Genomic DNA, 55,292 nt, shown 5'->3' on the forward strand with positions numbered 1-55,292 from the left:
CGAAAACCCCTATCACCCAGGCCAAAAAGGCCGCTGCCAAGAAGGCTGACTGAACATGGCTGAGGTTCTGAACTTCGAGCACAACGGCATTACCGTCAATGCCACCGAATCCCCCGAGGCCATGGGTGGCCTGGGTGACAACGTCATCGGTCTGGTCGGCACTGCGCCGAAAGCCGATCCGCTGATTCCGCGTAACGCGCCGTTCCGCATCAACAGCTTCACCACCCACGCGTTGCTCGATCCGACCGGTTCGGAAGAGGGCACGCTGTATCACGCGGTCTACCAGATCCTCAAAGTGGTCAAGGTGCCGGTGTACGTAGTCATCGTCGAAGCAGGCGCGACGCCGGCCGACACGGTCAACAATGTGATCGGCGGTGTCGAGCCGGCCACTGGCCGCAAGCTCGGTCTGGCGGCGCTGGGCAGTGTCCCGGAAGACCTGACCATCATCGGCGCGCCGGGCTTCACCGGCACTAAAGCGGTGGCCGGCGAGTTCGCCGCGTTCGGCAAGCGCATCAAGGCCCGTGTAGTGCTGGACGGCAAGGATGTCTCGGTGGCCGATCAGGTCCTGTACAGCCAGGAACTCGGCGGGGCCGAACTCGGTTTCGACCGTTGCCTGGTGGTGCACAACATGCCCGCCGTGTATTCGAAAGCGGCGAAGAAAAACGTCTTCCTGTCGCCCTCCAGTCTGGCGATTGCCGCGCTGGCCAAGGTCAAGCAATGGGAGAGCCCGGGCAACCAGGTGACTTTCGCCGAAGACGTTTCGCGGGTCGTCGAGTACAACATCCTCGATACGTCCACCGAAGGCGATCTGCTCAACCGTTACGGCGTCAGCTACTACGCCCGCACCGTTCTTGGCGGCTTCTCGCTGCTGGGTAACCGCTCGATCACCGGCAAGTTCATCAGCTACGTCGGCCTCGAAGATGCGATCAGCCGCAAGCTGGTCAAGGCCGGCCAGAAAGCCATGGCCAAGAACCTCACCAAATCCTTCATGGATCAGGAGGTCAAGCGCATCAACGACTGGCTGCAGACCCTGGTTGCCGATGAAACCATTCCCGGCGGCAGCGTGTATCTGCACCCGGAACTCAACAGCGTCGAGAAGTACAAGAACGGCACCTGGTACGTGGTCATCGACTACGGCCGCTACGCGCCGAACGAACACATGGTTTATCAACTCAACGCCCGCGATGAAATCATCGAGCAGTTCCTGGAGGACGTTCTCTAATGTTTACCAACCGCGTAAGACAGGCCATCGCGGCCACCCTGCAAGGCCTGCCGTTGTCGGCGACCGTTGAGGAATTCACCCCGCCGAAAATCGAATTCGACATGGAAGAGATGCGCGGCGGGCGCTTTATGGTCGAAGAAATGGCCAAGGGCGGCAAAGCGCTCGGCGCCAAGCTGACCCTGCAAGGCCTCGGCGCCGAGGTGCTGCTGGCGCTGGGCGTGAAGCTGGGCGACGACATCCTGCTCAACGTGCGTGAAGCCGGTCAGGATCAGGACGGCAATACCTGGTTCACCTACCACACCGTCGGCGGCCAGCTGAAGTCCCTTGAGGAAACCGCGGTGAAAATGGGCGAGAAACCCAAGACCAACCTGGAACTGTCCTGCCGCACCTACAACCGCCTTGAAAACGGCGTGCCGGTGATCGACATCGACGTGCGCACGCAGAAGTTCGTGCTCAACGGCGTCGACATCCTCGGTGATGCACGGCGTGCGGTGTTGATGCCGTAAACCCCGGTTTACCGGCAAATCACAAAACCCTGTGGGAGCGAGCCTGCTCGCGAAAGCGGTCGTTCAGTTACATCAATTTCGAATGTGCCAAAGCCTTCGCGAGCAGGCTCGCTCCCACAGTGGATCTAAACGAATCACCAAGGAATTCATACATGCCGTGGATGCCCCCCCAACACGAACTGCTGTCGCCGATCACCGGCGACGATGGCTCGCAGATCGAATCGATCCAGCTCAAACCGCTGTTCTACGCCGCACAGAAAGAAGCGCTGGAACGCGCCGGCGATGACGAAGACGATCAGTTCTTCGAGCTGGCGCTGCTCGCCACCGGCCTGTCGGTGAAAGAGCTCGATCAACTCAAACGTCCGGACTACGTGAGCATCGCTCAGTACGTCCATGAGATGTCGACCCGGCCGAGTGCGTACTTTCTCGACCAGGTCGAGGACGCGGAGAAATCCGACGATCCCGATCAGGTGCAATTGCTGCAAACGCTCGCCGTGACCGGTCGCACCGTGACTTCGCTGAGCCTGGAAATGCCCGTGCTGCGCGCCACCAAAGTGATGAAGAAACTGAAGACGGCCAAGGAACGCGCCGAATTCATCACCGCCCACTGCACCGGCCTGATGATCCCCGATCTGGCCCACCTGACCGTCCCCGACTGGACGCAATTGCAGGTGCGCATCGACGATTTTTTAAACCAGCCGGCGGCCTACTTTCGGAACGCGACATCGAAGTAATCCTCGATATCGTCCCGCTCATTTACCCGGTAAGTGAAGCGGAGATTCTGGAATGGGACGCCGAAAAGGCGTTGCGCCGCTACGACATAGCGATCACTCGCCTTGGCGTGAAACAGGAGTAGAGCGGCATGGCAGAAAGCAAATTTGCGCCAATGAATGCCGATGAGCGGGGGGGCGCAGCAACCGGTGATATCCGCTTGAACATGGCTGCGGCAAACCCCGGCCCCGGACCGATCATCGGCGATCAATATCCCCAGCTGAGTCAGGCGCTCGTCACCGCAAGTATCAGGATCGATGCGTTGACGACAGCGATCGATTCATTGCGATTGGCATTGTCCAACTTGCGGATGCTCTCGTTGAGTTCCACCGCGAACGGTGAAGCCACCAGCGCGTCGGCAGCGCCGGATGAGGCCGCCGAGCGGACCAAGGCACCAGAAAGTGTGAGGCCGGCGATTGACTTTTATTCGGCGGCGGCCGATCTGGGTAGCGCGGCACAATTGACGCCAGTGCAGGCCAACGAAATCGCACTGTCGAGCTTGATCATGGCCAGTAAGCCGATGGTGGCGGCGGGAGGCACCAGCGGTATCGAACTGATCAAGGTTGCAACGCTGGCCGCCGACTCAGGAATTGGCAATGAGCTGACCAACGCGTCGGACAAGTCTTTTGAGCTGCTCAACTTCGCCAGCGACGCTGCGGTCGTAGCGTCGGCACTCAAAATCCCAGCGATGGAAGTCGCCGAGATGATGACGGTGTGGCGCACCTCGATGAAGCTCACTCGCGATCAGGCGTTTGACCTCGCGGATGCGACACACCTGCTCGGCAAAATGCCGGGTGGCGTCAAGTCCGCCGACATCGGCGCCGTACTCAAGCAATCAGGCGAGGCGGCGCTCACTGCAGGCTTGCAGCCCGAGCAGGCCGCAGCGCTGTCGGCAGCCTTGCTCCGCAGCGGAACGGGCAAAGACGATGCCGGGCAGGCGTTGAAGAGCCTTTCAGCTGCCCTGGGCAAAGGTGACAGCGTCTCCGCCGCCGAGCGTGGCGCCTGGAAGCAGTTGGGACTTGATCCTGCTGCCGTGACCGCTGCAATGCATGACCCTGACAAGCAGAATGCCCAGGGTGCGCTGCTCTCGGTGCTTGCCGCGCTGCACGCAAAACCTGTCGAACAACGCGCCACGCTGGCGCGAAGCCTGTTTGCTGACAGCGCCAATGCGGTGCAGTTGTTGGCGCAGAATCCGGGCGATGTCAACGAGGCCTTTTCGCAAGTAAAGGACAAAAGTCAGTACGCGACTTCGGTGATCGGTGAGCGGAGTTCGGTGCGCCAGTCTGCACTGGCACGCTCCAATTCCCCGCAAGGACAGTGGAATGCTCAGACTGCTCGAAACGAGCGCTTGGCTATCGCCAGCGCCCAGGCGGTGGCGCCCTCTCCTGAAGTGCTGAGCGTTGCCGGTGCCGGCATCGACAGGATGAGTGAATTCGCTGAGGACCATCCGACGATCACGGCGGGGGTCATTGTTTTGGGTTCAGCCCTGAAAAAGCTATTCGATCTTGTGTTGGACGCCGGTGTCGATGAGGCGAAAGACCGGTTGCGCAAACGGATACCTGGTAGCGCCCTGGCGAATCCCCCCGATCTTTCGTCAACAGCAGATTCTGCATCGAGGCTCGCAGCGGACAAGCCGGTGACAGGGATTGCCAGTCTGGCTCCTGCGGCCGGTGCGGAAATGGCAATTGGCGAACGAGCATCATTGGTCGATACGCCGCACCTCGGGCCATCGACGGTTTCTCTGGAGGCTATTTCGCAGGCGATTCCGGCATCGAGCAGAAACGCGCAAACTGCTTTGAGTGAAAGACTTGCTATCACCGCGCCTGACACGCTTTCTGCGCCCGCCCAAGTGAGCAAGGATCTGGCGAGCGCCCATGCGTCTGACCAGCACGTGACCTACGCACCTTCGGTCCAGGTCTACTGCAGCGACCCCGGCAGCTCGGACAAGATCGGTATGTTGGTCGCGCAGCATCTGCAAAACCAGTTCATGCAAATGACCCCGCTGCTCACCAACAACCCCCTTGCCACCCGCCGCGACGCGGCCCTGACCGATGGAGTCGCCTGATGAAACAGCAAATGGCATTGGGCAGTTTCATCTTCGGCCTGTCGCGCAACTTTGCGTACCACCAGTTGCTGCGCAAGTCTGACGGCGGCTGGACCGAGATACAGATCCTCACCAGCAAACCCAAGTCCAGCCAGACCGGACAGAAACCGGAAACCCTGACCATTACCGGCAAGTCGATGTACGCCGTAGCCATGGATCGGCTCGATGAATTGCGAGCTTTGCAGGCGCTGCGTATCCCGCTGCCGTTGATCGACGGGATTGGTCGAAACTGGGGCCTGTGGCGGATCAGCAGCGTTCAGGAAACCCAGACCCAGATCATCGATGACGGTACGGCGATGGTAGTCGATTGGGTCATCGAACTAGCGGAGTTCAACAATGCGTAAAGCACGAAGCGTGGCCGGTGATTCGGTGAATCTGCTGCTCTACCGCGAAACCGGGCGCAGTGATGACGCTGCCGAAGAAGCGCTGTGGAAGCTCAACCCGACCCTGGCCGAACACGGGCCGATTCTGCCCGCCGGCGTCTGGATCGTGCTACCGGAACTGGATGTGAAACCCGCCGTGGTCAAAGCAGCGACGGCGTGGGATTAAGGAGGTTGAATGGCACTGGGATTTACGCCGGCAGTGAATATCTACGGGGCCAACGCGGCCTTGCTCAATCAACGCCTGATCAGTTGGGAGCACATCGATGCCGCCGGTTTCGAGTCCGATCAGCTGACGTTGACTATCGATCTGGAGGGGCTTGAGGGGTTGCCGAATCTGGGCGGCAAGATTGGCATGCAAGTCGGCTATCGAGAAACCGCGATGGTCGATAAAGGCCTGTTCAAAGTGACGCGTCTGACGCCAACACTGTTTCCGTTTCGCCTCACCCTGGTGGCCACTGCGGCGCCATTCAGCAAGGATGATGAAACCGGCTTCAAGCAGCGCCGCACCGCCAGTCATGGGCCAACGACGCTGGGTGGATTATTTCGCAAGCTGGTGGAGCTGCACGGCTTTTCGCCACGGGTCGCGCCGGAGATTTCGTTGATCCGCATCGAGCACATCGACCAGTCCAACGAGACCGACATGGGGTTTGTCACGCGTCTGGCGAAAAAATACAACGTCGTCGCCAAGCCTTACGGCGATGTTTATGTGCTGGCGCGGCCCGGGCAGACCAAGTCGTTGTCGGGGCAGATTCTGCCGGACGTGACGCTGTCGGTTACCCACAACAATCGCCCCGGCGATCACGCCTTCATCAGCGCCACGCTGGAAGAATCTGCCCGCGAGCAGGCCAAGGGCTGCAAGACCTGTTTCTGGGATGCGGCGGCCGGGGTGCTGCGCTGGGTTGAAACCGGTGTTGCGCCGTTCAAGACGCTGCGCCAGAAGCAGCCCAGCGAAGCTGATGCCATCGCAGTAGGCGAGGGCGAAGTGCGCAAGATGCTGCGGCAGAAGTACAAGGTGCAAATCACCTGCCCGGGGGATCCACGGCTCGCGGCCGAAGGGCTGGTATTGCTCGATGAGAGCTGGCCGGACTTCATGCGCGGACGCTGGTCGATCGACAAGGTCACCGCCAGCGGCAGTCGCGAGAACAGCTATCGCTGCCTGATTGATGCGTCGTGCCTGGACCCGAAGGCGGAACAGTAATCCTGAACCGAGTGCTTATTCCTGTGGGAGCGAGCCTGCTCGCGAAAGGGACGTCAGCTTCAGCATCGATGTGACTGATCGACCGCTTTCGCGAGCAGGCTCGCTCCCACAGGGACTGCGGCGTTCACTGTAATTTCTCTTACTTCGGAACACCCCCATGAAGATCACCCCGATCCTCACGCAACTGCGTGGGCAATGCCCTGGGCTTGCCAATCATATTTCGGTGGGTGTCGATCTGGCGTTGCTGCAAGGCAACCCCGATCTACCGACACCCTCGGCGCACGTTCTGCTGCTGGCCGATCTGGCCAGTCCTGGCACCACCCAAAACCTCACCACCCAATCGATCCGCGACCGCTTCGAAATCGTTCTGGTGCTTGATGCTACCGACGCGACAAAAGCGCTGGATGGGTTGCACGACCTGCGCGCCGAACTGTGGCGCGCGCTGGTGGGATTCAAGCCCGATGCCGACTACAGCGCCATCGTCTACGACGGCGGCGAGCTGGTCTCGATCAACAGCAGCCGCCTGTTCTATCGGCTGCGTTTTTATGCCGAGTTCCAGCTCGGCCGCAATCTGCCAAGTCAGCCTGCGGAGAGTTGGCACGAGCGCGAACTGGACGCTTTGTCGTCCTTTACCGGGATGACGGTGCGGGTCGATGCGATCGATCCGGCCGACCCCAACCTGCAACGCCCGGGTCCGGATGGCCGGGTGGAAATGACTTTCTCTGGAGACGTAACCCCATGAGCAACCGCATCACCGTAGTGCCGGCCGCTGGCCGTGTCGTACCTGACCCGGAGGCGGGCGACCTGTTGCCGGCTGCAGGCCGTGACGTGCTGGACAGCGCCTGGTGGCGCCGGCGTCTGGCCGACGGCGATATCACACTCAAAACCGCAAAAGCGGCTAAACCACAGGGAGCCAAATAATGGCGATCGGATTCAGTAACATCCCGGCGGACATTCGTGTGCCGCTGTTCTATGCCGAAATGGACAACTCGGCCGCCAACAGCGCGACTTCGGCCATGCGCCGTTTGATCGTCGCGCAGGTCAACGACAATATTACCCCGACTGAAGTCGGCAAACTGGTGCTGGTTTCCAGCGTGGCGCTGGCAAAAAGCATCGGCGGCCAGGGCTCGATGCTCGCTTCGATGTACGAGACTTTCCGCAAGGCCGACCCGATCGGCGAGATCTGGTGCCTGCCGCTGCACAACACTGAAGGCGCTATCGCCAAAGGTGTGTTGACCCTGACCGGCACCGCAACTCAGGCGGGCATGCTCAACCTGTATGTCGGCGGCGTGCGTGTGCAAGCCACCGTGGTCAACGGCGCCACCGCCGCTCAAGCGGCAACCGCACTGGCGCAGAAAATCAACGCCACTGCCGACCTGCCAGTCAGCGCAGCCACTGCCGAAGGCGTGGTCACCCTGACCGCCAAATGGACCGGCGACAGCGGCAACGACATCAGTCTGCAATTCAATCGCCTGGGCAAGAGCAACGGCGAAGAAACTCCGGCCGGCCTGACCAGCGCAATTACCGCCATGACCGGCGGCGCCGGTGTACCGGATCAGATCGCTGCCGTCGCAGCATTGGGCGATGAGCCTTTCGAATTCATCGCCTTGCCGTGGTCCGATCTGGCCACTCTCAACACCTGGCAAGCGGTCATGGACGACAGCACCGGGCGCTGGTCGTGGGCCAAGCAATTGTTTGGTCACGTCTACAGCGCCAAGCGCGGCACCGTCGGTACGCTGGTTGCCGCAGGCCAGGCGCGCAACGATCAGCACATGACCATCCAGGCGCTGGAACCGGGCGTACCGCAACCGTTTTGGGTACAGGCCGCCGCGCTGGCTGCACGCACGGCGGTGTTCATCTCCGCCGATGCCAGCCGTCCGACCCAAAGCGGCAGCCTGCCGGGCGTCGACCCGGCGCCGGCGAGCGAGCGTTTCACCCTGACCGAGCGTCAGTCGCTGCTCAACTACGGCATCGCCACCGCGTACTACGAAGGCGGTTACGTGCGCATCCAGCGCTCGATCACCACCTACCAGAAGAACGCCTACGGCCAGGCCGACAACTCCTATCTGGACAGCGAAACCATGCACCAGTCGGCGTTCATCGTGCGTCGTCTGCAAAGCGTGATCACCAGCAAATACGGCCGCCACAAACTGGCCTCCGACGGCACCCGTTTCGGTGCCGGCCAGCCGATCGTCACCCCGGCGACCATTCGCGGCGAGCTGATCGCGCAGTACGCCAAACTCGAACTCGAAGGCCACGTGGAGAACGCCGAGCTGTTCGCCGAGCACCTGATTGTCGAGCGCGACGTGCAGGACCCGAGCCGCGTGAACGTGCTGTTCCCGCCGGATTACATCAACGGCCTGCGCGTGTTCGCACTGCTCAACCAGTTCCGTCTGCAGTACGACGACGCGGCCTGATCCGCGCAGTCGGCGCTAAGCATTCAGCCCACCTCGCGTGGGCTTTTTATTTGAAGGGAGAAACACCATGGGTCAACTGATTGCAGGCACCTGCTACGTCAAGGTCGACGGCGCACAACTGACCATCAATGGCGGCTGCGAAGCCCCGCTGATGGCCGTCAAACGTGAAACCGTCGTGCCCGGTTTCTACAAGGAAACCGACATCGCGCCGTCGTTCAAAGTGACCGCGCTGCACACCGCCGACTTCCCGCTGAAGAAGCTGATCGAAGGCACCGATATCACCGTCACCTGCGAATTCAGCAACGGCAAAGTCTACGTGCTGGCCGGCGCCTATCTGGTCGAGGAGCCAGTTTCCAAGGGCGACGACGCCACCATCGAACTGAAATTCGAAGGCATCAAGGGGACCTGGCAATGAGCGCCGCCGTGAAGCTTCAAGTAGCAATCGAAGCCCACGGCGAGCCACTGACCGAACTCGTTCTGCGTCGTCCGACGGTGCAGGAAGTGCGAGCGATCAAGGCGCTGCCGTACAAGATCGACAAGAGCGAAGAAGTCAGCCTCGACATGGACGTGGCGGCCAAATACATCGCCGTGTGCGCCGGCATTCCGCCGTCGTCGGTCAACCAGTTGGATCTGGCTGACCTCAATGCGCTGAGCTGGGCCGTCGCGAGTTTTTTCATGAGTGCGGCGTCGGCGCCATCACCGACCTGATCGCGGTCGCCTATGACCTGGCCTGGTTCTGGAAGGTTGACCCCGAACAGATGATGGCCAGGCCACTGGATGTGCTCCGCGAATCGCTGGAGCACGCGCAACGGATCAATGCGATGCAGCAGGTGCAGTGATGGCAGACGAAGAGAAGAAAACCCCGAAACCGGTGCTGATCACCGGCATCGATGAACTCTCGCCCAAACTGGGCGCCCTGCGCATGAAGGTTGAGAGTTTTAAAAATAATCTCGAGCAGACCGGCCTCGGCAAACTGGACATCAGTGGTCTGTTCAACGGCGGCAGCGTGATCACGCCGTTTGTAGACGGCATCAAATCGGCCGCAGCGTTCCAGGGCAAATTGAGCGAAGTCAGCGACACGGCGAAAACCGTCGATCTGCCCGCCGCGCCGACAGCAGCGACGCAGAACATGAACGTGTTCAGTGCGTCGATGCAGAAGGTTTCGGCGGCGGTGGACGCCGCGCTGGTGCCGGCGGTGGGGGCCTTGGTGGTCGGGCTGGAACCGATGCTGACGCAGGTCGGCAGTCTGCTCGCCGACAATCCGAAACTGGTTGAAGGCCTGGCGGCGGGGGCAATTGCCTTCTCCGCTATGCAAACCGCGGTCACCGGTATGACGCAGGTGATGGACGTCATGAGCATGGTGCTCAAGACCAACCCGATCATGCTGATCGCCATGGGCATTGCCGTGGCGGCCGGTTTGATCGTGGCCAACTGGACGCCGATCAGCGCGTTCTTCACAGGGATGTGGGAGGGCGTGAAAAACATCGGGGCGAGTGCGATGGCGACGTTGCGCTCGGTACTCGACTGGCGACCTTTGGCGGCACTGGCTGCGCTGTGGGAACCGGTCACGGGATTTTTCTCCGGAGTCTGGGACAAGGTGATGGCCGTGACGGCGCCAGTGATCGACTTCTTCAAGTCGGTTTTCTCGTGGTCGCCTGCGGGGATGATCATTGAAAACTGGGGGCCGCTGACCGGCCTGTTCTCGGCGATCTGGGAATTGCTCAAGGCCTTGAGTGTGCCGGTGATGGCATTTCTTAGAAATCTGTTCGATTTCTCGCCGATGCAGATGCTTACCGATGCATGGGGTGGTGTTGTCGCGTTCTTCGAACCGATGTTCAGCGGCCTGCGAGAAGTCGCGCTACCGGCTAAAGAATTCCTCGTGTCGCTGTTCGACTTCTCGCCAATGCAGATGATCACCAGCGCCTGGGGAGGCATTGTTGCGTATTTCCAGCCGATATTGACGACGCTGCAATCGGCTGTGCAAAGCACCCGGGATACTTTGCGGGCACTGTTCGATTTTTTCCCGATGCAAATGCTCACCAGCGCCTGGGGTGGGATTGTCGGGTTCTTCGAACCGATCTGGATGGCGCTGCAAACGTCTGTGCAGCGGGTCAGAGGCTTTTTCACCAGCCTGTTCGAGTGGTCGCCGCTGGAGCAGATTGCCCAATATTGGCAGCCGATCGGTGAAGTCTTTTCGGCGATCTGGGGCGTTGTGTTGGCGCTGTCCGCGCCGGTCGCGGACTTTCTGCACAGCCTGTTCGAATGGAAGCCTCTGGATCAGATCATCGAGAGTTGGGGGCCGATCACCGAGTGGTTCGGCGAGTTGTGGCAAAAGCTGCAAACCGTCATTGCGCCGATCAAGGAGTTGTTCGACGGTGGCTTCGCCGGACTGATCGCCAAGGTCACCGGCAAGGTTGAAACTCTCACTGAAGCACAACGCGAGACCAATGCCGAAGGCAAGGGTGAGCTGGCACCGGCGTTCTTCGGCGCGAGCGCAGCGACTGCCGGCAACGGCACGCTGCAAAGCGGCTCGTTGCCACAAACCTCCAGCGCGCTGATCCAGCAAAGTGCCGCCAACAACCGTACGCAACTCGAAGGCGGTCTGACCGTGCGCTTCGAAAATGCGCCGGCCGGCCTGCGCACCGAACAACCGCAAACCAATCAACCGGGCCTGGCCGTGTCTTCACGCATCGGCTATCGCTCGCTGTCGATGGGAGGTTCCCAATGAACTGGCGTGACCGTTTATTGCCGGCATCCTTTCGCGGTGTCGGTTTCTGGATCGACCAGGCGAAAACCCCGGTCGGTCGCAAAGGGCAGTTGCATGAATACCCGCAACGCGACCTGCCGTTTTTCGAGGACCTCGGCCAGCAGGCCAAGACTCACGATCTGACCGCGTTCATCATCGGCCCCGATTGCCTTGAGCAGCGCGACAAGCTGCTCAAGGCGCTGGAGCAGGGCCGTGGCGAACTGGTGCATCCGTGGCTTGGACGCCTGCAGGTCAAGGTCGGCGAATGCGACATGACTCACACCCGCCAGGACGGTGGGCTGGTGACGTTCGCCTTGAAGTTCTATCCCGACCAACCCCTGCCGTTTCCGACCGCCACGGTCAGCACGCAGAAAGTGCTGCTGGCCAAGGCCGACGGGCTGCTGGGTTCGGCGGTGGCGCGTTTCGAACAGGCGATGACTTTGATCAAGGCTGCGCGGATCGGCATCACCAACCTGCGCAACAGCCTTACCGGCGTCTATGACGTGATCAAGGAGCAATTGAAACCTTTGATCGAGCAGTACCGCCAGATCACTGAACTGGTCAAAGCCGTGAAAGAGCTGCCCAAGGAAGTGGCGGCGGAATTCAACGGTTTGCTCGGCGATATCCAGGAACTGAAAGCGTTCGCCAAGGAAGGCTACCGTGGCGTGATCGCCGACGTGTCGCAGCAACTCGAAGCGATTCGCAAGGCTGATGCGCCGAAGATCACCACCGGCAAGGACACCAATGCCGCAGCGCAGGCGATGGCCGATCTGGTGCAAGACACGATGCTGGTCAAAGTCGCGCAGTGGGTCGCGTCGATGCCAGTGGCGACCACGCCGGTGAAACTGGCGTCGACACCGTCGCTGGCTCAACAGTCGACGTCGCCGGTGAGTCGTCAGGAAGTCCCCGTCAGCGATGACATGCAAGCGCTGCGCACGGCGGTGACTGCAGCCATCGACCCGATGCTGGCGAAAGCCGGACCTGCGCACTTCCAGGCCATCAACGATGTAAAGGAAGCGCTGGTGGCTCATCTCAAAGCGGTGGCGTCTTCTGGCGTGCGGCAAGTCAGCAAATCGTTTCAGGAAAGCTTTCCGGCAGTGGTCGTGGCCTACAAGCAGTTCGGCGACGCCACGCGAGTCGAAGAAGTGACTCAGCGCAACGCGATTACCCATCCCGGTTTCTCGCCCAACGATGTGAAAGTCTCGCGGGAGTGACGCCATGAACGAGATGGACAATCACGTCACGCTGACGGTCAACAACATGGAATACGGCGGCTGGAAAAGCGTCGAAATCACCGCCGATCTCGAGCGTCAGTTCCGCACCTTCAAGCTCGACATTACCTGGCAATGGCCGGGGCAGGCGGTGAGCAAACCGATTAAACCCGGTGACCCCTGTGAAGTGAAAATCGGCAAGGATCTGGTGCTTACCGGCTACGTGTTCAAGGCGCCGATCCGCTATGACGGGCGGCAGGTCAGCCTGACCATCGAAGGCAGTTCGAAAACCCAGGATCTGGTCGATTGCGCCGCCCGTAATCTGCCCAGCCAATGGCAGCAACAACCCTTGCTGACTATCGTCCGCGATCTGGCGAGCGAATATGGACTGTGGGTCGTCAATGAAATCAGCGACACCACACGCCTGACCAAACACACCATCGTGCCGGGTGAAACGGCATTCCAGTCGATCGACCGATTGCTGTCGCTGCTGCGGGTGTTTTCCACCGACAACGAGCTGGGCCAGTTGGTGTTGGCCAAACCCGGCAGCGGTGGCCGCGCCAGCGATGCGCTGGAGTTGGGCAAGAACATCCTGTCGGCCAATGCGCCAATGGATTTCAGCCAGGTGTTCTCCGAGTATCGGGTGATCGGCCAGCAGAAAGGCTCGGATGCGAAAAGCGGCGCGGCGGTCAGCGAAGTCGAGTCGACGGCGGCCGACCTGAGTTTCAAACGGCGGCGCACCACGGTGATCAACGAAGGCACGCAACTGACCTTTGAGTTGGCGCAGCAGCGTGCCCAATGGGAAAGCGCGACTCGCATGGGCCGTGCGCAGACCACCACCTATCAGGTGCAGGGCTGGCGGCAGAGCAATGGCGATTTGTGGCGCCATAACACGCTAGTGAAGGTCAAGGATCCGGTGCTCGATTTCGATGGTGACATGCTGATTTCCAAGGTCACTTATTCGTTGTCGGCGCAAGGTTCGGTGACCACGCTGCAAGTTGCCCCGCCGCATACCTTTGATCCTGATCCGACGCCCCCGAAAAAAACCTGAGCCTGACCCCGAACCCTGTGGGAGCGAGCCTGCTCGCGAAAGCGTCGCCAGCCTCAACATCACAGCGCCTGACCCGCCGCGTTCGCGAGCAGGCTCGCTCCCACACTGATCCCATTCGGGCGACTCTTTTCAAGGACACCCCATGAGCCTACTGACACGCCTGCTGGCGCGCGGCACTGTCGTGCTCGCCAATTCGGCAACCAAGCTGCAATCGCTGCAAATGCGCCTCACCGCCGGTGAAGTCAACGACGACCTCGAACACTTCGAACCCTACGGTTTCACCAGCCATCCGTTGGCTGGCGCTGAAGGGGTCGTCACCTTCATCGGCGGCGACCGTTCCCACGCCATCGCCCTGGTCATCGCCGACCGTCGCTATCGCCTGCAAGCGCTCGCTGCCGGTGAAGTGGCGATCTACACCGACGAGGGCGACAAAATTCATTTCAAGCGCGGGCGGATCATCGACATCGAAACCGCCACGCTGAACATCCGCGCCAGCAGCGCGGTGAACTTCGACACGCCGGTGATAAACCAGACCGGCAAGATCGTTTCCACCGGTGATCAACTGGCTGGCGGCATCAGCCAGATCAAACACGTGCATGTTGGCGTGCAGGCCGGCAACGGTCAGACCGGCGCGCCGGCAGGAGGCCAGTGATGTTCATCAGCCAGAACCTCCACGCCGCGCTGACCCGCGCCGTGCTCATCAGTCTGTTCACCTGGCGTCGCGCCGCTGATGACGACGCCCTCGATGACGAAGAACGCTTCGGCTGGTGGGGCGACAGTTTTCCCACGGTTGCCGACGATCGCATCGGCTCGCGGCTGTGGCTGCTGCGCCGGGTCAAGCTGACCCGGCAGACGCAGATGGACGCCGAGTTCTATGCCCGCGAAGCCCTGCAATGGCTGCTCGACGACGGCCACTGCAGCGCCATCGACATCATCAGCGAACGCCTCGATGCCCAGCGCCTGAACCTGCGCACGGTCCTCACGCTGGCCGACGGCGAACGTCTGGACATCAACCCCGATAACAGTTGGCAGGTGATCTATGCCGTTTGAAACCCCTTCGCTGCCGGTGCTGATCAAGCGCACCCAAAGCGACCTGGCTGGCGATTCGCTGCGCCAGTCCGATGCGCAAGTGCTCGCCCGCACCCTCGGCGGCGCCGCTTATGGCTTGTACGGTTATCTCGACTGGATTGCCGAGCAGATCCTGCCCGACAAAGCCGATGAGTCAACCCTGGAACGCATCGCCGCGCTGCGCCTGAATCAACCGCGCAAAGCCGCGCAAGTGGCTACCGGCAGCGTCAGTTTTACCGCCACTCCCGGCGCCGTGCTCGACGTCGACACTCTGCTGCAAGCGAACGATGGCCGCACCTACAAAGTCACCACGGCGCGCACCACGGTCAATGGCAGCAACAGCACCACGATTGCGGCGCTGGAGGCCGGCAGTCTGGGCAACGCTGATGCGGGTTTGACGCTGACCCAGGTGCAGCCGATTGCCGGGATTGTCGGTAACAGCTTCGTGGTGCTGGCGCCGGGCCTCAGCGGCGGTGTGGCGCGGGAAAGCCTCGAATCGCTGCGCTCGCGGGTCATCCGTTCCTACCGCGTGATTCCCCATAGTGGCGCGGCCAGCGACTACGAAACCTGGGCGCTGGAAGTGCCGGGTGTGACGCGGGCGTGGTGCCGGGGCGGCCTGCTCGGGCCGGGCACGGTGACGGTGTTCATCATGCGTGATGAAGACCCGCAACCGGTGCCGAACGATGAGCAGTTGGCGGAGGTTCAGGAGTACATCGAACCGCTGCGTCCGGTGACCGCGGAAGTGCACGTGCAGCGACCGGTGCAAGTGCCGGTAGTGTATCGCTTCAAGAGCGTCAATCCGGACACCACCGCGGTGCGCGCCGCCGTTGAAGCGCAGCTGCGCGATCTGCACAACCGCGAGGCTGACCTCGGCGTGCCGTTGCTGATCAGCCATATCCGCGAAGCGATCAGCAGCGCCGGCGGCGAATACGATCACACGCTCACTGCTCCAGCCGCTGACGTGCCGGCCGGGCAGAGCGAACTGCTCACCTTCGGAGGCTGCGTATGGGGGGCATAAGAACCGCCGCGCAATACCAGGCGCAGTTGCGCGCCTTGCTGCCTAGCGGCCCCGCATGGGATCCGGAACGCGTGCCGGAACTCGAAGAAGTGTTGCAAGGCGTCGCCGTCGAACTGGCCCGTCTGGATGCGCGCGCCGCCGATCTGCTCAACGAAATGGACCCGGCCGGCGTCAGCGAACTGGTGCCGGACTGGGAGCGGGTGATGAACCTGCCCGACCCGTGCCTGGGCGCCACGCCACTGTTCGACGACCGCCGCCTCGCCGTACGCCGCCGCTTGCTCGCGGTCGGCAGCCAGGCTGTCGGCTACTACCTCGACATCGCCAAAAGCCAGGGTTACCCCAACGCCAGCATCACCGAACACGAAGCCCCACGCATGGGCCGCGCCCGCTTCGGCTCGGCGCATTGGGGCACTTGGGAAGCACAGTTCATGTGGACGCTCAACACCGGCGGCCGCCTGCTGCTCGGCCGCCGTTACGGCGCGAGCTACTGGGGCGAGCGCTTCGGCGTCAACCCGGGCTCGGCGCTGGAATGTCTGATCCACCGCAGCGCGCCGGCGCATACCAAGGTGCACATCAATTATGACTAGGGAGGGATGAGGGATGGATTATCCGAAGAGTGTGCCCAGTGCCGGCTTGGTGAATGGGAAGTTTGTTGATGAGAACCCTATGACGGGGACGCCGGGATCGTTGATTCCGGCGGATTGGGGTAACGGAGTTACCCAGGAAATTCTTAACGTGATCAAGGCGGCGGACCTGACGCCGGACGAGAAGAAATACGATCAGTTGTTGCAGGCGATTCAATCGGTGACGGCCAAGGGCTGGAACCAGGATTTGGCGCTGCCGCTGGCTGCTTTGCCTTTGCCTACAGTTGCCACCGCCGATGCACGTCTGCCGGTCAGTCCGGCTGCGGCCTCAACCAGTGGTGGCCGGGTTTCGATCGCAGCGGGAACCTTTATTAGCCTTGGCCAGGAAGTAGTGGCCGGCCAACTCGGGCGTGCGCGCACCTTCGTGACGACGGCGTGGAGCAGCGCCGACTTGCTGCCCAGCAGCCATTACTTTCTGCGAGCGCAAGTTATCGCCGGGGTACTCACGTTCTACACCCAACGCGGTGGCATTCATGACGTCGTGCCTGACTCGCTCAAAGGAATGGTCAACGGCGCTGCCGGCGGCGGTTTTCAGTCCACGCCTCTGGACATGTGCCTGGCATGGGTAATAACCGGTGCACCAGGTTCGGTGCCGGTCGTGCGGACCCTATACAACCGCGCACGTTTGACCTGGACGCAAACGGTAAACGGCACCGGCGCAATATTTTTACCGCTCGACCCGCATGCGCGTGCGGCGCGATTGGTCGCCGGTAACCCAACACCATCGTCCACGGCGGTCACCTCAGTCGCCTTTCCGTCCACCGGTTGGGCTGGAGGCAACTACTGCTTTCTGTCTCCGATACTGACAGGCAGTTCGAACAACCCGGGAGGGTGGAACCCGGCAACGGTTTCACCGTGCGTACTGTTCACCAACAACATCGTCAATGACGTCACGGTTTCGACGTTGGCCGCGAGTTTCGACCATGCCAATTTGCGCTCGCTGTGGCAGTGCTATCAGGCCGAACACAACCTGGGCCAATCGAATGCCGACAGCGATGAGCTATTGCTGAGCATGGGTATCAAAACCCATCCAATCACTGATTACAGCGTAGGAATTGCCATCAACTTTTCCGACGCGGTGAACGTGCAATTCTCGTGGGAGCTTATTCGATGATCGTCATTCAGGAACTTCATCAGTGCGACGGTGAGTTGCGCCTGCCGCAACCGTCGGCTGCGCACGAGTGGGATGGGCAGAACTGGGTTTTCAATGCAGACAGGAAGATTGCACTGGATCTGCAGGAAGCCGAACGCCTTTGCGCCAAAGTCGACGCCGCCGCCGACAACGCTCGCAACGCAATGGCTGGTGATCCACTCAAGGCCATGGAGTACGCACAGGCAGCCGCGGACGCTCAGGCTTTCAGCGATGCCGGATACCCGAAAAAGGAAGTGCCGCTTTCAGTCGCCGCGTGGGTCGCGAAAGGCCGCACGGCCAAACAGGCGGCGGAGCAGATTCTGAGTAAGGCGGAGCAGTTGACTGAGCATTTGCTCACGCTACGCACTTTGCGCCTGAAGGCCAAGGCGCAGATTCGCGCACAGGCGGGCAAGGGCAAGGTCGATTTGGCGCGTGGCGCCGCAGACGATGCGTTGATCGGGATTCGTGCCCTGATCAACGGTATATCCAGCTAGGCAACAAGGTCCACTTCTACGTCACCGACGCCACGCGATATGGGCTTGTTTAGTTTGTACATCATTTGGCCTGTGGCGCCCCGCGCGACCGCAAGGATCGAAGTCATCGTTAAGGAAAAAGACAATGGATTATCCAATCAGTGTGCCAAGCGCAGGCTTGGTCAATGGCATGTTTGTTGATGAGGACGCGCTCGCGGGCACACCCGGCTCGTTGATTCCCGCGAGTTGGGGCAACGGCGTGACGCAGGAAATTCTCGGCGTTGTGCGGGCCGCAGGAATGACACCGACCGAGACTTCAAATACACAAATGCTCGACGCGCTACGTAGCTCGCAGCTCTTCAAAACCCCGGCGCAATTCGATTTCAGCCGTTCAGTGGCTACGGCCGAGTTCGTGCAGCGTGCACTGGGCAATCACGCAGGGTCTCGTGACATCGCAGCCACGGCGCAACTTTCTCTTGCGGATGTGGGATGGGCGATTGGCCTGGGCGGAAACTCGGCCTATACCGTGTCTTTGCCAGAAATCAAGTCAGTTCCCAATGGCGCAACGTTCACGCTGCATTGCCGTAGCAACGCCCCGGTCACTATTGCCTGTACAGGCATTGCGAAAATAAGCCCGCAAGGAGCTGAACTGACCTCGATTGTCATGAACAGTGGTGAGAGCGCCACCGTCGTCAGGGAAAACGGAGTCTGGGCAGTCCACGGCACCGCGAGTCTCAAATATGCCGCACTGTTTTCAGGGTTGACGGCTAACCCCGGGTATCAGAAGCACGCCAGTGGGAACATAGATCAATGGGGGACCGGCATTACGGATGCCAACGGTGAAATGTGGGTCAATTTCCCGGTTTCCTTCCCGAATGGTTTTTTCTCATGTGTCGCCAACCATGCCGGTGGCGAAGCGGCCATCGTGATTGTTGTCGGAGGCACCGCCACCAAGCAAGGCGTTCGCTTGAAAGTGCGCAACGCGGTCAACCAGCCTGGCGCTGGCTGGACCGTGTTTTATTTTGCCAAGGGTTATTGAATGAATACTACCAACGTGCTTTTCAGCGCCGGTACGCGAGGCGTGTATGTACCGGGTATCAATTCGTCGGACATTCCTGACGATGTCATCGAAATTCCCCAAGCCTATTGGATCTCGCTGCTGCAGCAACTGTCGGTCACCGCGAAAGTTATTGGCGTGCATGCTGAAAGCGGTTATCCGGTCCTGGTCGATCCACCGCCTCCTTCGGCAGAGGCGGCCGCAGGCTTCGAGCGCACCTGGCGCAACGCCCAGCTTGCCGCCACTGACGGCCTGGTCGCACGCGACCGTGATGAACTGGAGGACGGCGGCGGCACAACATTGACCACTGAACAATATGCCGAACTGCAAACTTATCGACGGGCGTTGCGCGAGTGGCCGCAAGGCTCATTCTTCCCGTCCAGCGCGCATAGGCCGGTGGCACCGAGCTGGCTGCCTGCTGCGCTTTAAATCATTAGGGACGTGATATGGATTATCCGAAAAGCATTCCGGGCTCAGGTCTGGAAAACGGCAGGTTTGTCGACGAAGACCCGATTGCAGGGACGCCGGGGTCACTGATCCCGGCGAGTTGGGGGAACAGTGTTACCGAGGAAATACTCAATGCAATCACGGCCGCTGGCCTGACACCTGATGAAAATCAGACCCATCAATTGGCTCAAGCCATTCGAGAGTTGTCCAGACCTGATCCGCTGCAAGCGTTTCCGGTGCAGGTCTATCGCAAGAATCTGTTGATCAATGGCGATTTCAGAATCTGGCAGCGTGGTGCGAGCAATCAGGCGCCAAATGTCGGCGGGTACGTGGCTGATCGTTTCCGTTGTGACTGGAACGGAAACGCCGGAGTGAGCATCACGCGGCAAAATTTTGCGCTCGGGCAAGGCGAGGTCTCTGATGAACCGGCCTGTTTCCTGCGCTGGCAGCAAACGTCCGCAGGGGCGGGAGCTACCGTTCACAAAATCTCCCAGAATATAGAGTCGGTCAGAACGCTCGCCGGAAAAACGGCAACGCTGACGTTTTGGGCTCGATCCGATGCCGTGCGGCCTTTGCAAATAACGATTGCGCAGCAATTCGGAGTAGGTGGATCGGCAGCCGTTGGGAAACTGATTGATACGTTTCAACTGAACACAGTGTGGACGCGCTACACCGCAACGTTTCAGGTGCCCGCCATTGCGGGGAAAATGCAAGGCAGCGGCGACTGTCTGACATTGGCGTTCGATCTGCCTCTCAACGTTCTGCAAACGGTCGATCTGACACAGATCCAATTGGAGGAGGGGCCTGTGTCCACTCCCTTTGAGCTTCGTCCCTTAGCGCAGGAGCTGGCGTTATGTCAGCGCTATTACGAAAAGTCATTTGCTTCCGGGTTGCCGGTCAAAGCCAATAATGGCACCAATACGTGTATCTCGACGTTTACTCAGGTCCCGGCAGGAAATATCGGCCAATACGGGATGACGATCGGCTTTCTGGTTCAGAAAAGGGTTCAACCGACTGTCACTGCCTATAGCCCGGCAGACAGCAGTAATCAGGTCTGGAATCAAACGATCAGCAAAGCTTGCACCGGCACGCTACTTCAAGGCGTAACGGATCGTAGTATTTCTTTTGCCACTGTCACGCCAGTCGGCAGCGCACCGGGGCAGACTTTACAACTGGAATGGACAGCGGACGCTGAAATCTAGGAGCGACACTCATGGCTTATCAACTAAGCGCTTGCGGCGTGTTGCGCCTGGCTGACTGTGCATTTATTCCACAGGACTCCAACAATCGCGACTGGCTAGAGTTCCAGCAGTGGCAGCTCTCGGGCGGGCAGGTGCTACCGGCGGATGGGGTACTCGCTGAAACTGTTGCAACCGGCACCCTGAAAACTCTGGCAAATAAATGGCTGGCAAGCATCAGCCGCCAGCCGTGATTCAATCGGGGCAACATCCAGGGAGGATCAAGCATCATGCAATTAACTGAAAAACACCTTATCGACATCATGCCCAACGCCCGCTCCCAAGCGGGCGTTTTTGTTTCGCCACTCAACACCGCGATGGCCAGGCAGCGCATCGATACGCCAAAACGTATCGCGGCTTTTCTGGCACAGGTCGGTCACGAGTCGGGCCAATTGCGTTACGTGCGCGAACTGGGCAACAACCAGTACCTGAGCAAATACGACACCGGCACGCTGGCGCTGCGTCTGGGCAATACTCCGGAAGCCGACGGCGACGGGCAAAAGTATCGCGGGCGTGGACTGATTCAGATCACCGGCCGGGCAAATTATCGTCAGTGCAGTCTCGGCTTGTTTGGCGATGAGCGTCTTTTGTCGTTGCCCGAATTGCTCGAGCAACCGCAATGGGCGGCCGAATCGGCGGCGTGGTTCTGGGGGCAGAAGGGCTTGAATGAACTGGCCGACGCGGACCAGTTCAACACCATCACCCGCCGGATCAACGGCGGGTTGAACGGCTTGCAGGATCGCCTCGAGATTTGGGCGCGGGCGAGGGCGGTGCTATGTCCGGCTCCTGGCGCGTGATGGGTCTGTTGCTGCTGGTGACCGGGGCGTTTGCAGCGGCATGGCAGTTTCAGGACTGGCGCTACGGGCGGCAATTGGCCGAGCAGGCGCGGTTAAACGCCGAAACCCTCAATCAACTGACGCAGACCGCCGCCACCGCGCAACAGGCCGAGCAGGATAGACGCCTGGCACTGGAGCAGCGGCTCGCGGCCAGTGAGCAAACCCATTATCGAGCGCTGAGCGATGCCCAACGTGATCAGGATCGCTTGCGCGATCGCCTTGCTACTGCCGATGTGCGGCTGTCAGTCCTTCTCGACGCCGGCGACGTTGCCCACGGCTGTGCGATGCCAGCCGCCGCCGGCACCAGCGGCGTGGATTCTGCAACCGTACGCGCCCGACTTGACCCGGCGCATGCTCAACGAATTATCGCCATCACCGACACCGGCGACCGTGGATTGATTGCGTTGCAGGCCTGTCAGGCCTATGTCAGAGCGCTGGCGCCCGAACATCTTGAATGATTCTGTGTATTGAAAGCGCGTCCGGCTCGTGTACGGTGGAGGCATTCCACACGATCCGGAGCTCGCCGTGAAAGAGACCACCCAACTGGCCGCAGAACTGGGCCGACGTCTGCAAGTGCTCAATGCTCATGTCACTACCGCCGAGTCCTGTACCGGTGGCGGTATCGCCGAAGCGATTACGCGGATTCCGGGCAGTTCGGCCTGGTTTGAAGCGGGGTACGTGACGTATTCCAATCGGCAGAAAACCCGGCAGCTGGATGTGCCGGCTGATTTGTTCGAAACGGTAGGGGCGGTCAGTCGCGAGGTGGTCGAGGCCATGGTGCGTGGTGCGCAGCATCACAGCCTGGCGCATTTTGCCGTGGCGGTCAGCGGTGTCGCCGGCCCCGACGGTGGCACGCCGAACAAACCGGTGGGCACAGTGTGGCTGGCATGGGGTGTGGGCGACGAGGTTTACAGTGAGGTTCAGCACTTCCCCGGCGGCCGTGATGAAGTCCGCCGACAAACGGTGAAGGCCGCGCTAGAGGGGCTTGTGCGACTAGCGGCACGAGAAATCGAAAATCAGGGGTAGGCGATCTTCGAACGCTGTGGAATAATACTGGCTACTTATACAGGTGTTGGCCGTCAGGCCTTATTGATTACGTGAGGACTTTAATGGACGACAACAAGAAGAAAGCCTTGGCTGCGGCCCTGGGTCAGATCGAACGTCAATTCGGCAAGGGTGCCGTAATGCGTATGGGCGATCAGGACCGTCAGGCGATCCCGGCCATCTCTACTGGCTCTCTGGGTCTGGACATCGCACTCGGCATCGGCGGTCTGCCAAAAGGCCGTATTGTTGAAATCTACGGTCCTGAATCCTCCGGTAAAACCACACTGACCTTGTCCGTGATCGCCCAGGCGCAAAAAGCCGGCGCGACCTGCGCATTCGTCGACGCCGAGCACGCGCTCGATCCAGAGTACGCCGGCAAGCTGGGCGTCAACGTTGACGACCTGCTGGTTTCCCAGCCGGACACCGGCGAACAGGCCCTGGAAATCACCGACATGCTGGTGCGCTCCAACGCCGTTGACGTGATCATCGTCGACTCCGTGGCCGCACTGGTGCCGAAGGCTGAAATCGAAGGTGAAATGGGCGACATGCACGTCGGCCTGCAAGCACGTCTGATGTCTCAGGCGCTGCGTAAAATCACCGGTAACATCAAGAACGCCAACTGCCTGGTCATCTTCATCAACCAGATCCGTATGAAAATCGGCGTGATGTTCGGCAGCCCGGAAACCACCACCGGTGGTAACGCGTTGAAGTTCTACGCTTCGGTTCGTCTCGACATCCGCCGTACCGGCGCGGTGAAGGAAGGCGACGAAGTGGTCGGCAGCGAAACCCGCGTCAAGGTTGTGAAGAACAAGGTGGCTTCGCCGTTCCGTCAGGCCGAGTTCCAGATTCTTTACGGCAAAGGCATCTACCTCAACGGCGAGATGATCGACCTGGGTGTGCTGCACGGTTTCGTCGAGAAGTCCGGCGCCTGGTACGCCTACGAAGGCACCAAGATCGGTCAGGGCAAGGCCAACTCGGCCAAGTTCCTGGCGGACAACCCGGAAATCGCCGCGAAGCTCGAGAAGCAGCTGCGTGACAAGCTGCTGTCGCCAGCGGTGATCGCGGATTCCAAGGCCTCGGCGGTCAAAGAGACCGAAGACGACCTGGCCGATGCTGATCTCTGATACCAGCGATGACCACCGCCGTACTGGATACCCTCGTCGCGGTGCGGCGAACCGCCATGGACCTGCTCGCACGTCGCGAGCATGGTCGAGTCGAGTTGACGCGTAAACTGCGTCAGCGCGGCGCCGAGGCGGAGCTGATCGAAACAGCCCTCGACCGTTTGACGGAAGAGGGGCTGCTTTCCGAAGCCCGTTACCTTGAAAGTTTTGTCTCCTACCGTGCCCGTTCTGGCTATGGCCCCCTGCGAATTCGCGAGGAGCTCAGCCAGCGGGGTTTGCAACGTACCGATATCGAAATCGCCCTGCGCGAAAGTGGTATCAATTGGCAGGCGCAGCTTCAGGATACGTGGCAACGCAAATTCTCCGGGCATCTACCGATTGATGCGAAAGAGCGGGCCAGACAAGGCCGGTTTCTGGCGTATCGTGGGTTCTCGATGGAGATGATCAACCGCTTGTTCAGCGGTCGAGGGATGGACGATTAGACCGATTCAACAAAAAAGGCCCGCTATTTTTTAGAAAATAGCGGGCCTTTTTTTTGCCTTCAAATTACGTTGAAAGGCTCGCGTGAGTGTTGTGCTGTGGGCGATTTTGAATCGGCCCGGTTTTCCGGCAGGTTGATGAAGTCCACCAACTCTCTCAGACGACCATGGGTACGGCCATTGAAGGCAAACGCCAGCCGCGTCAGGTGGCTGAACTGCGCATCGTCGTGTTCTTCGCCGCTGTAGGCATGTTGGTGGAACTGGTCGCTCAGGCACAGATCAGCAAACTCTTCCTGCATCCGCGCCAGTGCCTGGTCGCTGAGCTTGTGGTTCATGCGAATCACAAATTGCCGCTTGAGCCAGCGGCTGGAGTGGAAGTTGCTGTAGAACTGATTGATCTCTTCCACCGCTTCTTCAACGCTGTAGACCAGTCGCATCAGCTTCATATCGGTCGGCAGGATATAGCGGTTTTCTTCCAGCTGATTGCGAATGAAGTCCAGCGCACCTTGCCAGAAGGTACCGCCCGGAACATCCAGCAACACCACCGGCACCAAAGGGCTTTTGCCGGTCTGAATCAGCGTCAGCACTTCCAGCGCTTCATCAAGGGTGCCAAACCCGCCTGGGCACAGCACCAGCGCATCGGCCTCTTTGACGAAGAACAGTTTTCGGGTGAAGAAAAAGTGGAATGGCAACAGATTATCGGTGCCGTCGACGGTGGGGTTGGCGTGTTGTTCGAAGGGCAGGGTGATGTTGAAACCCAAACTGTGGTCACGTCCGGCTCCTTCGTGGGCGGCGGCCATGATGCCGCCGCCGGCGCCGGTGATGACCATCATCTCTGCACGCGTCAGCGCCGCGCCGAGTTCGCGGGCCATCGCGTATAGCGGATGTTCCACCGGCGTGCGTGCCGAACCGAAAACGGTAACTTTGCGCCGGCCCTTGAATTGTTCGAGCACGCGGAACGCCTGCTCCAGTTCACGCAGGGCTTGCAGGGTGATCTTGGCGTTCCAGCGGTTGTGGTCTTCCTGAGCCATGCGCAGCACGGTGAGGATCATGTCGCGGTAGATGGGAATGTTCGGGCTGTCGGTGGAAACACGGTTAAGTTGGGCTTCGACCTGACTGATGAGGTCGCCGCTTTCCTGAAAATGACGGCTCAAGAGGTCATTCGGTTGATAAGGCATTCAACGTCTCCTTCTGTACAGGGCGGGTAGCCCGGACAACCAGCGTCCGGGTCGCACTGCAAAAACACACCGGGCCGGCAGTTCCATTTCTGCCGTTAACGAATGATCGGGAATACTCTCAATCTAGACCCTCGCACGCATTCGCGCTGACTTGAACAGTGCGCTGTAACGTTTTGTCTGGCAACCGCTTACTGATTTGCGCCAAAGCCCCGCCGCTCGTCTGAACGTATCGCAAAGGGCCATCACTCTGATTTACTCAAATACAGACGTCGCAAGACAACCTTGCGCTTGCGCAAGGCCAGGCAATTCAAGGATTCGTGGGTGGCAAGGAGGCGGGATGCATGGTCAGAGTGGTTCTGGAGATCGATACGCAGCTGTATCGAATGTTGCAGGAGTCGGCCGAGACGCATCAATTGAGTCTCGAAGAAGAGTGCTGCCGACGATTGGCCGGCGGCGAGCGTCGGTCGCGCTATCTGCAGGCGCTAGTGGCGGAATTGCGCGCCGAGGATGAGCAGCGGCGCGCCAAGGCTTCGCGCTGATTACTTCTTCTTCGCTGGCGCGGCTTTCGGGCAATCGGATTCCTGGTAACTGGCCGAGCCGATCGCTTTGTTGGTTTTCACTTCGGTGAAGTCGTAACGCATGATCGCGCCCTTGGCCATCAGCTTGCGGTACGACGGGTTGTTGCACACCGACGCGCCCAACTGGAAATACACAGCCTTGGGATCGGCGCGCATCTTGTCGGCGTGGCTCTTTTGCACGCTCAGATGGTTGATCAGCTGCGTGCCTTCGACGGTGTAGCCTTGATCAAGAATGTCTTCATTGATCGCCCGTGGCGTGCCGACGCTGCTTTGGGCGGCGACGTTGCGCAGCTCTCTGTTCAGATTCTGCTCACTCAGGGACGCAGCCTGAGCGGTAAAGGACGACGCCAGCAGAATGGCAGCGGTGGGAACGATAAGGCGCAGCATGAAACTCTCCTGATTCGGTGACTGGTGGTTCGACCCGTCACGGGGCGGTGCGTTCAGTGGCGGCGAATTATAGGGGAGCCGGTCTGGACGGTACAGGCTTGTGGCCGTCGCTCTGGTAAACTGCCGGCCTTTATTGCCCTGCCGAGTGTCGTTCGTGTCGAGTTTCCCTGTCTGCCGGTGTTGCCTGCGATGAACCATGCCCCCAACGCCGTGGCCCGCCTGCGCGATCAGCGTGAGGACGAAGGTATCAAGCCGATTCAGGCGCGCGGCTTTCGCTCCGAGCGTTGCCGCGATTGCCGGGTCATCATCAGTCATTGCCTGTGCGCGTGGCGGCCAAGCGTCGACACCCGTTCCGGCGTGTGCCTGATCATGACCGGCAAGGAAGTGTTCAAGCCAAGCAACACCGGTTGGCTGATTGCCGATGTGGTGCGCGACAACCATGCGTTCATCTGGTCACGCACCGAGCCCGACCCGCAGATGCTTGCACTGCTCAACGATCCGCAATGGCAGCCGTACCTGGTGTTTCCGGGTGAGTATGTCGAACCGTCGCGGGTGACCAACACGGTGACAGTCGATAGCAGCAAGCGCCCGCTGTTCATTTTGCTCGATGCGACCTGGACCGAGGCGCGCAAGATCTTTCGCAAGAGTCCGTATTTCGACCGCTTGCCAATCCTCAGCCTGCTGCCCGACAAACTCTCGCGCTATCGCTTGCGCCGTTCGACCCGCAGCGAGCACCTGTGCACCGCTGAAGTTGCGGCGTTGTGCCTGGAGCTGGCCGGTGACAGCGCTGCCGCTTCGGCGCTGGACGCCTATTTCGATGTGTTCAGCCAGCATTACCTCGGTGCCAAGCAGCAACTGGACATGAATGAATCAACGCCCGCTCACGCCGAGCTGTTGCCCTATATACGAAAGCCGCAGCCGGCGTTGGCCCGATAGTGGCCCATACTGTCGACAGCGCTGGCCATCTTGCTTGACCACCTCGGCTGCGCTGGGCATGCTTGGCGCCGATTAGGGTGCGGCCAAGGTTTGAGACGCCGTGTTTGCTGTTGATTGGCGTTGAACGTGCCCCTGTGGATATCGCTTCCAAGCGCTGTCTCGAGTTGCTTTGGCCAGGCCGGAATCTACCGCGTCTGCCATCAAAAACAGGATCATTTGAAAAATGGCCACATACGACATCCTGATTGCCGATGATCACCCCCTGTTTCGCAGCGCCCTGCACCAAGCGGTGACGCTGGGCCTTGGCCCGGACGTGCGACTGGTGGAAGTGGCGAGCATCGCCGAACTGGAAGCGCGCCTGACCGAAAAGGCTGACTGGGATCTGGTCCTGCTGGATCTGAACATGCCCGGCGCCTACGGTTTTTCCGGGCTGGTGCTGCTGCGCGGGCAGTATCCGCAGATTCCGGTGGTGATGGTCTCTGCTCAGGAAGAAGCCTCGGTGATGGTCAAATCCCGCGAATTCGGCGCCAGTGGTTTCATTCCCAAGTCCAGCGATCTGAGCGTGATTCAGGAAGCGGTGCGCAAGGTGCTCGATGGCGACGTGTTTTGGCCGCCGCAAGCGTTCGAAGCAGTCAGCGTGTCGGATGAGGCGAAAGCTGCCAGTGATGGCCTCGCCAGCCTGACGCCGCAACAGTTCCGGGTGCTGACCATGGTCTGCGAAGGTCTGCTGAACAAGCAGATCGCTTATGAGCTGAGCGTGTCGGAAGCGACCATCAAGGCCCACGTCACGGCGATCTTTCGCAAATTGAACGTGCGCACTCGCACGCAAGCGGCTTTACTGCTGCAACAACTTGAGTCAATTCCGAGCCAGTGATGGCTGGCGGTTTCACGCTTTTTTGACTTTCGTTGATCTAGCTTCCCCACACCTTTTTGGCTGGTTTCTTTCTTATGTCACCTTTCAAGGGCCAGACCGGCCTGAAACGCATCCTCAACGCGTCCGGCTATTCGCTCGATGGCCTGCGCGCTGCCTTCACCGGCGAAGCGGCGTTCCGTCAATTGGTGCTGCTCAACGTGGTGCTGATTCCGCTGACGTTCTTCCTCAATGTCAGCCGGGTCGAGCAGGCGGTGTTGATCGCGGTTTGCTTGCTGGCGCTGATTGTCGAGCTGCTCAATTCGGCGGTGGAAGCGGCCATTGACCGCATCTCGCTGGAATTGCACCCGCTGTCGAAGAACGCCAAGGACATGGGCAGCGCCGCGCAGTTCGTGGCGCTGAGCATGATCGGACTGGTGTGGGCGGTGATTCTGCTTTAAGCAATGGTCGGCAAGACGATCTCGTCGCTGCGCTGCACCCCGGCGGTGAAAGCGCGGCACAGCTCGAGAAACTCGCGCATTGCTGAAGTCTGGTACTTCTGTTTGTGCCAGATGAAATAGAACTGCCGGGCCAGATCCAGATCCGGCGTCTCCACCGGCACCAGACTGCCGCGCCGGAAGGCATCGCGCAGCGCCAGCCGCGAAATGCAGCCAATCCCCAGCCCTGATTCCACTGCGCGCTTGATCGCTTCGGTGTGTTCCAGCTCGAGACGAATGTTCAGCGCGCTGCGATGGTGACGCATGGCTTGGTCGAAGGTCAGCCGCGTGCCGGAACCCTGTTCCCGCAGAATCCACGCCTCATGGGTCAGCTCTTCCATAGTCGCACTGCCGCGTTTGGCCAACGGATGCTGCGGCGCGCAAAACACCACCAGCTCATCCTCGACCCAACTCTGCACTTCGATGTCCGGGTGGCTGCAATCGCCTTCGATTAGACCCAGATCAATTTCGTAGTGGGCGACCTGCTGCACGATATTGGCAGTGTTCTGTACGTGCAGCTTGACCTGACTTTCCGGGTGGCGCTGCATGAAGCTGCCGATCAGCAGGGTGGCCAGATAGTTGCCTATGGTCAGCGTCGCCCCCACTGATAGAGAGCCGAAACCGGATTTGCCATTGAGCAGGTCTTCGATTTCCTTGGCCTGGTCGAGCAGGGCCACCGCTTGCGGCAACAGTTGTTTGCCGAGGGCGTTGAGGCTCAGGCGTTTGCCGGCGCGGTCGAACAGCTGGCAGCTGGACTGGCGCTCGAGCTCGGTGATCGAAGTGCTGGCCGCCGATTGCGAGAGGTTGAGCAGACCCGCAGCACGGGATACGCTTTCCTGCTGGGCGACGGCGACGAAGACTTGCAGTTGACGGAGAGTAAATCGCATATCGATATAACCGATAACCCTTATCTTAATAATCCAGTTAACAGATATTGTCGTCGCTATTAGAATGCGATGCAATTGCGCACGTTAAGCCTCATTGAGCCGCGCAGACCAATCTCCAGGAGTCAAACGTACATGAGCAACATGAACCACGAGCGTGTCCTCAGTGTTCATCACTGGAACGACACTCTGTTCAGCTTCAAGTGCACCCGCGATCCGGGTCTGCGCTTCGAGAACGGTCAGTTCGTGATGATCGGCCTGCAACAGCCCAATGGCCGCCCGCTTATGCGCGCTTACTCGATCGCCAGCCCGAACTGGGAAGAGCATCTCGAGTTCTTCAGCATCAAAGTGCAGGACGGTCCGCTGACCTCCCAGCTGCAGCACTTGAAGGAAGGCGACGAGATCATCATCTCGAAGAAGCCTACCGGCACGCTGGTTCTTGATGACCTGAACCCGGGCAAGCACCTGTACCTGCTCAGCACCGGCACCGGTCTGGCGCCGTTCATGAGCGTGATTCAGGACCCTGAAACCTACGAGCGCTTTGAGAAAGTGATCCTGGTTCACGGTGTGCGTTACGTCAACGAAGTCGCTTACCGCGAATTCATCACCGAGCACCTGCCGCAGAACGAGTTCTTCGGCGAAGCGCTGCGTGACAAGTTGATCTACTACCCGACCGTGACCCGCGAGCCGTTCGAGAATCAGGGCCGCCTGACCGACCTGATGCGCAGCGGCAAGCTGTTCAGCGATATCGGCCTGCCACCCATCAACCCGCAGGACGACCGCGCAATGATCTGCGGCAGCCCAAGCATGCTCGACGAGACCAGCGAAGTGCTCGACAGCTTCGGCCTGAAAATCTCGGCGCGGATGCGCGAGCCGGGTGATTACCTGATCGAGCGTGCGTTCGTCGAAAAATAACCTGCGATACCTGTGGGAGCGAGCCCGCTCGCGAAAGCAGTCTGTCATTAAGATTGATGTTGACTGACACGACGCCTTCGCGAGCAGGCTCGCTCCCACAGTTGGTTTTTGGGTGTGACAGTAAAAGCCCGCGTTGCCTGAGAAGGCAGCGCGGGCTTTTTCGTTTGCGGGTTTTATGCCTTGGCCGGGATGACTTCCAGCACGCGGATCTGTTCGGGCGTCGGGTAATGCCAGCGCACGTCCAGATCCCAGAACTGCGCACCATATTCACGTTCCGGCGCCGGTGTCTGATACGCCGGACGCGGATCCTGCGCCAGGCACTGCTCGATCAACTCAACCAATGGCTCTTCAAGCCGCTGAGCGTGGGTGTGCGCTTGTTTCAAGGCTGACTCCACCCACTGGACGTCGATCAACTGCGGCGCCGCGCTGGCGATGTCATTGGTTGCCCCAGGGATGATGTCGGCATACGGCACATACGGTTTGATATCCAGCACCGGCGTGCCGTCGAGCAGATCGATCCCGGAGATAAACAGCCGATTACCTTCGACCCTGTCCAGCTTCACCACCGACTGGCCAATGCCGTTCGGCCGGTGCGTGGCGCGGGTGGCGAACACGCCCATCGACTTGTTGCCGCCCAGGCGTGGCGGGCGCACTTTCAGTCGCGGTTTGTCTTCCAGGGCTTGGTGGAACAGAAACAACAGCCACACATGGCTGACCTGCTCCAGCCCCTGCACGGCGTCACCCTGGTCGAACGGCGCGACCAGTTCCAGCACGCCACGGGCGGCCGGGGCCAGTTGTGGCTGGCGGGGGATGGCGAACTTCTCCTTGAAGCAGGAGCGCACGAAGCCGATGGGGGAGACGCTGTAAGTCATGGTCTGGGATCGAAGCGGGTAGGGCGGGCATGATAACCCGGCTCGCTTCAAGTCTGGTGGTGACAGGGCGGACGCCATCGCTGGCAAGCCAGCTCCCACAGGTTTTTGAGTGAACCCGGATTGTTCAAACACCCAAGAACCCTGTGGGAGCTGGCTTGCCAGCGATAGTCACACCGCCGATGTCAGAGGCTGAACCCACCATCAAGAGGAATGATATTCCCGGTCATATAAACCCCCGCCGTACTCGCCAGGCTGATCGCCAGCGCCGCCATCTCTTCCTCACGCCCCCAGCGCTTCATCGGAATCAGCGCAGTATCCTCAGCCAATGCCTGTTCATCATTACCAATATGCTGGGTCATCTTGCTCGGAAAGCGACCCGGCGCAATCACGTTGACGTTGATGTGCTGGCTCACCAGTTCTCGCGCCAGAATGCGCGACAACTGATGCAGAGCGGCCTTGCTCGGCCCATAGGCATATGCCTGCTCGCCAAACGAAGAAATCCCCGCCACCGAACCGATATTGATGATCCGCGCCGGATTCGCCGCCGAACCAGCCTTGCGCAGTAACGGCAGAAACTGCTGGATGCAACTGAACACCGACGTCACGTTGAGCTGCATGACCTTTTCCCAGCCCTTGACCGGATAGCTCTCCAGCGGCGCGCCCCACGTGGTGCCGGCATTGTTCACCAGAATGTCCAGATGAGTGATCTGCTCACCCAGGCGCGCGGCCAGTTCCTGCACGCCTTCTTCAGTGGCCAGATTCGCCGCCACGCCGTGGCAAGTGCCGAAGGCACTGAGTTCTTGCGCCGTTTGATGACAGGCTTCGGCGTCGCGGGAGCAGACGAACACTCGGGCGTCAGCCTCGACAAAGGCCTTGGCGATCATTTTGCCGATACCACGGGTGCCGCCGGTCACCAGAGCGGTGCGGCCTTGCAGGGAGAAGTAGGGATGCATGGCGAGTCCTGAGGGCTAGGGGTCAATACACCCTAGTCGCCAGCCGCAAAAAACGGAGCCACTATTTTCGAAGGGAATGAACGGTCATGCGCTGCGGTGGCGACCATCAGTCGCCACCGCAGAAGGGCATCAGGCCGGGCGAACGCGCAGGGTCAGACCCTTGAGGAAGTTACGCAGCAACTGGTCGCCACACGGACGGTAGTTGGTGTGGCCGACCTTGCGGAACAGCGCGCTCAGTTCGGGCTTGGACACCGGAAACTCGGCGGCTTTGAGGATCGCGTGCATGTCGTCTTCTTTCAGTTCGAAGGCCACACGCAGTTTTTTCAGGATGATGTTGTTGGTCACCGGCACTTCGATCGGCTGTGGCGGACGGCTTTCGTCCTTGCCGCGCTTGAAGATCACCAAGCCGTCGAGGAAGTGCGCGATGACTTCGTCCGGGCAGCGTACGAAGCCTTCTTCGTCTTCTTCTTTCTTGTCGAGCCAGGTGATGACATCGGCGAGCGTGACGTCCATGCCGCCCAGTTTGATGATCTCGACAACTTTCTTGTCGCTGATGTCGAGCATGTAGCGCACGCTGCGCAGTACGTCGTTATGAACCATGTCGGTATTCCTGATGCGTTGTGGGCAGCGCTCGTAAGCACTGCCGAAATGTGTGGCGGCAGTGGAAGTTCTAGAACTTCTCTTTGCCGGACAGGTAGCGCCACTGACCGAGCGGGACCTTGCCGATCGAGACGCCGCCGATGCGGATGCGGCGGATGCCGATGACCTTCAGGCCGACCGCTTCGCAGAACTGCGCGATGATTCCCGGCTGCGGGTTTTTCATGGCAAAGCGCAGGCGGTTTTCGTTCTGCCAGCTGGCCTTGACCGGCGGCAGCTCCTTGCCCTTGTGCGTCAGGCCATGCTGCAGGCGATTGAGGCCGTGGGCAGCCATCTCACCTTCGACTTCGACGATGTATTCCTGCTCGATCTTCGCAGCGTCGGCGGTGAGTTTGCGCAGGATTTTCCAGTCCTGGGTGAACACCAGCAGGCCGCTGGCCTTGGGCTGCAGGTCGGCGCTGGCGGTCAGGCGCAGGAAATGCCCGCGCAACGGACGCTTGCCGTAGCGATGCTCTTCGCTGAGGGTTTCGGCGCTGAGCGATTGCATGGCGCTGTCGACATCCATGCCGGCGGGCGCGTTAAGCAGGATGGTCACCGGCTCCGGCGCGGTGGCCTTGGCGTCCTTGTCGAGCTCGACCTTTTGCTCGCCGACCTTGAATTGCGGCTCATCGATGACTTCGCCGTCCACGGTGACCCAGCCGCCCTCGATGAACAGCTCGGCCTCCCGGCGGGAGCAACCGACCAGTTCGATGAGGCGTTTGGAGAGGCGGATCGGGTCAGTCATGACGGGGCCGTAACAAAAAAGGGGTGGGCATTGTACCTGTGTGGAAGCGGTTAAGCCCGGTTCCATTTGCAGGCGCTGTATTCAATGTGGGAGCGAGCCTGCTCGCGAAGGCGTTCTGCCAGTCAATGTTTGCAGTGACTGGTACACCGCATTCGCGAGCAGGCTCGCTCCCACATGGGTTTCATAGTGTGTCAGCCGTTGCCTGAGCGCTGTTGGGACTGCCGCAAGCGCATATGCAGCAGCGGATACGGCTGGCCCATGCCATCGACCTCGGAGCGGCCGATCACTTCAAATCCCTGCTTTTCATAAAATCCCAAGGCTTGCGGGTTCTGCTCATTGACGTCGAGTTCATCGGCGTTGAGCCGTTCGATCGCATAGCGCAGCAACTGCTTGCCCAAGCCTTGACCACGATGGTCGGGATCGATGAACAGCATTTCAATCTTGCCCGCCGCCACACCGGCAAACCCGGTGATGCGCTGCTGGCGGTCCTTGGTGCAGATCAGCATTACCGCGTCGAGATAGCGGGTGAGCACCAGATTGCGCAGCAGCTCGATATAGCTGTCCGGCAGAAAATCATGTGTCGCGCGAACCGAGGCCTCCCAGACCCGGGTCAGTTCCTGGTAATCGCTGAGTTTCGGTGTGTGGATGACCGAATGCTGACGCATGTGCGTGTGCCTCTTGTGCGGTTCAAGGGAGTCCGTCCCCCGCTAAACGATAGCCGCAAAAAAGCCCCGTATCTCGGAAAAGAGCGGGGCTTTTTGGATTTGTTGCGGTGTCTGGCTGGCTATTTCTGTCGCCAGCAAGATCTCTCCCCCTCACCCCAACCCTCTCCCCCAGAGGGGGCGAGGGGGAAGGGAGCTGAACTTCGTGCTTTTCAAACCTGAGTTCGACCGGATAGCTCAGGTCGATGTACCTAGAAAGAACAACACGGTCAGCTCCCTCTCCCTCTGGGAGAGGGCTGGGGTGAGGGGCTTTTGATCTTCAGATCAGATCTGCTCAGCCCACAGATCATATTCGTCAGCGTCAGTCACCTTGCACCAGACCTTGTCGCCCGGCTTCAGGTTGCTGCCGTTGTCGATAAACACGTTACCATCGATTTCCGGGGCGTCGAAGAAGCAACGGCCGACCGCGCCTTGCTCGTCCACCTCATCCACCAGCACTTCAATCTCACGACCAATGCGCATCTGCAGGCGTGCCGAGCTGATCGCCTGCTGGTGCGCCATGAAGCGCTCCCAACGATCCTGCTTGACGTCGTCCGGGACCACTTCCAGATCCAGATCGTTGGCCGGTGCGCCATCCACCGGCGAGTACTGGAAGCAGCCGACGCGGTCGAGCTGGGCTTCGGTCAGCCAGTTGAGCAGGTACTGGAAGTCTTCTTCGGTTTCGCCCGGGAAGCCGACGATGAAGGTCGAACGGATGATCAGGTCCGGGCAGATTTCGCGCCAGTTCTTGATGCGTGCCAGGGTCTTGTCTTCGAACGCCGGGCGTTTCATCGACTTCAGGACTTTCGGGCTGGCGTGCTGGAACGGGATGTCCAGGTACGGCAGGATCTTGCCGGCGGCCATCAGCGGGATCAGCTCGTCGACGTGCGGGTACGGATAAACGTAGTGCAAGCGCACCCAGACGCCCAGCGTGCTCAGCGCTTCGCACAGTTCGGTCATGCGGGTTTTCACCGGCGCGCCGTTCCAGAAGCCGGTGCGGTATTTCACGTCGACGCCGTAGGCGCTGGTGTCTTGCGAGATCACCAGCAGCTCTTTGACTCCGGATTTGACCAGGCGCTGCGCCTCGTCGAGCACATCACCAACCGGACGGCTGACCAGTTTGCCGCGCATCGACGGGATGATGCAGAACGAGCAGCTGTGGTTGCAGCCTTCGGAAATCTTCAGGTACGCGTAGTGGCGCGGGGTCAGTTTGATGCCTTGCGGCGGCACCAGGTCGATCAGCGGGTTGTGATCCTGACGCGGCGGCACCACTTCGTGCACGGCGTTGACCACTTGCTCGTACTGCTGCGGACCGGTCACGGCCAGCACGCTCGGGTGCACGTTGCGGATGTTGCCTTCTTCCACGCCCATGCAGCCGGTAACGATGACCTTGCCGTTTTCCTTGATCGCTTCGCCGATCACTTCCAGCGACTCAGCCTTGGCCGAATCGATGAAACCGCAGGTGTTGACCACCACGACGTCGGCGTCCTGATAGGTGGACACCACGTCATAGCCTTCCATGCGCAGCTGGGTCAGGATGCGCTCGGAGTCGACCAGTGCTTTCGGGCAACCCAGAGATACAAAGCCAACCTTTGGATTGGCCGGCGCAGGAGTGGTGGACATGTCTAACCTCGGTGTTTTGTGACGTCGCTTGCTTGATGGGCAAGCCGACGGATGGGCGCTTAGGGCGCGCCTCTGATCAAAAAGTGCGCAATTCTAGCGGCGGGCAACGCACTTGACCAGCTTTATACGGGGAAATACGACGAGTGCTGCGCTATGCTTCGCGCCGTTGAGCTTTGCCGATTTCTTGCAGTCAATCATTGGTCTGTAACAACAGGTAAAACAGCGCATGCTGCAACTCAAAGCATAGTGCTTCCTTCAAAGAAGCCGGTATCGAGATCAGGAGTGTTGGATGGGTCAGGCAAGTAGTCATGCGGCGGGCGCCGAGGGTTCGGCAAGCAGACCGCTGAGCATGCTGGTCGCGGCGGTCGGGGTGGTTTATGGCGACATCGGTACGAGCCCGTTGTACACCCTCAAGGAAGTGTTTTCCGGCGGTTACGGCGTGCCGGTCAATCACGACGGCGTGCTGGGCATTCTGTCGTTGATCTTCTGGTCGCTGATCTGGGTGGTATCGATCAAGTACATGATGTTCGTCCTGCGCGCCGACAACCAGGGCGAGGGCGGCATCATGGCCCTGACCGCACTGGCTCGGCGGGCAGCGGCGGGGCGCAAGCGCCTGCGCACGCTGTTGGTGGTGTGCGGGCTGATCGGCGCGGCGCTGTTCTATGGCGACAGCATGATCACCCCGGCCATTTCGGTGCTGTCGGCGATCGAAGGCCTTGGCCTGGCGTTTGACGGCATTGATCACTGGGTGGTGCCGCTGTCGCTGGTGGTGCTGGTCGCGCTGTTTCTGATCCAGCGCCACGGTACCGCGCGGATCGGCATTCTGTTCGGGCCGATCATGGTCACCTGGTTCCTCGTCCTCGGCGCGCTCGGTGTGTACGGCATCAGCCACACGCCGGAAGTGCTGCATGCGCTTAACCCGATGTGGGCGGTGAATTTTTTCGTCGTGCACCCAGGCATGGGCGTAGCGATCCTCGGCGCCGTGGTGCTGGCGCTGACCGGCGCGGAAGCGCTGTACGCCGACATGGGCCACTTCGGCCGCAAGCCGATCGCCCGCGCCTGGTTCCTGCTGGTGCTGCCGGCGCTGGTGCTCAACTACTTCGGCCAGGGCGCACTGCTGCTGGAAAACCCGGAAGCCGCGCGTAACCCGTTTTATCTGCTGGCGCCGAGCTGGGCGCTGATTCCGCTGGTCGGCCTGTCGACCCTGGCCACGGTGATCGCTTCGCAAGCGGTGATTTCCGGCGCGTTCTCCCTGACCCGTCAGGCGATCCAGCTCGGTTACATCCCGCGCATGTACATCCAGCACACCTCCAGCGACGAACAAGGCCAGATCTACATCGGTGCGGTGAACTGGGCGCTGATGGTCGGTGTGGTGCTGTTGGTGCTGGGCTTCGAATCGTCCGGCGCACTGGCCTCGGCCTACGGCGTCGCAGTGACCGGCACCATGCTGATGACTACCATTCTGGTGTCCGCCGTGATGTTGCTGCTGTGGAAATGGCCACCGATCCTTGCGGTGCCGGTGTTGATCGGCTTCCTGTTGGTGGATGGTCTGTATTTCGCTGCCAACGTACCGAAGATCGTCCAGGGCGGCGCTTTCCCGGTGATCGCCGGTATCGCGCTGTTCGTGCTGATGACCACTTGGAAGCGCGGCAAACAGCTGCTGGTCGAACGCCTCGACGAAGGCGCGCTGCCGCTGCCGATCTTCATCAGCAGCATCCGCGTGCAACCGCCGCATCGCGTGCAGGGCACCGCCGTGTTTCTCACCGCCCGCTCCGACGCCGTGCCCCATGCGCTGTTGCACAACCTGCTGCATAACCAGGTGTTGCATGAGCAAGTGGTGTTGCTGACGGTGGTCTACGAAGACATCCCGCGCGTACCTCCATCGCGGCGCTTCGAGGTCGAAGCGCACGGAGAGGGTTTCTTCCGGGTGATCCTGCACTTCGGTTTCACCGACGAGCCAGACGTGCCGCAAGCGCTGAAGCTGTGTCATCTGGATGATCTGGACTTCAGTCCGATGCGTACCACCTACTTCCTCAGCCGCGAGACGGTGATTGCTTCGAAGCTGGAAGGCATGGCGCGTTGGCGTGAGGCGTTGTTTGCGTTCATGTTGAAGAATGCCAATGGCAATTTGCGGTTCTTTAATTTGCCGTTGAACCGGGTGATTGAGTTGGGGACGCAGGTGGAGATGTAAGCCTGACCTCAACTGAAAAGCCCCTGTCAGCCTTGTGGTTGGCGGGGGCTTTTTTGTGCCTGTGCCCAATCCCTCAAACCACCGCTGATTCCCTGTGGGAGCGAGCCTGCTCGCGAAGGCGTAGTGTCAGTCGAAGCATGTGGTGGCTGAACCACCGCATTCGCGAGCAGGCTCGCTCCCACAGGGTATTGGGTTGAATCAAGAGGTGCGTTCAGACAGATCAGCTTCAGATTCAGTCTTCGTCCGCGCAGGTCGTGGGATCAGCGCTTGGATCACGTCATCAACCAAGGCTTTGCCCATCACGGTCAGGTAATGCGCGGCCCAGGCATGGTGGTCGGTGTCTTTGATGAAGGCAGCGTCCTCGGCGAAGGATTTGGCGAGGGATAGCAGGTCGGAGGATTGGGACAAGGCATCGATGATCGGGATGCCGGAGCGGACGTTGAAGAACGCTTGATCCGCGTTGTAGAGGAAAGGGGTGAAGCCGATGGTTTTAAGATCAGATGGATTGCTCATTGTCAGTTCCCTTGATTTCGAGAGCTGCCGCATCCGATACCAAGCGAATGGGTGGCAGCTGTGCGCAGGTTGGTAAACCGGGGAACCAAGGAAACCGGCACGCTCGAAAGCGTCCCACACACAGCTGCCATAACACAGGGGCTCGGACGGGATTTCGCCTGAGTCGTGTCGGGTGCGCTGTTGCGCCTTATTCCACCGGGTTACCAAGCCCGATCGCTGAATGGGTCAGCGACGTCCGGAGAGTATCCCGTCGAAAAACAGCGCAATAGAGCGGCACAGCGGCCCAACAAGAGTTTCGGAGTTTGCCTACAAGGTCTGTGGGCGTCATCTGATATTGCGAGACTGGAAGTAAACGAAAGTAAACACCTGGCACTTTTTTCTCTGTGGGAGCGAGCCTGCTCGCGAAGGCGTAGTGTCAGTCGCCGAATCTGTAAACTGACCCACCGCTTTCGCGAGCAGGCTCGCTCCCACAGGGATTTTGGTGGCTGTTGGGATGTAAAAAGCCCCCGCAACCGTGAAGTTGCGGGGGCTTTTTGTGGATGCGCTTCAGATCACTCTTCGGCGACCGAGTCCTTGCTCTGGCGCTTCTGAATCAAGTCCACCAAACGCTTGGCCAGCGCTGGATAGTTCTCATCGAAGTGATGCCCGCCGGGCAGTTTCACCGCTTCGCCGACAGCAGTCTTGTCGGTGCAGCCACTTTCATCCGTCTCTTCTTCGCCATAGATGCACACAACCTTGGCCGCTGGCAGCTTGGCCATTTCCGGGCCGGTCGCGGCTTCTTTGCCGGCGTTGCCCAGCCAGCCTTCGACTTCGATTTCGAAGCTGCCGGTGCGGGCGAAGGCGAGCAGGATGATCGCGTCGACGCGTTGCTGTTCGTTCTCTGGCAGGCGGTTGTAGATCGCCGGCAGGACGTCAGCGCCGAACGAATAGCCGGTGAGGATGAAGCGCTTGGTGCCCCATTTCTGCCGGTAGTGCTGCATCAGTTCGGTGAGGTCGAGTGCGCTTTGCTCCGGGCTCTTGTGCTGCCAGTAGTAGCGCAGGGTGTCGATGCCGACCACCGGGTAGCCGATCTTGGCCATTTCGCCCGCCACGTCGCGGTCGAGGTCGCGCCAGCCGCCGTCGCCGGAGAGGAACAGGGTGACGGTGTCGTTGGCCTGACCGGCCGGCACTTCAACTACCGGGATCGCCAGGCCGCCGTTGGCCTTGTCGCCACCGACGAGGATTTTGCGCAGTTCGTTGTTCAGCACTTGCGACAGGTTGATGTCGTAGTCGCTGATGCTGGTTTCGGCGTTCGGCTGATCGCGCACGAAGCCTGCGCTGGCATCGTCCGGGTTGTCGTTCCACGCCACCAGCCAGTGGCCGTGGGCGGCGGATTTCGGCAGCAGGTGAGTGCAGCCGGGTTTTTCCAGGGCCAGATCGACGGAGACGGCCTGGGCCTTGTCGTCTTTCTGTTCCGCCAGCCAGCGCCACGCCAGTACAGCGCCCGGGCCGATGCCGCTGACCAGGGTGGCCGGGCCATTCAGTTCACGCAGGCCCGATTGCAGGGCGCGGCTTTGCAGCAGGCAGTCCTTGGGCAGAATCACCTGAACGATCTGCGCCGAGGCGCTGCGGCTGAGGGTGGTCAGTTGTTTCTCGGAGAGCTTCTGTTCGTCGGTGACGGCCACCAGCACCTGAGCCTTCGGCTTGTTGCCGGGGATCACGCGGGTCATGGCCGTGCCATCGGCGGGTTTCAGTTGTTCGACGGTCGGTTCCGGTGCCGGGCGTTTGAGGTACCAGTAACCGCCGCCGGCAATCACGGCCAATACCAGCAGGGCGGCCAGGATGTACTTCAGGGAGCGTTGAATCATCAGCGTTTCACCAATCCAGTCAAGCCGCCCGCGATCAGGGCAGCAGTGTCGGCCAGCGCCACGAGCGGATCGAGTCCGGCGGGCACGGCCATATAACGGGGTTCCCAGTCGGGCTGGAACTTGTCTTTGAAGCGGCGCAAGCCTTGGAAGTTGTACAGCTGCTCACCACGGCGGAAGACCATCGAGCCCAGGCGCTGGGTCAGCGGTGCGCCGCGCCGGGGTTGCAGACCCGACAACGGCACCATGCCCAGGCTGAAGCGCGCGTATCCGTGACTCTTATAGTGTTGAATCAGGCCGACCATCATGAATTCCATGGTCAGCTTCGGCGCTTCCGGGTGTGCGCGCATCAGGTCGAGACTGGCCAGATCGTGGCTGTAGGTCTCGAGCAGATTGGCGAACGCTACCGGGCGGCCTTCGAAGCGAATCACCGCAATGCGGAAATGCTTCAGATAATCGTCGCTGAAACGGCCGAGGGAGAAGCCTTTCTCGCGCACGTTCTTGCCGGTCAGCCAGGCATCGGAAATCACTTTCAGCTCGTCCATCGGCGCCTGCCCCGGCTCATGGATTTCCAGCGACAGACCATCGCGGGTGCCACGGTTCCAGGTGTAGCGCAGGTCCTTCATCTCCTTGCCCTTGGCTTCCAGGTCGAAGCGTTGCAGATCGACCCTGGCTTCTTCGCCGAGCTTGATCGCTGTCAGGCCGATGTCCATGTAGTACGGCAGATTCTCCGCGCGCACCTGATAGAACACGGGGCGGGTGTGATGGATGTCGCAGAGATCGCGGAACTGCCAGATCATTTCCGCGCGTTGCTGGCTCGGCCCGATCGGGTCGTACAGCGCCACCAGACTGCGGCCACGGCGGGCGTACATCAGGAACGCCTCATCGTTGGGGTGAAACAGCAACGCCTTGTCACCGGTCAGCGCGAGGCCGCCGTCGGGTTGCGACGAGGCCATGAGGATTTTCGCCGCGCGATCCAGTTCGTCCGGCGTCGGCAAATGAATCACCGGGCGCGCCGTGCGCAGCAGCCAGGTCAGCGAGATGATCACCAGCAACACCGCCGCACCGAGCAGCGAGCGCAGACCGCGCGGCGCGTCAGCGTCGAGGGTGAACTGCCACCACAGCTGATGGCTGTAGGGTACGTCCTGATAGGCAAACAGCAGCAACCAGGCCGAAGCGCCCAGTACGCACAGGCTGGCGACCAGATACAGCGGCGAAAACGGCAGTTCGGTCAAACGGCTCGGACGGTAGAAGGAGCGGCGGAACACGCCGAGCAGCGCGGCCGTCAACGTCATCAGCGTGGCTTCTTCCCAGTCGAAGCCTTTGAGCAGCGAGAGCAGGGCGCCAACCAGCAGCAGAATGGTGGTCAGCATCCACGCCGCCGACAGGCGTCGACGCAGACCTTGGGCGAGCAACAGACAGAGGACGCCGATCAGGCTGGCGCCGAAGTGCGAGGCGTCGACCAGGCGATGCGGGATCAGAAAACCGATGTGCTCCAGGCGCGTGTCGATTTCCGGGGTCGCGCCGGAAAACAGCAGCACCACGCCAGACAGGAACACCAACACCGCCAGAACCGGCGCGGCCAGACCGGACGCCGCGCGCATGGTCTGGGATTGAAACAGGCGCTGGCCTTCGTTGATCAGCAGTAATACGCAGGCGACCAGCAGCGGCAGCACCACGTAGATCAGGCGATACAGCAGCAGTGCAGCGGCCAGCGGCGCGGCGCCAAGCTTGTCGGCAAATGCAGCAAGCAGAATCGCTTCGAACACACCGACGCCGCCCGGCACATGACTGAGCACGCCGGCGGCCAGCGCCAGCAGATACACCAGCAGGAACGGCGCAAACGGCGGCGCTTCCGGCAGCAACAAGTAGAGAACGGTGGCGGCAGCCGCGACATCGAGGGCGGTGATCACCAGTTGCAGAAAGGTCAGGCGTCGACCCGGCAGGCGCAGGGTGCGCCGCCCGGCACGGACCAGCAGATTGTCGGGGTAGGGTTGTTCCGGCAGACGACGACGATAGATGCCGATCGCCAGCACCGTACCAAGGATCAATACGGCAGCGGCGACCGAGCCCAGCAAGATTTCGGACAGCCCCAGCGCTTGCGAGGCGGCGGGCAGGTTGCTCAGGGTGGCCAGCGCTGCCAGTGGCGGCAAGGCGCAGCCCAGCGAGAGGCTGGCAAATAGCGTCATGTGCGCAACTTCCGACGCACCGACGCCCAGTCGCGCATATAAACGATAACGAACCGAGCCGCCGGACAGCAGCGACAGGCCGATCGCATTGCCAATCGCAAATGCGGTGAAGCCGCCGAGCGCGAGCGTGCGCGGCGGCAGTTTCACGCCAGCGTAGCGGCTGGCCGACCATTCATAGCCGAGCAGAATGATGAAACCGACCACGGTCGCACCGATGGCGCCGAGCAGGGCCGGTTTCGGCACGTCGAGAATCGAGTCATGCAACGCATAGAGATCGAGCTCGGCGAGCAGATGGCGGCAGGCAATCAGGGCAATGGCAAACAGCAGCAACGTGACGGCCAGACCGATCGGCTGACGGTATTTGCTTAATCGATCCAGCCAGCGCAAACGCTCGGGTTTGATCGGTTGTTCTGCTGTAACGGTGTCTTGTGGATCAGACGAGTTGGCGCGCATCAATCACCTCTTGGATTGTGCGCGACAGGATGGAGGTATCCAGCCAAGTTACCAATCCCTGTAGAAAAAAATAATCACAAAATACTACGCCTCTCGTCGGGCATCGGCGAGGGCAGTTCCTGGATTGCAGATACCTTGTCCGCGACTCAAGCATAGTCGCAAGTCAGTGGTTCTGATGATCCCTAGCGGTTCACTGCACAGTGACAGATCATTGTTGCGAAAGGACTTTTTCAACAGATACAAAAAAGGCCACTCTTTCGAGTAGCCTTTTTTGATGTTTGGTTGCGGGAGCCGGATTTGAACCGACGACCTTCGGGTTATGAGCCCGACGAGCTACCAGACTGCTCCATCCCGCGTCTGTGTGGCGGCATTCTACAGGCGAACGACGAGGTGTCAACCGCTAATCCTGGAATGGGCCAAATAACTGCGAAATCGCGGCGAACGGTCGCAGGTAGTGCGTAAGTTTCGGGAATGCAACAAATTGCCGTTTCGCTAGCGATTGAGCAGGGCGCCCGTTTGCAAAACAGACGCGCACAAAAAAGGCCACTCTTTCGAGTAGCCTTTTCTGATGTTTGGTTGCGGGAGCCGGATTTGAACCGACGACCTTCGGGTTATGAGCCCGACGAGCTACCAGACTGCTCCATCCCGCGTCTGTGTGGCGGCATTCTACAGAGGTTCGCGAGTGTGTCAACCGTCGATCCGGATAAATCTGTTGAGGTTCAAGCGCTTAGCGTATTTTCACGGCGGGCGGCCGGCGCGCAGGGCAAGTGGCGCAAGGCTTTCAGCTCTATTGCGCGCTGATCTGTGATTGAAAAAATAAATTCATCGGAAATCTCCTACGGTCGGAAAAGAACATTCAACCACTGGTGCTATATACAGGTACCAATGAGATACTGCCGCTCCGGCTTGCCACGTTGTCTTTTTCCGACATGACCCAGCGAAAAATCATCCACATCGACTGTGACTGTTTCTATGCCGCCATCGAGATGCGCGATGACCCGCGTCTGGCCGGCAAGCCACTGGCGGTGGGTGGTTCAGCGGATCGACGCGGGGTGATCGCCACCTGCAACTATGAAGCGCGCGCCTATGGTGTGCGCTCGGCCATGGCTTCCGGGCATGCATTAAAGCTGTGTCCGGACCTGACCATCGTCAAGCCGCGCATGGACGCTTATCGCGAAGCTTCGAAAGAAATTCATACGATCTTCGCCGACTACACCGACCTGATCGAGCCGCTGTCGCTGGACGAGGCCTATCTGGATGTGTCCGACAGCGCGCATTTCGGCGGCAGCGCTACGCGCATCGCCCAGGACATTCGCCGCCGGGTCTCCAACCAATTGCACATCACCGTCTCGGCTGGCGTTGCGCCAAACAAGTTTCTGGCGAAGATCGCCAGCGACTGGAAAAAACCCAACGGTTTGTTCGTGATCACCCCGGATCAGGTCGAGGAGTTCGTCAGTGGTCTGCCGGTGAGCAAGCTGCACGGCGTCGGCAAGGTCACCGCCGACAAGCTCGGCAAGCTTGGCATCGTTGACTGCCAGCACCTGCGCGAGTGGGGCAGGCTGGCGCTGGTGCGCGAATTCGGCAGTTTCGGCGAGCGCTTGTGGAATCTCGCCCGTGGAATCGATGACCGGCTGGTGCACAACGACAGCCGCCGCCAGTCGATCAGTGTGGAAAACACCTACGACGTTGATCTGCCGGACTTGCGCAGCTGCCTGGACAAATTGCCCGAGTTGCTCGATACCTTGAAAAACCGCATGGCCCGAATCGACAGCAGTTATCGACCGGGCAAACCGTTCGTCAAAGTCAAATTCCATGATTTCACCCAGACCACGCTGGAACAGGCCGGGGCAGGGCGGGACCTTGGCAGTTACCAGTTGATGCTGACGCAGGCGTTCAATCGCGGCGGCAAGCCGGTGCGGTTGTTGGGGGTAGGAGTGAGGCTGGAGGATCTGCGCGGCGGGTTTGAGCAGATGGAGTTGTTTGAGCGGTAGATTCGCGATGCCTGGCAGGGCCTCTTCGCGAGCAGGCTCGCTCCCACAGTTAGAATGCATTCCTCTGGGGGAGCGAGCCTGCTCGCGAAGCTTTTAAGCTTTAATTCGGTCCCGGATCAGCCACTAAACGCCCGGCATCCTTGGCCAGAGACTTGAGAAACTCAGTCTGCAACTCAGGATCATTGCGGGTCAGTTCGATCAGGCTTTGTTCCAGTTCGCTGGCTTCTTCTTCCAGGCCCAGCTCCGACAGGCGTTTGACCCGGTGTACCCACTGGCTCACCTCGTCATCTTCCAGGTCGTCATAAATCAGCCCGTGCGCCTCAATCAACTTGCCGCGCAGGTGGCCGCTGAGCATCAGGGTCGAGTCGGAATGCACATCGTCCTTGGCGTCCTCGACACTGATCTGCAAGCGGCCAACATGGTTGAGGTCATGTTCGGCGAACGGAATGTCGAGCAGATTCAAGCGCAGCACGCCGTTGCGGTCGGTGGTCATGTCGAACGTCTGCTTGCCGGCCTTGACCTGCACCGGTCGTTCGCTCCACGGCAGGCTCGAATACTCCGTGCGCTTGTCGCGCTGGACTTCGTCGATGCCGGCGAGGTTCTGCTGCGCGCGACCGTTGGACTGCACGTTCATGAACGGGTTGAGCCCGGCGAAACCATAGCTCAGCCAATCCTTGGTGACGCTATCCGGCAGGTTACCGAGGGCAAACACGTTGACCACGTTGGCACCGACACCACCGACCACGGCCACCGCGCCCAGCGGAATCTCGTAGACTTCGCGCCAGGGTTGGTAAGGCGTGTAGCGGTCGTAACGACGGGTGACCTCGAACTCGGTGACTTCGAAAGTCTTCTGCTCGTTGATCTTCACGCGTCGCTGCGGCAGCTCGAGCACCTTGGGCTCGCCGACATCGATCTGCAGGCTGTGATCGAGCAACTTTCGCTCGACCCGCTCTTCGTGCTCGCTGCGTTGCGACATGTGATTGGCGCAGCCGCTGACCAGCAGGGCGCCGCACAGGGCGGCGCCACCGAGGCCTAAGGTGTTTCGCTTGAACATGACGTCTCTATCTGGTTTCAGCGGCGGATACGGGCCTGAAGGAAGGACACAACATCGGCCACCGGCAGTGCTTGCGCCTCTGCTTCGGAACGACTCTTGTATTCCAGGTTGCCTTCGGCGAGGCCGCGGTCGCTGACCACGATCCGGTGTGGAATGCCGATCAGCTCCATGTCCGCGAACTTGATGCCCGGGCTGGTTTTCTTGTCGCGATCGTCCAGCAGCACTTCGAAGCCGGCCGCCGTCAGTTCGGCATAGAGCTTGTCGGTGGCTTCGCGCACCTGTTCGGTTTCATAGCGCAGCGGTACCAGCGCGATCTGGAACGGCGCCAGGGTGTCGCTCCAGATAATGCCGTTGGCGTCGTTGTTCTGCTCGATGGCAGCGGCGACCACGCGGGAAACGCCAATGCCGTAGCAGCCCATTTCCAGGGTCACTGGCTTGCCGTTTTCGCCCAGCACTTCGCACTTCATCGCCTTGCTGTATTTGTTGCCCAGCTGGAAGATGTGCCCGACTTCGATGCCGCGCTTGATTTCCAGCGTGCCTTTGCCGTCCGGGCTTGGGTCGCCGGCGACGACGTTGCGCAGGTCGGCAACGGTCGGAACCGGCAGATCACGCTCCCAGTTCACGCCGAAATAGTGCTTGTCGTCGATGTTCGCGCCAATGCCGAAGTCGCTCATCATCGCGACCGAGCGGTCGATGATGATCGGCAGCGGCAGGTTCAGCGGGCCGAGCGAGCCGGCGCCGGCGCCAATCGCGTCACGCAGTTCGGCATCGGAGGCCATCACCAGCGGGCTGGCCACGCCAGGCTGGTTGGCAGCCTTGATCTCGTTCAGTTCGTGGTCGCCACGAATCACCAGCGCGATCAGCTTGCCTTCTTCTTCGGCGTGGACGATCAGGGTCTTGATGGTCTTTTCAATCGGCAGATTGAATTTTTCCACCAGGGCGGCGATGGTTTTGGTGTCCGGCGTGTCGACCAGACGCAGTTCTTCGGTTGGCGCAGGGCGCGAGGTTTCCCGTGGCACCGCTTCGGCTTTTTCGATGTTCGCCGCGTAGTCGGAACCGTTGCTGAAGACGATATCGTCTTCGCCGGACTCGGCCAGCACGTGGAATTCGTGGGAACCGGCGCCGCCGATCGAGCCGTTGTCGGCTTCTACCGGACGGAATTTCAGACCCAGACGCGTGAAGATGTTGCAGTAGGCTTCATGCATGCGGTCGTAAGTGATCTGCAGCGACGCCTGATCGGCGTGGAAGGAGTAGGCGTCCTTCATGATGAATTCGCGGCCGCGCATCAAACCGAAGCGCGGGCGGATTTCGTCGCGGAATTTGGTCTGGATCTGATACAGGTTGATTGGCAGCTGTTTGTAGCTGCTCAACTCGTTGCGCATCAGATCGGTGATCACTTCTTCGTGGGTCGGGCCCGCGCAGAAATCACGACCGTGGCGGTCTTTGATGCGCAGCAGCTCAGGGCCGTATTCTTCCCAGCGCCCCGATTCCTGCCACAGCTCGGCCGGTTGGGTGCTCGGCATCAACACTTCCAGAGAACCGGCAGCGTTCATCTCTTCGCGAACGATGGCTTCGACCTTGCGCATGACCCGCAGGCCCATCGGCAGCCAGGTGTACAGGCCCGAGGCAAGCTTGCGGATCATGCCGGCGCGCAGCATCAGCTGGTGGCTGATCACGACCGCGTCGGAAGGCGTTTCTTTCTGTGTGGCGAGCAAAAATTGACTGGTGCGCATGGTTGGCCGTTGTCGGTTGCTATGACTGGAAATGACGGAGCAGTGTACCGGCGAGTTTTGCTGACGTACAGAAGTGTGGCCGGCGGAAGGCGCCAGCGGCGGGATTCCTCCCGCCATTGGCGAAGCGTCCTACGATTCTTCGGTGACGGGCGTCGGTGCAGGCTCGGGCGTCGGTGTTTGTCCTTCGCGGCGGCGCTCCTGGAACCAGTGCAGCGCGATCAGTAGCAGCGTCGGTACGCCGAGCAGGGCGGTAATGAGGAAGAAGCTGTGATAACCGAACTTCTCGACCAGCACGCCGGAATAGCCGCCCATCAGGCGCGGCAGCAGCAACATGATCGAGCTGAGCAGGGCATATTGCGTAGCGGAAAACTTCAGGTTGGTCAGGCTCGACAGGTAGGCAACGAACGCCGATGTCGCCAGGCCCGAGCTGAAGTTGTCGAGGGAAATGGTCACCACCAGCATCTGCAGGTTCGGGCCCATGTCCGCGAGCATGACGAACAGCAGGTTGGTCGCTGCCGAAGACACACCACCGATAAACAGGATCGGCAGAATGCCGAAACGCACGATCAACAGGCCACCCATGCCGGCGCCGACGAGGGTCATGATCAGGCCGAAAATCTTGCTGACGCTGGCGATCTGATCCTTGGTGAAACCCTGGTCGATGTAGAACACGTTGGCCATCACGCCCATTACCGTGTCGGACATTCGGTAAGTGGCGATCAGGCCCAGCAGCAGCAGCGCCTGCCAGCGATAACGCAGGATGAAGTCATTGATCGGCGTCAGTACCGGCGCCAGTCCGCGCCGGCCCATGGCCGACAGACACATCCCCGTCAGCAACGTATAGAGGATGGCACGCAGGAAGGCGCGGTCTTCGAGCAGCAAGTCGAGTGGGCTCATGTCGCCGAACAGCACGCCGGCGAAATCGGTGTTGTATAGCTGGGTGAACATCGCCGGTACGGAAACCAGCAGCACGATCAGCACGAACACCGACATCAATTGATGCATGAACGTGTAGCGCCCGGCCTGCAACTGCGTGCGCAGCGGCACCGGTGGTTCACGCATGAACAGCGTGGTCAGCAGCGCGGGCACCATCAATGCGCCGAACAGCACATAGGTGCCGGTCCAAGCTGCGTGCTTATAGTTGAAGCCGGTGGAGCCGAAACCTTCGGCGAAGAACAGCGCGCCGGCGGTGGCGAGCAGGGCGGCGACGCGGTAACCGGACATGTAGCTGGCGGCGAGAGCGGCCTGGCGGCTGTCATCGGCGATTTCCAGGCGATAGGCGTCGACCGCGATATCTTGCGTGGCGGAGGCGAAGGCAACCACGACGGCAATGGCGATCAGCCAGGACAAATGCTTCTGCGGATCACAGAAACCCATGCCGATCAGGCCGAGAATCACCAGTGCCTGGGAGAGCACCAGCCAGGAGCGGCGACGGCCGAGTTTGCCCAGCAAGGGCAGGCGCCATTGGTCGAGCAGCGGCGACCAGACCCATTTGAACGCGTACGCCAGGCCGATCAGGCTGGCATAGCCGATGGTTTCACGGGCCACGCCTGCTTCACGCAGCCATACGGAGAGCGTCGAGAACACCAGCATGTACGGCAGGCCGGCGGCAAAACCGAGCAACAACAGCACGAGCGTCGAAGGACTGGCATAGGCGGCGAGCGCGGCGCGCCAGGTTTTACGGGGCATGGGCTGAAGTCTGCCTCAAAATTGCGAAAACAAAGCGCGCACTCTAACCGCTGTGCTCTACCGGACGCCAGCCATGGCGCCGAATATCCACACGATTGTTCTGGACGGTGATGCCTTCCATGCGCAATCGCGCTCGTTGTTCGTCACCGGAAGGGCTGCCGACCGGCAGACTGATGCGCCCGCCGGCGCCGAGCACGCGGTGCCAGGGCAGCCTGGTGTCGCCGGGCAACTGGCTCAAAGTCCGCCCAACCCAGCGCGCGGCGCGGCCCAGCCCGGCAAGTTCGGCCAACTGGCCATAACTGACGACTTTGCCTTCAGGCACTTGCGCGAGTGTTGAGTAGAGTGCCGTGCGTCGGATTTGCGCATCGTTTTCGACGCTGTCGAGCGGGTCTTTCACGTACGCGGCTCCTGAGCATTGGCGTGATGATGGCGAAAAGGGTAATCGCTCGTGGCGCAGTTGAGAAATGAACTCAATTGAAATAGTCCGGTCAGTCCTTGTCATGGGCAAAATCCTACGGATAATGCCGACCCTTTTCGCCAACTCTGAGCCCCCGATCTGCTTATGTTCCCCAGAACCCTGTTGTGCCTTGCTGTTTTCAGCGCGTCCACGCCCCTGCTTGCCGACACCGTCTGGTTGAAAAACGGCGACAAGCTGAGTGGCACTATCACGGTTTTCGACGGCGGCAAGCTGTTGATCCAGACCAAATACGCCGGCGCAGTGGCGATTGACTGGAAAGAGGTCAAGACCCTCGACAGCGATCAGCATCTGTTGGTGAAGCAGGACGCCTATGCCGGCGAAGTGTCGAAGTCGCTCACCGCGGCCGACGATGGCAAGGTCACCCTGGCCAACGGCGAGGCGCCGAAGACTGTCGAATTGGCGAGCATTCAGCAGATCCTCAAGCCCAAGCCGATCGTCACCGACCTGGTATGGAAGGGCAACGTCGATCTGGCGCTGGACTATCAGCGCGCCGAAAAGGACACCGACGATTACGACGTTGCCTTCAAGACTTCGGCTCGCCATGGCCGCTGGCGCCATACCGGCGAGGGTGAGTACAACCGCGAAGTCCAAGATGCGGAAACCACCACCAACAACTGGCGCGCCGAATACTCCCTCGACCGCTTCCTTACCGATCAGTGGTTCTGGCAAGGGCGCATCAACTACAAGCGTGATCACATCGAAGAGCTCGCGCGTCAGCGTGTGGTCGGTACCGGTCCGGGTTACCAGTTCTGGGACGATGAACTGGGTGCGTTCTCGCTGGGCTCCTTGCTCAACCGCACCGACTATGAATACCGCGATGGCAGCAAGGACAACTTCTATTCCGTCGCGATGAAGTGGGACTACAACCGCTACCTGATCGGCAAGAAGGTCGAGTTCTTCACCAATGGCGAAGTCGGCAAGCCGCTGTCGGGCGTTGCCGATTACGCACTGGATGCCGAACTGGGCCTGCGCTACAAGGTCACCGACTGGGCCTCGCTCAACCTCAAGGCCGAGCGCGACATCATCAGTGGCACCAACGATGCGGATCTGAACAAGACCCGTTATACCGCAGGGTTTGGCGTCGCCTGGTAAGGGCAGAAACAAAAATTCGCGGCCCCAAGGGTCGCGATTTTTTTTGCCAGCGCAAAACAGGCGCCCACAAAAAAGCCCCGCTTTTAAGGGCGGGGCTCTTTTCTAAAGAAGCTACAAGTTAGATAACTTGTACTTCTTCAGCTTGCATGCCTTTCTGACCGCGGGTAGCGATGAAAGAAACCTGTTGGCCTTCTTTCAGGCTTTTGAAGCCGTCGGATTGGATAGCTTTGAAGTGAACGAACAGGTCGTCACCGGATTGTGGAGTGATGAAGCCGAAGCCTTTTTCATCGTTGAACCACTTAACGGTACCGGTTTGGCGATTAGACATGGTGTAACTCCTTGAACAAAGATAACTGCGACTCAGGAAGAACCCTGGCCGAGACTGAGTGCAAAGAGCAGGAAAAATTCTTGTAGATGGTTGGATCGAAATTCAACATATCGTGTAGAGATTCTCAGTGACACAAGCAACACAGTGACGCCACCTTAACCCTTTTTCCGGAACGTGCCAATGTTTCTTGCAAAGGATTCTGTGTTTTAGGGATCGGCGGTGCGACGGTTCGTCGCCACATCGCGTAAATACGGGGTGTTCGCCGAGAATTGCGTTGCGCACTTTGAACGAGGCGACGCGCCCGGTAAGATGCCGGACAGAATTTTTCCACCTCGCTATTCAGGACAAACCCGCCATGAGCATCAAATCGGACAAGTGGATTCGCCGCATGGCGCAGGAACACGGCATGATCGAACCGTTCGTCGAGCGCCAGATGCGCGGCAGCGACGACAGCCGGGTGATTTCCTACGGCGTGTCGAGCTACGGCTACGACGTGCGTTGCACCAACCACTTCAAGGTGTTCACCAACATCAACTCGGCCATTGTCGACCCGAAGAACTTCGACGCCGGCAGCTTCGTCGACATCCACAGCGACGTCTGCATCATTCCGCCGAACTCCTTCGCCCTGGCCAGCACCGTCGAGTACTTCCGCATTCCGCGCAACGTGCTGACCATCTGCCTGGGTAAAAGCACCTACGCGCGCTGCGGCATCATCGTCAACGTCACTCCACTTGAGCCTGAGTGGGAAGGTCATGTGACCCTGGAGTTCTCCAACACCACCAACCTGCCGGCAAAAATCTACGCCAACGAAGGTGTGGCGCAGATGCTCTTCCTCGAATCCGATGAAGAATGTGAAGTTTCCTACAAGGATCGTGGCGGCAAATACCAGGGCCAGCGTGGCGTGACCTTGCCGCGTACCTGATCGACCATCCGACGGATGTCGGGAATTCTTTGGCGGGCAGACACTCTATGGGGTGTACTGCCCGTTTTTGTTACACACAGATTCGGGCCTTCACTGAGGAGTGCCCTATGAAGATCGACCCGCGAATCAGCGCTGAACTGGCAAGGCTTGAGCCCAATCAGATAGGCGTTCTGGCCTGGTCGTTACTGGCGAATCCGTCTTTGAGCCTGTCCGGCGGCGTGCCCGGCCAGCCCGATCCCGATACTCCCAACGAACAACCGACCGAACCAGGCGAACCGACGCTGCCGGACGAGCCGCCTCCGGCGCCTGTGGCCTGATCCACTGTCATGAATATGGCCCGTCAGTCTGATCGATTTGCGATCTAGCTGATGGGCCATATTTCGTTGTCGCCGATCACGAAGACTTTGCAGCTGTCGTCGCGCTCGACCTGATAGCCGCCGGTGAACGCACCGAATGCCGGCATCAGGCTGATGCGCTCACCGAGTCTGAAACAGGCCAGGCGCAGGCTCTGCCGACCTTTGCCGTGCAATCGATAAACCGGATGCACGTGGCCCGCGAGCACGTGCCGCTCGGGATGCGGATCGGGCTCATGCTGCAGGGCGAACGGTCCGAGTAACAGCGGCTCTGGAACCACGCGAATATTCAGCGAGGCTGGTGGGTCGCCTGCGCGTTTATCGTGGTTGCCGCGAATCAGTGTCATCGGCAGGTCAGCGTGCCGTGCGCGCCACTCTGCCAGCGCATTCAGCGTGGTCGGGACATGTGAACCAGGCCCATGCAGAAAATCCCCGAGGAAGATCAACTGGCGACACGGCAACCGCGCCAGCAACGCGTCGATTACCTCGATGTTGCTCGCCGTCGTGCCATGCGGCACCGGCTGGCCGAGGCTGCGATAGGCCGCCGCCTTACCGAAATGCACGTCGGCGATCAGCAATGCTTCCTGCGCTGGCCAGTACAGCGCTTTCTCCGGCAGCAGCCACAACTCCTCACCGGCCAAACGCACCGGGTACGCACTCACGGCGATTTCCCGTTATCAGCGGTTTTTTCCAGGTCACCAACCATTCTTCTGATCCTGTCAGCCAGTTTTTCCGAACTCATGCTCTCGCGCATCCGCTCCACCAGCAGCGGAAAGCCTAACGGTGTAGGACGTTTAACCTGGTGCACGTCCAGTTTCATCTGATTGATGCGCTCCAGTGTCTGTTCCAGACGGCGAATATCCAGCTCTTCGCGTAGGACTTCTTCCCCGGCCTGGGCTAGCAGCAGGTTGTCGGCGTCATATTGTTTGAACACCTGGAAAAACAAGCCACTCGACGCCTGCACCTGGCGGGTGCTTTTTGGTGCGCCCGGATACCCGGCGAACACCAGCCCGGCGATCCGCGCGATTTCGCGGAAGCGGCGCAACGCCAGTTCACCGGCATTGAGACTGGCGAGCACGTCCAGCAACAGGTCATCGGCGTTGAACAGGTGAGCGTCGAGATGCGTGGCCCAATCCACCGGCGTGGCGCTGAGCAGTTCCAGGCCGTAATCATTCACGGCAATCGAGAAGGTCACCGGCTGGCGCTGACTGACGCGCCATGCCAGCAGGCTCGCCAGTCCCAGATGCACTTGTCGCCCGGCGAACGGATAGAGAAAAAGATGCCAGCCTTCGCGGGATTTCAGCACTTCGGCCAGCAGATTGTCAGTGGTTGGCAAACCGGACCAGCGTATCTGCGTCTCCAGCAGCGGCCGCAACGCGTGCATTTCCGGGCCTTTGAATTGACCTTGAGCAGCGGCGCTGAAGCGCGTGACCACCGCTTCGGCCAGTTCGTTGGATAACGGCATGCGTCCGCCATTCCAGCGCGGCACGGCAGCCTTTTTCGCGGTACTGCGTTTGACGTAGGCGGTCATGTTTTCCACCCGCACCAGTTCCAGCAGGCGGCCGGCGAAGAGGAAACCATCGCCGGGTTTCAGTCGCGCGATAAAGCCTTCCTCGACGCTGCCCAGTTGTTTGCCACCGCCGCCCTTGCTCCAGAATTTCAGGTTGATGCTCGCGTCGCTGACGATGGTGCCAATGCTCATGCGATGGCGCCGCGCCAGACGCGCATCCGGCACACGCCAGACGCCGTGTTCGTCCGGCTCGACCCGGCGGTAATCCGGATACGCTGTAAGAGACATCCCACCATGGCGTACGAACGCCAGCGCCCAGGCCCAGTCTGCCGCTGTCAGGTCGCGATAGGCCCAGGCGCCACGGACTTCTTCGTACAAGTCTTCAGGAATAAAGCCACCGCCAAGGGCCATGCTGACCAAATGCTGGACCAGCACATCCAGCGGCTTGTGCGGTGACAGGCGTGGCTCGATGCGCCGCTGTTCGACGGCGTCGCGTGCGGCAACCGCTTCGATCAGTTCCAGGCTGTGGGTCGGCACCAGCGTCACCCGCGAGGTGCGCCCCGGTGCGTGGCCGGAGCGCCCGGCACGTTGCATCAACCGCGCAACGCCTTTCGCCGAGCCGATTTGCAGTACGCGCTCGACCGGGAGGAAATCCACACCCAAGTCCAGGCTCGAGGTGCACACCACCGCTTTCAATTGGCCATTCTTCAGCGCCTGCTCGACCCAGTCGCGGGTATCGCGTGACAGTGAGCTGTGGTGCAGCGCGATCAACCCGGCCCAGTCCGGCCGCGCTTCCAGCAGCGCCTGATACCAGATCTCCGATTGCGCGCGGGTGTTGGTGAACACCAGGCTGCTGGCACAGGCATCAAGTTCGGCGACCACTTGCGGCAGCATCTTCAGACCGATGTGGCCGGCCCAGGGAAAACGCTCGATGGCCGGTGGCAGCAGGGTGTCGACTTGCAGGGTTTTTTCGCTTTTGCCTTGGACACTGACGCCGCCGCCCTGTGGGATCAGCACTTGCTCGGCGTGGG

60 protein-coding genes and 2 tRNA genes (2 of these 62 running past the window's edge) are annotated in these 55,292 nt (G+C 60.3%); 41 read left to right on the forward strand and 21 right to left on the reverse strand.

Annotated elements, in window-relative coordinates; all coding sequences use genetic code 11:
• The 31 genes from J2Y39_RS00990 to recX all read left to right on the forward strand — a co-directional run.
• Window positions 1-53: the 3' portion of a hypothetical protein gene (locus tag J2Y39_RS00990; RefSeq protein WP_039762525.1), read on the forward strand. Its footprint begins 133 nt before the window's first position; 53 of the gene's 186 nt are visible here — the last part of the coding sequence; its start codon lies beyond the left edge, outside the window; the stop codon is at window positions 51-53.
• Window positions 54-55: 2 nt separating this feature from the next.
• Window positions 56-1,222: a tail protein gene (locus J2Y39_RS00995; RefSeq protein WP_016771437.1), complete on the forward strand. Its 1,167-nt coding sequence runs from the start codon at window positions 56-58 to the stop codon at window positions 1,220-1,222.
• Window positions 1,222-1,728 carry a phage major tail tube protein gene (locus J2Y39_RS01000; protein ID WP_310214505.1) on the forward strand — a complete coding sequence of 169 codons (507 nt, stop codon included), beginning with the start codon at window positions 1,222-1,224 and terminating at the stop codon, window positions 1,726-1,728. Before J2Y39_RS00995 ends, J2Y39_RS01000 begins: the two co-directional genes overlap by 1 nt.
• Window positions 1,729-1,880: 152 nt before the next feature.
• Window positions 1,881-2,462, forward strand: coding sequence for a phage tail assembly protein (locus tag J2Y39_RS01005; protein ID WP_041478102.1), 582 nt, complete (start codon window positions 1,881-1,883; stop codon window positions 2,460-2,462).
• 128 nt (window positions 2,463-2,590) lie between these two features.
• Window positions 2,591-4,564: a phage tail tape measure protein gene (locus J2Y39_RS01010; protein ID WP_150636344.1), complete on the forward strand. Its 1,974-nt coding sequence runs from the start codon at window positions 2,591-2,593 to the stop codon at window positions 4,562-4,564.
• Window positions 4,564-4,947: a phage tail protein gene (locus J2Y39_RS01015; RefSeq protein WP_041478101.1), complete on the forward strand. Its 384-nt coding sequence runs from the start codon at window positions 4,564-4,566 to the stop codon at window positions 4,945-4,947. The genes J2Y39_RS01010 and J2Y39_RS01015 overlap by 1 nt, the downstream gene beginning before the upstream one ends.
• Window positions 4,940-5,152 (forward strand): tail protein X, encoded by a 213-nt coding sequence (locus J2Y39_RS01020; protein WP_095180504.1) that lies wholly within the window; start codon window positions 4,940-4,942, stop codon window positions 5,150-5,152. Before J2Y39_RS01015 ends, J2Y39_RS01020 begins: the two co-directional genes overlap by 8 nt.
• A 9-nt stretch (window positions 5,153-5,161) precedes the next feature.
• A complete protein-coding gene (locus tag J2Y39_RS01025; protein WP_095180505.1) occupies window positions 5,162-6,184 on the forward strand; it encodes a phage tail protein in 1,023 nt (340 codons plus the stop codon).
• A 157-nt stretch (window positions 6,185-6,341) separates the two neighbouring features.
• Complete coding sequence (locus J2Y39_RS01030; protein WP_310214513.1) at window positions 6,342-6,926, forward strand: hypothetical protein; 585 nt, start codon at window positions 6,342-6,344, stop codon at window positions 6,924-6,926.
• A complete protein-coding gene (locus J2Y39_RS01035; protein ID WP_016771429.1) occupies window positions 6,923-7,105 on the forward strand; it encodes a DUF2635 domain-containing protein in 183 nt (60 codons plus the stop codon). The genes J2Y39_RS01030 and J2Y39_RS01035 overlap by 4 nt, the downstream gene beginning before the upstream one ends.
• Window positions 7,105-8,601, forward strand: coding sequence for a phage tail sheath subtilisin-like domain-containing protein (locus J2Y39_RS01040; RefSeq protein WP_056783268.1), 1,497 nt, complete (start codon window positions 7,105-7,107; stop codon window positions 8,599-8,601). The genes J2Y39_RS01035 and J2Y39_RS01040 overlap by 1 nt, the downstream gene beginning before the upstream one ends.
• A 67-nt stretch (window positions 8,602-8,668) precedes the next feature.
• Window positions 8,669-9,016 carry a phage tail tube protein gene (locus tag J2Y39_RS01045; protein ID WP_007908779.1) on the forward strand — a complete coding sequence of 116 codons (348 nt, stop codon included), beginning with the start codon at window positions 8,669-8,671 and terminating at the stop codon, window positions 9,014-9,016.
• Window positions 9,013-9,309: a phage tail assembly protein gene (locus tag J2Y39_RS01050; protein ID WP_024011858.1), complete on the forward strand. Its 297-nt coding sequence runs from the start codon at window positions 9,013-9,015 to the stop codon at window positions 9,307-9,309. The genes J2Y39_RS01045 and J2Y39_RS01050 overlap by 4 nt, the downstream gene beginning before the upstream one ends.
• A 130-nt stretch (window positions 9,310-9,439) precedes the next feature.
• Window positions 9,440-11,329, forward strand: a complete 1,890-nt coding sequence (locus tag J2Y39_RS01055; RefSeq protein WP_310214518.1) for a phage tail protein — start codon at window positions 9,440-9,442, stop codon at window positions 11,327-11,329.
• Complete coding sequence (locus J2Y39_RS01060; RefSeq protein WP_310214520.1) at window positions 11,326-12,561, forward strand: DNA circularization N-terminal domain-containing protein; 1,236 nt, start codon at window positions 11,326-11,328, stop codon at window positions 12,559-12,561. Before J2Y39_RS01055 ends, J2Y39_RS01060 begins: the two co-directional genes overlap by 4 nt.
• A gap of 4 nt (window positions 12,562-12,565) precedes the next feature.
• The gene (locus tag J2Y39_RS01065; RefSeq protein WP_310214523.1) at window positions 12,566-13,609 is read left to right on the forward strand and encodes a phage baseplate assembly protein; all 1,044 of its coding nucleotides are present in this window, start codon (window positions 12,566-12,568) and stop codon (window positions 13,607-13,609) included.
• A 142-nt stretch (window positions 13,610-13,751) separates the two neighbouring features.
• Window positions 13,752-14,261 (forward strand): phage baseplate assembly protein V, encoded by a 510-nt coding sequence (locus tag J2Y39_RS01070; RefSeq protein ID WP_056783277.1) that lies wholly within the window; start codon window positions 13,752-13,754, stop codon window positions 14,259-14,261.
• Window positions 14,261-14,659 carry a phage GP46 family protein gene (locus tag J2Y39_RS01075; protein ID WP_016771422.1) on the forward strand — a complete coding sequence of 133 codons (399 nt, stop codon included), beginning with the start codon at window positions 14,261-14,263 and terminating at the stop codon, window positions 14,657-14,659. The genes J2Y39_RS01070 and J2Y39_RS01075 overlap by 1 nt, the downstream gene beginning before the upstream one ends.
• Entirely contained in the window at window positions 14,649-15,695 is a 1,047-nt protein-coding gene (locus tag J2Y39_RS01080; RefSeq protein ID WP_310214528.1) for a baseplate J/gp47 family protein, read from the forward strand. The genes J2Y39_RS01075 and J2Y39_RS01080 overlap by 11 nt, the downstream gene beginning before the upstream one ends.
• On the forward strand, window positions 15,683-16,282 hold the full coding sequence (locus tag J2Y39_RS01085; RefSeq protein ID WP_041478090.1) for a YmfQ family protein: 600 nt from the start codon (window positions 15,683-15,685) through the stop codon (window positions 16,280-16,282). The genes J2Y39_RS01080 and J2Y39_RS01085 overlap by 13 nt, the downstream gene beginning before the upstream one ends.
• 13 nt (window positions 16,283-16,295) lie before the next feature.
• On the forward strand, window positions 16,296-17,453 hold the full coding sequence (locus J2Y39_RS01090; RefSeq protein ID WP_310214530.1) for a phage tail protein: 1,158 nt from the start codon (window positions 16,296-16,298) through the stop codon (window positions 17,451-17,453).
• Window positions 17,450-17,965 carry a phage tail protein gene (locus tag J2Y39_RS01095; RefSeq protein ID WP_252868887.1) on the forward strand — a complete coding sequence of 172 codons (516 nt, stop codon included), beginning with the start codon at window positions 17,450-17,452 and terminating at the stop codon, window positions 17,963-17,965. The genes J2Y39_RS01090 and J2Y39_RS01095 overlap by 4 nt, the downstream gene beginning before the upstream one ends.
• A 124-nt stretch (window positions 17,966-18,089) precedes the next feature.
• The gene (locus J2Y39_RS01100) at window positions 18,090-18,983 is read left to right on the forward strand and encodes a phage tail protein (protein ID WP_150636353.1); all 894 of its coding nucleotides are present in this window, start codon (window positions 18,090-18,092) and stop codon (window positions 18,981-18,983) included.
• Window positions 18,984-19,430 carry a phage tail assembly chaperone gene (locus tag J2Y39_RS01105; protein WP_095180515.1) on the forward strand — a complete coding sequence of 149 codons (447 nt, stop codon included), beginning with the start codon at window positions 18,984-18,986 and terminating at the stop codon, window positions 19,428-19,430.
• A 17-nt stretch (window positions 19,431-19,447) separates the two neighbouring features.
• A complete protein-coding gene (locus J2Y39_RS01110) occupies window positions 19,448-20,650 on the forward strand; it encodes a carbohydrate-binding protein CenC (protein WP_095180516.1) in 1,203 nt (400 codons plus the stop codon).
• 11 nt (window positions 20,651-20,661) lie between these two features.
• A complete protein-coding gene (locus tag J2Y39_RS01115; protein ID WP_310214535.1) occupies window positions 20,662-20,880 on the forward strand; it encodes a hypothetical protein in 219 nt (72 codons plus the stop codon).
• Window positions 20,881-20,916: 36 nt separating this feature from the next.
• Entirely contained in the window at window positions 20,917-21,483 is a 567-nt protein-coding gene (locus tag J2Y39_RS01120; protein ID WP_310214538.1) for a glycoside hydrolase family 19 protein, read from the forward strand.
• Window positions 21,462-21,980, forward strand: a complete 519-nt coding sequence (locus tag J2Y39_RS01125) for a lysis system i-spanin subunit Rz (protein WP_310214541.1) — start codon at window positions 21,462-21,464, stop codon at window positions 21,978-21,980. Before J2Y39_RS01120 ends, J2Y39_RS01125 begins: the two co-directional genes overlap by 22 nt.
• A gap of 67 nt (window positions 21,981-22,047) precedes the next feature.
• Window positions 22,048-22,548 carry a CinA family protein gene (locus J2Y39_RS01130; RefSeq protein ID WP_252887403.1) on the forward strand — a complete coding sequence of 167 codons (501 nt, stop codon included), beginning with the start codon at window positions 22,048-22,050 and terminating at the stop codon, window positions 22,546-22,548.
• An 83-nt stretch (window positions 22,549-22,631) separates the two neighbouring features.
• Entirely contained in the window at window positions 22,632-23,690 is a 1,059-nt protein-coding gene (gene recA, locus J2Y39_RS01135) for a recombinase RecA (RefSeq protein ID WP_024011876.1), read from the forward strand.
• An 8-nt stretch (window positions 23,691-23,698) separates the two neighbouring features.
• The gene (gene recX / locus J2Y39_RS01140) at window positions 23,699-24,169 is read left to right on the forward strand and encodes a recombination regulator RecX (RefSeq protein WP_041478085.1); all 471 of its coding nucleotides are present in this window, start codon (window positions 23,699-23,701) and stop codon (window positions 24,167-24,169) included.
• Window positions 24,170-24,228: 59 nt separating this feature from the next.
• Here recX and J2Y39_RS01145 read toward each other — a convergent pair whose 3' ends face one another.
• Window positions 24,229-25,344 carry a TIGR00730 family Rossman fold protein gene (locus J2Y39_RS01145; RefSeq protein WP_310214546.1) on the reverse strand — a complete coding sequence of 372 codons (1,116 nt, stop codon included), beginning with the start codon at window positions 25,342-25,344 and terminating at the stop codon, window positions 24,229-24,231.
• Between the two features lie 341 nt (window positions 25,345-25,685).
• Between J2Y39_RS01145 and J2Y39_RS01150 the strand changes: the two genes are divergently transcribed.
• Complete coding sequence (locus tag J2Y39_RS01150; protein ID WP_016770569.1) at window positions 25,686-25,883, forward strand: hypothetical protein; 198 nt, start codon at window positions 25,686-25,688, stop codon at window positions 25,881-25,883.
• Here J2Y39_RS01150 and J2Y39_RS01155 read toward each other — a convergent pair whose 3' ends face one another.
• Complete coding sequence (locus tag J2Y39_RS01155) at window positions 25,884-26,309, reverse strand: PA3611 family quorum-sensing-regulated virulence factor (protein ID WP_007908738.1); 426 nt, start codon at window positions 26,307-26,309, stop codon at window positions 25,884-25,886.
• Between the two features lie 189 nt (window positions 26,310-26,498).
• On the opposite strand from J2Y39_RS01155, the gene J2Y39_RS01160 reads away from it, so the two are divergent.
• The 3 genes from J2Y39_RS01160 (at window position 26,499) to J2Y39_RS01170 (ending at window position 28,556) form a co-directional block, all read left to right on the forward strand.
• A complete protein-coding gene (locus J2Y39_RS01160; RefSeq protein ID WP_130930165.1) occupies window positions 26,499-27,245 on the forward strand; it encodes a tRNA-uridine aminocarboxypropyltransferase in 747 nt (248 codons plus the stop codon).
• A 223-nt stretch (window positions 27,246-27,468) separates the two neighbouring features.
• Window positions 27,469-28,119, forward strand: a complete 651-nt coding sequence (erdR, locus tag J2Y39_RS01165) for a response regulator transcription factor ErdR (protein WP_016771412.1) — start codon at window positions 27,469-27,471, stop codon at window positions 28,117-28,119.
• 74 nt (window positions 28,120-28,193) lie between these two features.
• Entirely contained in the window at window positions 28,194-28,556 is a 363-nt protein-coding gene (locus tag J2Y39_RS01170) for a diacylglycerol kinase (protein WP_016771411.1), read from the forward strand.
• Here J2Y39_RS01170 and J2Y39_RS01175 read toward each other — a convergent pair.
• Window positions 28,553-29,479 (reverse strand): LysR family transcriptional regulator, encoded by a 927-nt coding sequence (locus tag J2Y39_RS01175; RefSeq protein ID WP_024011881.1) that lies wholly within the window; start codon window positions 29,477-29,479, stop codon window positions 28,553-28,555. The two genes, J2Y39_RS01170 and J2Y39_RS01175, sit on opposite strands and share 4 nt — an antisense overlap.
• A gap of 132 nt (window positions 29,480-29,611) precedes the next feature.
• On the opposite strand from J2Y39_RS01175, the gene fpr reads away from it, so the two are divergent.
• Window positions 29,612-30,391: a ferredoxin-NADP reductase gene (gene fpr / locus J2Y39_RS01180; protein ID WP_007908723.1), complete on the forward strand. Its 780-nt coding sequence runs from the start codon at window positions 29,612-29,614 to the stop codon at window positions 30,389-30,391.
• A 173-nt stretch (window positions 30,392-30,564) separates the two neighbouring features.
• On the opposite strand, the gene tsaA is transcribed toward fpr, so the two are convergent.
• From tsaA to rimO, 6 genes are all read right to left on the reverse strand, one after another.
• A complete protein-coding gene (gene tsaA, locus J2Y39_RS01185) occupies window positions 30,565-31,263 on the reverse strand; it encodes a tRNA (N6-threonylcarbamoyladenosine(37)-N6)-methyltransferase TrmO (RefSeq protein ID WP_252877591.1) in 699 nt (232 codons plus the stop codon).
• Between the two features lie 182 nt (window positions 31,264-31,445).
• A complete protein-coding gene (locus tag J2Y39_RS01190; RefSeq protein WP_310214559.1) occupies window positions 31,446-32,216 on the reverse strand; it encodes an SDR family oxidoreductase in 771 nt (256 codons plus the stop codon).
• A 129-nt stretch (window positions 32,217-32,345) separates the two neighbouring features.
• Complete coding sequence (locus tag J2Y39_RS01195) at window positions 32,346-32,816, reverse strand: DUF1456 family protein (protein WP_056783315.1); 471 nt, start codon at window positions 32,814-32,816, stop codon at window positions 32,346-32,348.
• Between the two features lie 70 nt (window positions 32,817-32,886).
• Complete coding sequence (locus J2Y39_RS01200; protein WP_039762586.1) at window positions 32,887-33,597, reverse strand: rRNA pseudouridine synthase; 711 nt, start codon at window positions 33,595-33,597, stop codon at window positions 32,887-32,889.
• A gap of 191 nt (window positions 33,598-33,788) precedes the next feature.
• Entirely contained in the window at window positions 33,789-34,262 is a 474-nt protein-coding gene (locus J2Y39_RS01205) for an acetyltransferase (protein ID WP_310214563.1), read from the reverse strand.
• Between the two features lie 321 nt (window positions 34,263-34,583).
• On the reverse strand, window positions 34,584-35,921 hold the full coding sequence (gene rimO / locus J2Y39_RS01210; protein WP_041478077.1) for a 30S ribosomal protein S12 methylthiotransferase RimO: 1,338 nt from the start codon (window positions 35,919-35,921) through the stop codon (window positions 34,584-34,586).
• A gap of 349 nt (window positions 35,922-36,270) precedes the next feature.
• Between rimO and J2Y39_RS01215 the strand changes: the two genes are divergently transcribed.
• Window positions 36,271-38,112: a potassium transporter Kup gene (locus J2Y39_RS01215; RefSeq protein WP_370695135.1), complete on the forward strand. Its 1,842-nt coding sequence runs from the start codon at window positions 36,271-36,273 to the stop codon at window positions 38,110-38,112.
• A gap of 198 nt (window positions 38,113-38,310) precedes the next feature.
• Here J2Y39_RS01215 and J2Y39_RS01220 read toward each other — a convergent pair whose 3' ends face one another.
• The 5 genes from J2Y39_RS01220 to J2Y39_RS01240 all read right to left on the reverse strand — a co-directional run bounded on the left by J2Y39_RS01220 (window position 38,311) and on the right by J2Y39_RS01240 (window position 43,761).
• A complete protein-coding gene (locus J2Y39_RS01220; protein WP_310214567.1) occupies window positions 38,311-38,625 on the reverse strand; it encodes a DUF3077 domain-containing protein in 315 nt (104 codons plus the stop codon).
• 551 nt (window positions 38,626-39,176) lie between these two features.
• Window positions 39,177-40,472, reverse strand: coding sequence for a virulence factor family protein (locus tag J2Y39_RS01225; RefSeq protein WP_150743344.1), 1,296 nt, complete (start codon window positions 40,470-40,472; stop codon window positions 39,177-39,179).
• Window positions 40,472-43,111 carry a bifunctional lysylphosphatidylglycerol flippase/synthetase MprF gene (gene mprF / locus J2Y39_RS01230; RefSeq protein WP_236168035.1) on the reverse strand — a complete coding sequence of 880 codons (2,640 nt, stop codon included), beginning with the start codon at window positions 43,109-43,111 and terminating at the stop codon, window positions 40,472-40,474. The genes J2Y39_RS01225 and mprF overlap by 1 nt, the downstream gene beginning before the upstream one ends.
• A 279-nt stretch (window positions 43,112-43,390) precedes the next feature.
• Window positions 43,391-43,467: transfer RNA gene (locus J2Y39_RS01235), tRNA-Met, on the reverse strand.
• 217 nt (window positions 43,468-43,684) lie between these two features.
• Window positions 43,685-43,761: transfer RNA gene (locus J2Y39_RS01240), tRNA-Met, on the reverse strand.
• A 279-nt stretch (window positions 43,762-44,040) separates the two neighbouring features.
• Between J2Y39_RS01240 and dinB the strand changes: the two genes are divergently transcribed.
• Window positions 44,041-45,102, forward strand: coding sequence for a DNA polymerase IV (gene dinB, locus J2Y39_RS01245; RefSeq protein WP_236168034.1), 1,062 nt, complete (start codon window positions 44,041-44,043; stop codon window positions 45,100-45,102).
• A 100-nt stretch (window positions 45,103-45,202) separates the two neighbouring features.
• Here dinB and J2Y39_RS01250 read toward each other — a convergent pair whose 3' ends face one another.
• The 4 genes from J2Y39_RS01250 to J2Y39_RS01265 form a co-directional block, all read right to left on the reverse strand.
• The gene (locus J2Y39_RS01250; protein ID WP_236168033.1) at window positions 45,203-46,156 is read right to left on the reverse strand and encodes a hypothetical protein; all 954 of its coding nucleotides are present in this window, start codon (window positions 46,154-46,156) and stop codon (window positions 45,203-45,205) included.
• A 17-nt stretch (window positions 46,157-46,173) separates the two neighbouring features.
• Window positions 46,174-47,889 (reverse strand): proline--tRNA ligase, encoded by a 1,716-nt coding sequence (locus J2Y39_RS01255; RefSeq protein WP_024011894.1) that lies wholly within the window; start codon window positions 47,887-47,889, stop codon window positions 46,174-46,176.
• Window positions 47,890-48,018: 129 nt separating this feature from the next.
• Window positions 48,019-49,578, reverse strand: coding sequence for an AmpG family muropeptide MFS transporter (locus J2Y39_RS01260; RefSeq protein WP_041478070.1), 1,560 nt, complete (start codon window positions 49,576-49,578; stop codon window positions 48,019-48,021).
• Window positions 49,579-49,621: 43 nt separating this feature from the next.
• Entirely contained in the window at window positions 49,622-49,975 is a 354-nt protein-coding gene (locus J2Y39_RS01265; RefSeq protein ID WP_071174585.1) for an MGMT family protein, read from the reverse strand.
• A 165-nt stretch (window positions 49,976-50,140) separates the two neighbouring features.
• Here J2Y39_RS01265 and J2Y39_RS01270 point away from each other — a divergent pair, with 165 nt between their 5' ends.
• Complete coding sequence (locus J2Y39_RS01270; protein ID WP_024011896.1) at window positions 50,141-51,148, forward strand: DUF481 domain-containing protein; 1,008 nt, start codon at window positions 50,141-50,143, stop codon at window positions 51,146-51,148.
• 118 nt (window positions 51,149-51,266) lie between these two features.
• On the opposite strand, the gene J2Y39_RS01275 is transcribed toward J2Y39_RS01270, so the two are convergent.
• Window positions 51,267-51,476, reverse strand: coding sequence for a cold-shock protein (locus J2Y39_RS01275; RefSeq protein ID WP_002554837.1), 210 nt, complete (start codon window positions 51,474-51,476; stop codon window positions 51,267-51,269).
• Between the two features lie 355 nt (window positions 51,477-51,831).
• On the opposite strand from J2Y39_RS01275, the gene dcd reads away from it, so the two are divergent.
• Both dcd and J2Y39_RS01285 read left to right on the forward strand, forming a co-directional pair.
• A complete protein-coding gene (gene dcd, locus J2Y39_RS01280; RefSeq protein WP_007940589.1) occupies window positions 51,832-52,398 on the forward strand; it encodes a dCTP deaminase in 567 nt (188 codons plus the stop codon).
• Window positions 52,399-52,505: 107 nt separating this feature from the next.
• Window positions 52,506-52,715: a hypothetical protein gene (locus J2Y39_RS01285; protein ID WP_016771389.1), complete on the forward strand. Its 210-nt coding sequence runs from the start codon at window positions 52,506-52,508 to the stop codon at window positions 52,713-52,715.
• A gap of 44 nt (window positions 52,716-52,759) precedes the next feature.
• Here the strand turns inward: J2Y39_RS01285 and pdeM are convergent, their stop codons facing one another.
• Window positions 52,760-53,413, reverse strand: coding sequence for a ligase-associated DNA damage response endonuclease PdeM (gene pdeM / locus J2Y39_RS01290; protein WP_310214578.1), 654 nt, complete (start codon window positions 53,411-53,413; stop codon window positions 52,760-52,762).
• Window positions 53,410-55,292 carry the 3' portion of a ligase-associated DNA damage response DEXH box helicase gene (locus J2Y39_RS01295; protein ID WP_310214580.1) on the reverse strand. Its footprint extends 607 nt past the window's final position, so 1,883 of the gene's 2,490 nt are visible here — the last part of the coding sequence; the start codon falls outside the window, past its right edge — the gene reads right to left on this strand; the stop codon is at window positions 53,410-53,412. The genes pdeM and J2Y39_RS01295 overlap by 4 nt, the downstream gene beginning before the upstream one ends.

The sequence above is a fragment of the Pseudomonas sp. 2957 genome (genome assembly GCF_031456345.1).
Lineage (GTDB): Bacteria > Pseudomonadota > Gammaproteobacteria > Pseudomonadales > Pseudomonadaceae > Aquipseudomonas > Aquipseudomonas siliginis.

Coding starts and splice junctions, on each gene's coding strand:
- J2Y39_RS01125 (WP_310214541.1), top strand. CDS start 21,462: ATGTCCGGCTCCTGGCGCGTGATGGGTCTGTTGCTGCTGGTGACCGGG.
- recA (WP_024011876.1), top strand. CDS start 22,632: ATGGACGACAACAAGAAGAAAGCCTTGGCTGCGGCCCTGGGTCAGATC.
- J2Y39_RS01055 (WP_310214518.1), top strand. CDS start 9,440: ATGGCAGACGAAGAGAAGAAAACCCCGAAACCGGTGCTGATCACCGGC.
- J2Y39_RS01060 (WP_310214520.1), top strand. CDS start 11,326: ATGAACTGGCGTGACCGTTTATTGCCGGCATCCTTTCGCGGTGTCGGT.
- J2Y39_RS01145 (WP_310214546.1), bottom strand. CDS start 25,344: ATGCCTTATCAACCGAATGACCTCTTGAGCCGTCATTTTCAGGAAAGC.
- J2Y39_RS01275 (WP_002554837.1), bottom strand. CDS start 51,476: ATGTCTAATCGCCAAACCGGTACCGTTAAGTGGTTCAACGATGAAAAA.
- J2Y39_RS01150 (WP_016770569.1), top strand. CDS start 25,686: ATGGTCAGAGTGGTTCTGGAGATCGATACGCAGCTGTATCGAATGTTG.
- J2Y39_RS01220 (WP_310214567.1), bottom strand. CDS start 38,625: ATGAGCAATCCATCTGATCTTAAAACCATCGGCTTCACCCCTTTCCTC.
- J2Y39_RS01260 (WP_041478070.1), bottom strand. CDS start 49,578: ATGCCCCGTAAAACCTGGCGCGCCGCGCTCGCCGCCTATGCCAGTCCT.
- dinB (WP_236168034.1), top strand. CDS start 44,041: ATGACCCAGCGAAAAATCATCCACATCGACTGTGACTGTTTCTATGCC.
- J2Y39_RS01200 (WP_039762586.1), bottom strand. CDS start 33,597: ATGACTGACCCGATCCGCCTCTCCAAACGCCTCATCGAACTGGTCGGT.
- J2Y39_RS01095 (WP_252868887.1), top strand. CDS start 17,450: ATGATCGTCATTCAGGAACTTCATCAGTGCGACGGTGAGTTGCGCCTG.
- J2Y39_RS01270 (WP_024011896.1), top strand. CDS start 50,141: ATGTTCCCCAGAACCCTGTTGTGCCTTGCTGTTTTCAGCGCGTCCACG.
- J2Y39_RS01005 (WP_041478102.1), top strand. CDS start 1,881: ATGCCGTGGATGCCCCCCCAACACGAACTGCTGTCGCCGATCACCGGC.
- J2Y39_RS00995 (WP_016771437.1), top strand. CDS start 56: ATGGCTGAGGTTCTGAACTTCGAGCACAACGGCATTACCGTCAATGCC.
- J2Y39_RS01080 (WP_310214528.1), top strand. CDS start 14,649: ATGCCGTTTGAAACCCCTTCGCTGCCGGTGCTGATCAAGCGCACCCAA.
- J2Y39_RS01030 (WP_310214513.1), top strand. CDS start 6,342: ATGAAGATCACCCCGATCCTCACGCAACTGCGTGGGCAATGCCCTGGG.
- J2Y39_RS01110 (WP_095180516.1), top strand. CDS start 19,448: ATGGATTATCCGAAAAGCATTCCGGGCTCAGGTCTGGAAAACGGCAGG.
- J2Y39_RS01070 (WP_056783277.1), top strand. CDS start 13,752: ATGAGCCTACTGACACGCCTGCTGGCGCGCGGCACTGTCGTGCTCGCC.
- tsaA (WP_252877591.1), bottom strand. CDS start 31,263: ATGACTTACAGCGTCTCCCCCATCGGCTTCGTGCGCTCCTGCTTCAAG.
- J2Y39_RS01170 (WP_016771411.1), top strand. CDS start 28,194: ATGTCACCTTTCAAGGGCCAGACCGGCCTGAAACGCATCCTCAACGCG.
- rimO (WP_041478077.1), bottom strand. CDS start 35,921: ATGTCCACCACTCCTGCGCCGGCCAATCCAAAGGTTGGCTTTGTATCT.
- J2Y39_RS01085 (WP_041478090.1), top strand. CDS start 15,683: ATGGGGGGCATAAGAACCGCCGCGCAATACCAGGCGCAGTTGCGCGCC.
- J2Y39_RS01205 (WP_310214563.1), bottom strand. CDS start 34,262: ATGCGTCAGCATTCGGTCATCCACACACCGAAACTCAGCGATTACCAG.
- J2Y39_RS01015 (WP_041478101.1), top strand. CDS start 4,564: ATGAAACAGCAAATGGCATTGGGCAGTTTCATCTTCGGCCTGTCGCGC.
- J2Y39_RS01075 (WP_016771422.1), top strand. CDS start 14,261: ATGTTCATCAGCCAGAACCTCCACGCCGCGCTGACCCGCGCCGTGCTC.
- J2Y39_RS01175 (WP_024011881.1), bottom strand. CDS start 29,479: ATGCGATTTACTCTCCGTCAACTGCAAGTCTTCGTCGCCGTCGCCCAG.
- J2Y39_RS01010 (WP_150636344.1), top strand. CDS start 2,591: ATGGCAGAAAGCAAATTTGCGCCAATGAATGCCGATGAGCGGGGGGGC.
- fpr (WP_007908723.1), top strand. CDS start 29,612: ATGAGCAACATGAACCACGAGCGTGTCCTCAGTGTTCATCACTGGAAC.
- J2Y39_RS01040 (WP_056783268.1), top strand. CDS start 7,105: ATGGCGATCGGATTCAGTAACATCCCGGCGGACATTCGTGTGCCGCTG.
- J2Y39_RS01045 (WP_007908779.1), top strand. CDS start 8,669: ATGGGTCAACTGATTGCAGGCACCTGCTACGTCAAGGTCGACGGCGCA.
- J2Y39_RS01120 (WP_310214538.1), top strand. CDS start 20,917: ATGCAATTAACTGAAAAACACCTTATCGACATCATGCCCAACGCCCGC.
- J2Y39_RS01190 (WP_310214559.1), bottom strand. CDS start 32,216: ATGCATCCCTACTTCTCCCTGCAAGGCCGCACCGCTCTGGTGACCGGC.
- J2Y39_RS01255 (WP_024011894.1), bottom strand. CDS start 47,889: ATGCGCACCAGTCAATTTTTGCTCGCCACACAGAAAGAAACGCCTTCC.
- J2Y39_RS01105 (WP_095180515.1), top strand. CDS start 18,984: ATGAATACTACCAACGTGCTTTTCAGCGCCGGTACGCGAGGCGTGTAT.
- J2Y39_RS01100 (WP_150636353.1), top strand. CDS start 18,090: ATGGATTATCCAATCAGTGTGCCAAGCGCAGGCTTGGTCAATGGCATG.
- J2Y39_RS01020 (WP_095180504.1), top strand. CDS start 4,940: ATGCGTAAAGCACGAAGCGTGGCCGGTGATTCGGTGAATCTGCTGCTC.
- J2Y39_RS01115 (WP_310214535.1), top strand. CDS start 20,662: ATGGCTTATCAACTAAGCGCTTGCGGCGTGTTGCGCCTGGCTGACTGT.
- J2Y39_RS01225 (WP_150743344.1), bottom strand. CDS start 40,472: ATGATTCAACGCTCCCTGAAGTACATCCTGGCCGCCCTGCTGGTATTG.
- dcd (WP_007940589.1), top strand. CDS start 51,832: ATGAGCATCAAATCGGACAAGTGGATTCGCCGCATGGCGCAGGAACAC.
- J2Y39_RS01215 (WP_370695135.1), top strand. CDS start 36,271: ATGCTGGTCGCGGCGGTCGGGGTGGTTTATGGCGACATCGGTACGAGC.
- J2Y39_RS01195 (WP_056783315.1), bottom strand. CDS start 32,816: ATGGTTCATAACGACGTACTGCGCAGCGTGCGCTACATGCTCGACATC.
- J2Y39_RS01160 (WP_130930165.1), top strand. CDS start 26,499: ATGAACCATGCCCCCAACGCCGTGGCCCGCCTGCGCGATCAGCGTGAG.
- mprF (WP_236168035.1), bottom strand. CDS start 43,111: ATGCGCGCCAACTCGTCTGATCCACAAGACACCGTTACAGCAGAACAA.
- J2Y39_RS01035 (WP_016771429.1), top strand. CDS start 6,923: ATGAGCAACCGCATCACCGTAGTGCCGGCCGCTGGCCGTGTCGTACCT.
- J2Y39_RS01285 (WP_016771389.1), top strand. CDS start 52,506: ATGAAGATCGACCCGCGAATCAGCGCTGAACTGGCAAGGCTTGAGCCC.
- J2Y39_RS01025 (WP_095180505.1), top strand. CDS start 5,162: ATGGCACTGGGATTTACGCCGGCAGTGAATATCTACGGGGCCAACGCG.
- J2Y39_RS01000 (WP_310214505.1), top strand. CDS start 1,222: ATGTTTACCAACCGCGTAAGACAGGCCATCGCGGCCACCCTGCAAGGC.
- recX (WP_041478085.1), top strand. CDS start 23,699: ATGACCACCGCCGTACTGGATACCCTCGTCGCGGTGCGGCGAACCGCC.
- J2Y39_RS01155 (WP_007908738.1), bottom strand. CDS start 26,309: ATGCTGCGCCTTATCGTTCCCACCGCTGCCATTCTGCTGGCGTCGTCC.
- J2Y39_RS01250 (WP_236168033.1), bottom strand. CDS start 46,156: ATGTTCAAGCGAAACACCTTAGGCCTCGGTGGCGCCGCCCTGTGCGGC.
- J2Y39_RS01090 (WP_310214530.1), top strand. CDS start 16,296: ATGGATTATCCGAAGAGTGTGCCCAGTGCCGGCTTGGTGAATGGGAAG.
- erdR (WP_016771412.1), top strand. CDS start 27,469: ATGGCCACATACGACATCCTGATTGCCGATGATCACCCCCTGTTTCGC.
- J2Y39_RS01050 (WP_024011858.1), top strand. CDS start 9,013: ATGAGCGCCGCCGTGAAGCTTCAAGTAGCAATCGAAGCCCACGGCGAG.
- J2Y39_RS01065 (WP_310214523.1), top strand. CDS start 12,566: ATGAACGAGATGGACAATCACGTCACGCTGACGGTCAACAACATGGAA.